51 protein-coding genes and 1 pseudogene (2 of these 52 running past the window's edge) are annotated in these 57671 nt (G+C 62.8%); 27 read left to right on the plus strand and 25 right to left on the minus strand.

Going from position 1 to position 57671, the window contains the following annotated elements:
• Nucleotides 1-462, minus strand: partial view of a GcvT family protein gene (locus NKH93_RS08980; RefSeq protein WP_352969937.1) — the 5' end (the start) only. The gene continues 1992 nt to the left of window position 1, outside the view; the window shows 462 of its 2454 coding nt (coding positions 1-462); its start codon is at nt 460-462; the stop codon falls past the left edge of the window.
• Entirely contained in the window at nt 459-1343 is an 885-nt protein-coding gene (locus NKH93_RS08985; RefSeq protein ID WP_023676353.1) for a phosphotransferase family protein, read from the minus strand. The genes NKH93_RS08980 and NKH93_RS08985 overlap by 4 nt, the downstream gene beginning before the upstream one ends.
• A 435-nt stretch (nt 1344-1778) precedes the next feature.
• Here NKH93_RS08985 and NKH93_RS08990 point away from each other — a divergent pair, with 435 nt between their 5' ends.
• The 7 genes from NKH93_RS08990 (at nt 1779) to NKH93_RS09020 (ending at nt 9431) form a co-directional block, all read left to right on the plus strand.
• Nucleotides 1779-2555, plus strand: a complete 777-nt coding sequence (locus NKH93_RS08990; protein WP_352767217.1) for a DeoR/GlpR family DNA-binding transcription regulator — start codon at nt 1779-1781, stop codon at nt 2553-2555.
• Nucleotides 2556-2633: 78 nt separating this feature from the next.
• Entirely contained in the window at nt 2634-3560 is a 927-nt protein-coding gene (locus NKH93_RS08995; RefSeq protein ID WP_023676350.1) for a LysR family transcriptional regulator, read from the plus strand.
• Nucleotides 3561-3867: 307 nt separating this feature from the next.
• The gene (locus tag NKH93_RS09000; protein WP_352540421.1) at nt 3868-5022 is read left to right on the plus strand and encodes an ABC transporter substrate-binding protein; all 1155 of its coding nucleotides are present in this window, start codon (nt 3868-3870) and stop codon (nt 5020-5022) included.
• Nucleotides 5023-5212: 190 nt separating this feature from the next.
• Entirely contained in the window at nt 5213-6208 is a 996-nt protein-coding gene (locus tag NKH93_RS09005; RefSeq protein ID WP_352969939.1) for an ABC transporter ATP-binding protein, read from the plus strand.
• 14 nt (nt 6209-6222) lie between these two features.
• Nucleotides 6223-7173, plus strand: a complete 951-nt coding sequence (locus NKH93_RS09010; protein WP_352540499.1) for an ABC transporter permease — start codon at nt 6223-6225, stop codon at nt 7171-7173.
• Nucleotides 7163-7978 carry an ABC transporter permease gene (locus NKH93_RS09015; protein WP_023676345.1) on the plus strand — a complete coding sequence of 272 codons (816 nt, stop codon included), beginning with the start codon at nt 7163-7165 and terminating at the stop codon, nt 7976-7978. Before NKH93_RS09010 ends, NKH93_RS09015 begins: the two co-directional genes overlap by 11 nt.
• Nucleotides 7979-8003: 25 nt before the next feature.
• Nucleotides 8004-9431 carry a gamma-aminobutyraldehyde dehydrogenase gene (locus NKH93_RS09020; RefSeq protein ID WP_352969941.1) on the plus strand — a complete coding sequence of 476 codons (1428 nt, stop codon included), beginning with the start codon at nt 8004-8006 and terminating at the stop codon, nt 9429-9431.
• Between the two features lie 17 nt (nt 9432-9448).
• Here the strand turns inward: NKH93_RS09020 and nhaA are convergent, their stop codons facing one another.
• From nhaA to NKH93_RS09045, 5 genes are all read right to left on the minus strand, one after another.
• Nucleotides 9449-10642 (minus strand): Na+/H+ antiporter NhaA, encoded by a 1194-nt coding sequence (gene nhaA / locus NKH93_RS09025; RefSeq protein ID WP_352454677.1) that lies wholly within the window; start codon nt 10640-10642, stop codon nt 9449-9451.
• Nucleotides 10643-10733: 91 nt separating this feature from the next.
• Nucleotides 10734-11297 carry an ActR/PrrA/RegA family redox response regulator transcription factor gene (locus tag NKH93_RS09030; RefSeq protein WP_023676342.1) on the minus strand — a complete coding sequence of 188 codons (564 nt, stop codon included), beginning with the start codon at nt 11295-11297 and terminating at the stop codon, nt 10734-10736.
• Between the two features lie 63 nt (nt 11298-11360).
• Entirely contained in the window at nt 11361-12686 is a 1326-nt protein-coding gene (locus tag NKH93_RS09035) for an ActS/PrrB/RegB family redox-sensitive histidine kinase (protein ID WP_352681411.1), read from the minus strand.
• A gap of 89 nt (nt 12687-12775) precedes the next feature.
• Complete coding sequence (hrpB, locus tag NKH93_RS09040) at nt 12776-15394, minus strand: ATP-dependent helicase HrpB (RefSeq protein WP_352969943.1); 2619 nt, start codon at nt 15392-15394, stop codon at nt 12776-12778.
• A gap of 75 nt (nt 15395-15469) precedes the next feature.
• On the minus strand, nt 15470-16360 hold the full coding sequence (locus NKH93_RS09045) for a DMT family transporter (protein WP_352969946.1): 891 nt from the start codon (nt 16358-16360) through the stop codon (nt 15470-15472).
• A gap of 27 nt (nt 16361-16387) precedes the next feature.
• Here NKH93_RS09045 and NKH93_RS09050 point away from each other — a divergent pair, with 27 nt between their 5' ends.
• From NKH93_RS09050 to dhaK, 14 genes are all read left to right on the plus strand, one after another.
• Complete coding sequence (locus NKH93_RS09050) at nt 16388-17077, plus strand: PIG-L deacetylase family protein (protein ID WP_352969948.1); 690 nt, start codon at nt 16388-16390, stop codon at nt 17075-17077.
• Nucleotides 17078-17289: 212 nt separating this feature from the next.
• Entirely contained in the window at nt 17290-18621 is a 1332-nt protein-coding gene (locus NKH93_RS09055; protein WP_352469942.1) for an ABC transporter substrate-binding protein, read from the plus strand.
• Nucleotides 18622-18731: 110 nt separating this feature from the next.
• Nucleotides 18732-19679 (plus strand): carbohydrate ABC transporter permease, encoded by a 948-nt coding sequence (locus tag NKH93_RS09060; protein WP_031211681.1) that lies wholly within the window; start codon nt 18732-18734, stop codon nt 19677-19679.
• The gene (locus tag NKH93_RS09065; RefSeq protein ID WP_352969951.1) at nt 19676-20626 is read left to right on the plus strand and encodes a carbohydrate ABC transporter permease; all 951 of its coding nucleotides are present in this window, start codon (nt 19676-19678) and stop codon (nt 20624-20626) included. Before NKH93_RS09060 ends, NKH93_RS09065 begins: the two co-directional genes overlap by 4 nt.
• Complete coding sequence (locus tag NKH93_RS09070) at nt 20623-20823, plus strand: hypothetical protein (protein ID WP_023676334.1); 201 nt, start codon at nt 20623-20625, stop codon at nt 20821-20823. Before NKH93_RS09065 ends, NKH93_RS09070 begins: the two co-directional genes overlap by 4 nt.
• A 3-nt stretch (nt 20824-20826) precedes the next feature.
• Nucleotides 20827-21939 carry an ABC transporter ATP-binding protein gene (locus NKH93_RS09075; RefSeq protein ID WP_352448470.1) on the plus strand — a complete coding sequence of 371 codons (1113 nt, stop codon included), beginning with the start codon at nt 20827-20829 and terminating at the stop codon, nt 21937-21939.
• The gene (locus tag NKH93_RS09080) at nt 21932-22945 is read left to right on the plus strand and encodes an ABC transporter ATP-binding protein (protein WP_352448469.1); all 1014 of its coding nucleotides are present in this window, start codon (nt 21932-21934) and stop codon (nt 22943-22945) included. Before NKH93_RS09075 ends, NKH93_RS09080 begins: the two co-directional genes overlap by 8 nt.
• 67 nt (nt 22946-23012) lie before the next feature.
• Entirely contained in the window at nt 23013-24656 is a 1644-nt protein-coding gene (locus NKH93_RS09085; RefSeq protein ID WP_352469939.1) for a dihydroxyacetone kinase subunit DhaK, read from the plus strand.
• Nucleotides 24657-24737: 81 nt separating this feature from the next.
• Nucleotides 24738-25340 carry a dihydroxyacetone kinase subunit DhaL gene (dhaL, locus tag NKH93_RS09090; RefSeq protein ID WP_352469938.1) on the plus strand — a complete coding sequence of 201 codons (603 nt, stop codon included), beginning with the start codon at nt 24738-24740 and terminating at the stop codon, nt 25338-25340.
• A complete protein-coding gene (gene dhaM, locus NKH93_RS09095) occupies nt 25337-25726 on the plus strand; it encodes a dihydroxyacetone kinase phosphoryl donor subunit DhaM (RefSeq protein WP_352469937.1) in 390 nt (129 codons plus the stop codon). The genes dhaL and dhaM overlap by 4 nt, the downstream gene beginning before the upstream one ends.
• A gap of 22 nt (nt 25727-25748) precedes the next feature.
• Nucleotides 25749-26051, plus strand: coding sequence for an HPr family phosphocarrier protein (locus NKH93_RS09100; RefSeq protein ID WP_023676329.1), 303 nt, complete (start codon nt 25749-25751; stop codon nt 26049-26051).
• A complete protein-coding gene (gene ptsP / locus NKH93_RS09105) occupies nt 26035-27651 on the plus strand; it encodes a phosphoenolpyruvate--protein phosphotransferase (protein ID WP_352969953.1) in 1617 nt (538 codons plus the stop codon). Before NKH93_RS09100 ends, ptsP begins: the two co-directional genes overlap by 17 nt.
• A gap of 8 nt (nt 27652-27659) precedes the next feature.
• Entirely contained in the window at nt 27660-28082 is a 423-nt protein-coding gene (locus NKH93_RS09110) for a hypothetical protein (protein WP_023676327.1), read from the plus strand.
• Nucleotides 28083-28108: 26 nt separating this feature from the next.
• Nucleotides 28109-29095 (plus strand): dihydroxyacetone kinase subunit DhaK, encoded by a 987-nt coding sequence (gene dhaK, locus NKH93_RS09115; protein ID WP_352681425.1) that lies wholly within the window; start codon nt 28109-28111, stop codon nt 29093-29095.
• A 284-nt stretch (nt 29096-29379) separates the two neighbouring features.
• Here dhaK and NKH93_RS09120 read toward each other — a convergent pair whose 3' ends face one another.
• Nucleotides 29380-30171, minus strand: coding sequence for a DUF2259 domain-containing protein (locus NKH93_RS09120; protein ID WP_352454688.1), 792 nt, complete (start codon nt 30169-30171; stop codon nt 29380-29382).
• A gap of 170 nt (nt 30172-30341) precedes the next feature.
• Here NKH93_RS09120 and NKH93_RS09125 point away from each other — a divergent pair, with 170 nt between their 5' ends.
• Nucleotides 30342-32249, plus strand: coding sequence for a propionyl-CoA synthetase (locus NKH93_RS09125; protein ID WP_352969957.1), 1908 nt, complete (start codon nt 30342-30344; stop codon nt 32247-32249).
• A gap of 193 nt (nt 32250-32442) precedes the next feature.
• Complete coding sequence (locus NKH93_RS09130) at nt 32443-33144, plus strand: metallophosphoesterase family protein (protein ID WP_352469933.1); 702 nt, start codon at nt 32443-32445, stop codon at nt 33142-33144.
• A 15-nt stretch (nt 33145-33159) separates the two neighbouring features.
• Here NKH93_RS09130 and NKH93_RS09135 read toward each other — a convergent pair whose 3' ends face one another.
• The 6 genes from NKH93_RS09135 to NKH93_RS09160 form a co-directional block, all read right to left on the minus strand.
• Entirely contained in the window at nt 33160-35580 is a 2421-nt protein-coding gene (locus NKH93_RS09135; RefSeq protein WP_352969962.1) for a polysaccharide biosynthesis tyrosine autokinase, read from the minus strand.
• Between the two features lie 149 nt (nt 35581-35729).
• Nucleotides 35730-36626, minus strand: coding sequence for a UTP--glucose-1-phosphate uridylyltransferase (locus NKH93_RS09140; protein ID WP_352540412.1), 897 nt, complete (start codon nt 36624-36626; stop codon nt 35730-35732).
• A gap of 75 nt (nt 36627-36701) precedes the next feature.
• Complete coding sequence (locus tag NKH93_RS09145) at nt 36702-37652, minus strand: glycosyltransferase family 2 protein (protein ID WP_352681431.1); 951 nt, start codon at nt 37650-37652, stop codon at nt 36702-36704.
• Entirely contained in the window at nt 37642-38592 is a 951-nt protein-coding gene (locus tag NKH93_RS09150) for a glycosyltransferase family 2 protein (protein WP_352681433.1), read from the minus strand. Before NKH93_RS09150 ends, NKH93_RS09145 begins: the two co-directional genes overlap by 11 nt.
• Nucleotides 38592-39584, minus strand: a complete 993-nt coding sequence (locus NKH93_RS09155) for a glycosyltransferase family 2 protein (RefSeq protein ID WP_352969964.1) — start codon at nt 39582-39584, stop codon at nt 38592-38594. The genes NKH93_RS09150 and NKH93_RS09155 overlap by 1 nt, the downstream gene beginning before the upstream one ends.
• A gap of 11 nt (nt 39585-39595) precedes the next feature.
• Nucleotides 39596-40768, minus strand: a complete 1173-nt coding sequence (locus tag NKH93_RS09160; RefSeq protein ID WP_352540408.1) for a glycosyltransferase family protein — start codon at nt 40766-40768, stop codon at nt 39596-39598.
• A 302-nt stretch (nt 40769-41070) separates the two neighbouring features.
• Here NKH93_RS09160 and NKH93_RS09165 point away from each other — a divergent pair.
• Nucleotides 41071-42123: pseudogene (locus NKH93_RS09165) on the plus strand (polysaccharide pyruvyl transferase family protein); the annotation flags it as partial.
• A gap of 222 nt (nt 42124-42345) precedes the next feature.
• Here the strand turns inward: NKH93_RS09165 and NKH93_RS09170 are convergent.
• From NKH93_RS09170 to NKH93_RS09205, 8 genes are all read right to left on the minus strand, one after another.
• The gene (locus tag NKH93_RS09170; protein WP_352969966.1) at nt 42346-43809 is read right to left on the minus strand and encodes a lipopolysaccharide biosynthesis protein; all 1464 of its coding nucleotides are present in this window, start codon (nt 43807-43809) and stop codon (nt 42346-42348) included.
• Nucleotides 43806-45092, minus strand: coding sequence for a glycosyltransferase (locus NKH93_RS09175; protein WP_352969969.1), 1287 nt, complete (start codon nt 45090-45092; stop codon nt 43806-43808). Before NKH93_RS09175 ends, NKH93_RS09170 begins: the two co-directional genes overlap by 4 nt.
• A 70-nt stretch (nt 45093-45162) precedes the next feature.
• On the minus strand, nt 45163-46242 hold the full coding sequence (locus tag NKH93_RS09180; protein WP_352969971.1) for a glycosyltransferase: 1080 nt from the start codon (nt 46240-46242) through the stop codon (nt 45163-45165).
• 31 nt (nt 46243-46273) lie between these two features.
• On the minus strand, nt 46274-47605 hold the full coding sequence (locus NKH93_RS09185) for a UDP-glucose dehydrogenase family protein (RefSeq protein WP_352448451.1): 1332 nt from the start codon (nt 47603-47605) through the stop codon (nt 46274-46276).
• An 85-nt stretch (nt 47606-47690) separates the two neighbouring features.
• Nucleotides 47691-48557 carry an endo-1,3-1,4-beta-glycanase ExoK gene (gene exoK / locus NKH93_RS09190; RefSeq protein WP_352969973.1) on the minus strand — a complete coding sequence of 289 codons (867 nt, stop codon included), beginning with the start codon at nt 48555-48557 and terminating at the stop codon, nt 47691-47693.
• Nucleotides 48558-48688: 131 nt separating this feature from the next.
• A complete protein-coding gene (locus tag NKH93_RS09195; protein ID WP_352469921.1) occupies nt 48689-49090 on the minus strand; it encodes a hypothetical protein in 402 nt (133 codons plus the stop codon).
• A gap of 269 nt (nt 49091-49359) precedes the next feature.
• Entirely contained in the window at nt 49360-50382 is a 1023-nt protein-coding gene (locus NKH93_RS09200; RefSeq protein WP_352469920.1) for a glycosyltransferase family 2 protein, read from the minus strand.
• A 456-nt stretch (nt 50383-50838) separates the two neighbouring features.
• Nucleotides 50839-51159: an exopolysaccharide production repressor protein gene (locus NKH93_RS09205; RefSeq protein WP_352469919.1), complete on the minus strand. Its 321-nt coding sequence runs from the start codon at nt 51157-51159 to the stop codon at nt 50839-50841.
• A 558-nt stretch (nt 51160-51717) separates the two neighbouring features.
• On the opposite strand from NKH93_RS09205, the gene NKH93_RS09210 reads away from it, so the two are divergent.
• Nucleotides 51718-52395 (plus strand): sugar transferase, encoded by a 678-nt coding sequence (locus NKH93_RS09210; protein ID WP_352969975.1) that lies wholly within the window; start codon nt 51718-51720, stop codon nt 52393-52395.
• Nucleotides 52396-52602: 207 nt separating this feature from the next.
• On the plus strand, nt 52603-53814 hold the full coding sequence (locus NKH93_RS09215) for a polysaccharide biosynthesis/export family protein (RefSeq protein WP_352969977.1): 1212 nt from the start codon (nt 52603-52605) through the stop codon (nt 53812-53814).
• Between the two features lie 125 nt (nt 53815-53939).
• On the opposite strand, the gene NKH93_RS09220 is transcribed toward NKH93_RS09215, so the two are convergent.
• Nucleotides 53940-55211, minus strand: coding sequence for an O-antigen ligase family protein (locus NKH93_RS09220; protein ID WP_352969979.1), 1272 nt, complete (start codon nt 55209-55211; stop codon nt 53940-53942).
• Nucleotides 55212-55539: 328 nt separating this feature from the next.
• On the opposite strand from NKH93_RS09220, the gene NKH93_RS09225 reads away from it, so the two are divergent.
• Entirely contained in the window at nt 55540-56292 is a 753-nt protein-coding gene (locus tag NKH93_RS09225; RefSeq protein WP_352448445.1) for an SDR family NAD(P)-dependent oxidoreductase, read from the plus strand.
• 40 nt (nt 56293-56332) lie between these two features.
• On the opposite strand, the gene NKH93_RS09230 is transcribed toward NKH93_RS09225, so the two are convergent.
• Both NKH93_RS09230 and NKH93_RS09235 read right to left on the minus strand, forming a co-directional pair.
• The gene (locus NKH93_RS09230) at nt 56333-56914 is read right to left on the minus strand and encodes a DUF1349 domain-containing protein (protein ID WP_352540401.1); all 582 of its coding nucleotides are present in this window, start codon (nt 56912-56914) and stop codon (nt 56333-56335) included.
• Nucleotides 56915-56951: 37 nt separating this feature from the next.
• A protein-coding gene (locus NKH93_RS09235; protein WP_352970037.1) for an aldehyde dehydrogenase family protein crosses the window boundary here: on the minus strand, nt 56952-57671 show its 3' portion. The gene runs 717 nt beyond the window's last position; only the last 720 of its 1437 coding nucleotides appear in the window; the start codon falls outside the window, past its right edge — the gene reads right to left on this strand; it ends in the stop codon at nt 56952-56954.

Raw genomic sequence — 57671 nt, forward strand, 5'->3', positions numbered from 1 at the left:
GTCGGAAGGGCTTGCCTGACCGTCGGTCGGCAGCCAGGACGCGCCGACGAGGTCGCCGGCTTCCAGCAGCGGCCACATCTCCTTGACCTCGGCCGGCGACAGCAGATGCATGTCCATGCCGAAGCTCTTAGCCGTCGTTGCCAGCCGCTTATACTCGGTCCAGCGGTCGGCATTGGTGGCGAGGCGCAGGCAGCCAGTCATCTTCCAGCCGGTGGCGAGGCCGGTTTCGGCTTCCAGCCCCTTGTAGAGATCTACCGAATATTTGAGCACGCGCGTGATCGACGCCGACGAGCGCAGCTGGCCGACCAGCCCGGCAGCATGCCAGGTCGAACCCGAGGTCAGTTTGCCCTGTTCGAGCAGCACGATTTCGGCCTTGTGGTCGCGCGCCAGATGATAGGCCGTCGAACAGCCGATGATGCCACCGCCGATGACGACGATCCCGGCCTGGGCGGGCAAGGTCATGTCCGCGTCCCGTATTTTGTCCTGTAGTTTTCCAGGGCGGCTTCGAGCCGCGCCAGGTTTTCGTCGGCATAGGCGGCGTAGTCGACACCGGGCGCGTCGAGGTAAAGCTCGGAAACCATGCCCCACATCGCCTCACGCAGCAGCGACGCGCATTGCATGGCGGCGTGCGAGCGCCGTATCGCCGGGTCCGGCTCCTTCATGAAATAGGCGGTCAGGAAGGCGAAGGACTCCTCGTCGCTCATGCCTGCGTTCGACGCCGCGCCGGCAAGGTCGAACATCGCGGTGTTGAAGCCTGCATATTCGAAATCGATGAGCCACAGCCTGTGACCGTCGTCGATTATGTTAGCCGGCAAGAGGTCATTATGGCCGAAGACGATCGGAAGCAGCTTTTGCGCGCGCTCGAGCTCGTCCGCCAGCGTCAGCAGGCGCGGCAGTTCGCCCAGCTTGCGGCTGCGGCCTTCCTCCAGCGTGCGCGCATAGTCGCGAATGACATGGAATACCCAGAACATGAAGCCGGCGCCGGAGACATGACCGGGCATCTCCCGGTGGAAACCGCGCAGCAACGCGGCAACGCGGCCGAGATCGGCGCGCACGTCCTGCGCGACATAGGCCTTGGCGCCGAGATACTCCGTCACCATGACGCCGGGTCCAGTGTAGTGGACGGCCGGAGCGAAGCCTGCCGCGTGCGCTGCCCGCGCCGTCATCATCTCGCGCTCGCGAAAGACATGGTGGAACGGATAGTCCTGGCCGAGCCGCACGACGTGCCGCCCGGCCGCGTCCTTGACCAGATAATTGGCATTGCTCAGCCCGCCCGGCAGCGGCGCGATGTCGATGCTGCCGGTCCAGCAAGGCAGCGCACGGATGCGGTCTTCGACAGTCACGATGTCGTCCAACATTGGGTCAGTTTTCCACGCATGTCACGGCTGGCCAGCGATGACAATCGGACGGAGGAATGGAGGCAACGCGAAGATCTCGTCGGTGCAGATCCCGGGATCGGTATCCCGCACCGCACCGACGAGCCCCTTTGTGCCGGGTTCTTCGACGCCGGCATCCGCCCCCGCGGATCCTGAATTTCGGGACCCTTGCACCCGACGATCTCCCGGGCGTTCGGGCAAGCGATTTTTCGTGCGGCTCAGCCGTCGTCCTCCGTTCCGAGCCTGTCACAGCGATAATGTCGCGCCACGCTGGAGGCGTTGTCAACGCGAATTTGTGGCATTTTCTGGTTTTTTGCCCGAATTTTGCTAAATTCCTTGGAGTTAGTGGCATTTATGTCGTAGAAGCGGTCAGCGGTGCAACAATCCGACCGGATGGAACCGATGGTCCACTCGAAGCGGCATGGCGAAATCCTGCGCCTCCTCAAGGAGGAAGGCACGGTGACCATTGCGAGCCTGGCCGACCGGCTGGGCGTCTCACTGGAGACAGTACGCCGCGACGTCAAGCCACTGACCAGCGACGGTTCCATCCTCAAGATGCACGGCGCCGTCGGCCTGCCGTCGATTGCCGGCGAAGCGCCGTTCGAGCGGCGCATGCGCGAGAACGCCGATGCCAAGCGGGCAATAGCGCGCATGGTCGCCGCCACCATCCGCGACGGCGAATCGATCATGCTCGACACCGGCACCACCACCTCTTTCCTGGCCCGGGAACTGCTCGGCCACCGGCGGCTGACGGTCGTCACCAACTCCTCCGACATCGCCCGCACACTGGCCACCGTCAACGGCAATAAGGTCTACATGGCCGGCGGCGAGCTGCGCAGCGATTCCGGTGCTGCCTTCGGCGTCTCGGCCATCGAATTCGTCAGCCGCTTTTCCGTCAGCCATGCAGTGATATCGACCGGTGCGGTCGATGCCATAACCGGCGTCATGGACTATGATCTGGAAGAGGCCGAATTCGCCCGCATGGTGCTGTCGCGCGGCCAGCGTTCGCTTGTCGTCACCGACCATAGCAAATTCGGCCGCCAGGGCCTTGTTCAGGTCTGCGGCTTCGGCGGCTTTTCCGAACTCGCGACCGACCGTCCGCCGCCGCACGACATCGGCGCCGCCCTCGCCCAGGCCGGCGCACGGCTCAGCATTGCCGATGGCGGAAGCGAGGGCTGAGCTCTATCGTGAGCTCTGTCGGGAGATCTGCTCCAGCACCCACTTCCCAGCGCCGCGTCTGCCGTGTTTAGTCCGGCCATGGCTTTCACCATCCGCCAATTGCAGTTCTTCATCGCCGTCGCCGAGCAGGGCACGGTGTCGGGCGCCGCCCAGAACCTGTCGATCTCGCAATCGTCGGTCACCGAGGCGATCAAGGAGCTGGAGCACGATCTCGGCGTCGAGCTGTTCGAGCGCCACCCGCGCGGCTTGAACATCACCCACAAAGGCCACCAGTTCCTGCGCCATGCGAGAAAGATCCTGGCCGACGTTTCCGATGCGCGCCGCGCCTTCTTCGGCGAACAGGCCGCGGCAAGCGGGCGGCTGCAACTTGGCGTCACCTCGCTGGTCGCCGGCTATGTGCTTTCCGATCTTCTTGCCCGTTACCGCCGCGCCTATCCGGGTGTCGAGGTCTCGGCGATCGAGGACAATGGCGACTATCTCGAGCACCTGTTAATTGGCGGCAAGCTCGACATTGCCGTCATGGTCACCTCGAACCTGCGCGACCGCACGGCACTGCAGTCCGAAATCCTCGAAGTCTCGGCCTACCGGCTGTGGCTGCCGCTCGGCCACCCCTTGGCCGGTGCCGACATCATCGGCATCGGCGACATCGCCTCGGAACCGCTGATCATGCTGACCGTCGACGAGATCGAGGAGAATACCGGAAAGCTGCTGACGGCAATCGGCGCCAAGCCGCATGTCGCCTTCCGCACCCGCTCGGTCGAAGCGGTGCGCAGCCTCGTCGCTACCGGCGCCGGCGTGGCGCTGCTGCCCGACCTCGTCTACCGGCCATGGTCGCTGGAAGGCGACCGCATCGAATCGCGCGATATTTCGGGATCGTTGCCGGTCGTCCAGGTCGGCATGGTCTGGCGGCGCGGCTCCGGTCTGCCGCAGGCGGCGCGCGACTTCATCGGACTTGCCCAGTCGCAGCGCATGGTGCGCCAACGGCCCGAGAAGATTGGCCGCTGACGTATCGGAAAAATCGATATCGGCTTTCTGATAAATGAATTTGCGAAACCGGAAATTTCGCAGCACTTTTCGGTCAGGGAACAAAGCTGCCGTTAGAGCGCGACGTGCGTCCAATTGGACGCACATAGTACGCTCTAAGACTTTTAGTTTTCGCATCGGGCCTTCCGAAAATCGATTTCCGATTTTCGGGCCGATGCGAGGAGCACGGCCCTTCAGGGCCGCGCATCCAACGTTTTTGAACGGGCGCATGACCTTCTTCCGAAACCCGAAACCGGTTTCGAGGTCATGCAAAAATGGGAGATCGACGATGAATTCATTGCTGAAATCATGCACTGCCTTGACGGTCGCGCTGAGCTTCTCCGGCCAGGCCATCGCCCAGGTGAAGGAGCTCGGCAAAGGCGAAGGCGAGGTCAATATCGTCGCCTGGCCGGGCTATATCGAGCGCGGCGAAACCGACAAGGCCTATGATTGGGTCACTTCGTTCGAGAAGGAAACCGGCTGCAAGGTCAACGTCAAGACCGCCAACACCTCCGATGAGATGGTCTCGCTGATGAACGAGGGCGGCTTCGATCTCGTCACCGCCTCGGGCGACGCTTCGCTGCGCCTTGTCGCCGGCAAGCGCGTCCAGCCGATCAACACCGACCTCATACCGAGCTGGAAGACGGTCGACAACCGGCTGAAGGATGCGCCCTGGTTCACCGTCGGCGGAGTCCATTACGGCGTCCCCTATCAGTGGGGGCCGAACGTGCTGATGTACAACACCGAAGTGTTCAAGGAGGCGCCGAAGAGCTGGAACGTGGTCTTCGAGGAAATGAAGCTTCCCGACGGCAAGTCGAACAAGGGCCGCGTCCAGGCCTATGACGGGCCGATCCACATCGCCGACGCCGCCAATTACCTGATGGCTCACAAGCCGGAGCTCGGCATCAAGGATCCGTACGAACTGACCGAGGATCAGTACAAGGCGGCGCTCGACCTGCTGCGGGTCCAGCGTACGCTGGTCGGACGCTATTGGCACGACGCCGCCATCCAGGTCGACGATTTCCAGAACGAAGGCGTCGTCGCCTCCGGTTCCTGGCCCTACCAGGTAAACACGCTGATCGCGGCCAAGAAGCCGGTCGCCTCGACTATCCCCGAGGAGGGCGTCACCGGCTGGGCCGATACCACGATGATGGAGGCCGATGCTGCCCACCCGAACTGCGCCTACATGTGGATGGAGCATTCGCTGTCGCCAAAAGTGCAGGGCGACGTCTCCGCCTGGTTCGGCTCGCTGCCGGTGGTGCCCGCCGCCTGCAAGGGCAACGAACTGCTCGGGGAGGAAGGCTGCAAGACCAACGGCTACGACAATTTCGACAAGATCAAGTTCTGGAAGACGCCGGTCTCGAAATGCGCCACCCAGAACGACCAGTGCGTGCCCTATTACCGCTGGGTGTCGGACTATATCGGCGTCATCGGCGGGCGGTGAGTTCGCCTCACCTACGAAGTTCGGCGCTGCCCCTCACCCTTACCCTCTCCCGGTGAAGAACCGGGGGGCCGCCAACGTTGGAGCGCCTCCCTTCTCCCCGTCCACTATACGAGGAGAAGGTGCCGGCAGGCGGATGAGAGGCAGCGCTACCGCCTGAAATTTGATGAGCCTGACAGATCAGGACAGCCCCATGACCTCCGCCGTTTCCTTCCAAAACGTCTCTCGCCATTTCGGCAGCGTGCGTGCCGTCGACGCGGTCGATCTCGACATCGTGCCGGGCGAGTTCTTCGCCATGCTCGGGCCTTCCGGCTCGGGCAAGACGACGTGCCTGCGCCTCATCGCCGGTTTCGAGCAGCCGACGGCGGGCTCGATCTCGATCTTCGGCGAACGCGCCGAGGGCGTGCCGCCCTATCGCCGCAACGTCAACACCGTGTTCCAGGATTATGCGCTGTTCCCGCATCTCAACGTGCTCGACAACGTCGGCTATGGGCTGATGGTCAAGGGCATCGGCAGACCGGAGCGGCAAAAGGCGGCGGAAGAAGCGCTGGCGCTGGTGCGGCTTCCCGGCTACGGCGCCCGTCGCCCTGGCCAGCTTTCCGGCGGCCAGCGCCAGCGCGTCGCGCTCGCCCGTGCGCTGGTCAACCAGCCCAAGGTGCTGTTGCTCGACGAGCCGCTCGGCGCCCTCGACCTCAAGCTTCGCGAAAACATGCAGGAGGAGTTGAAATCGCTGCAGAAGGCGCTCGGCATCACCTTCGTGTTCGTCACCCACGACCAGGGCGAAGCGCTGTCGATGGCCGACCGCGTGGCCGTCTTCAATGACGGCAAGATCATGCAGATCGGCACGCCGGAAGACATCTACCAGCGCCCCAAGACCCGCTTCGTCGCCGATTTCGTCGGCTCGTCCAACGTGCTGCCGCCGGATTTCGTCCAGCGCTATGCCGGCCAGCATCGCTGGGGCAGCCTACGACCCGAATCCATCCGTATTGGCCGGGCCAACGGCGAAGGGGTTGCCGCCCGCCTGGTCTCGACCAACTATCTCGGCGCCACGACAAGACTGGCGCTCGATGCAGAGGGCTTGCGGCTGCATGCCATCGTGCCGGCGGGTGCTGTGCTGCCGGGGGACGGCGAGGCGGTGGTGCTCACCTTCAAGCGCGAGCATTTGCATTTGATGGACGAGCTCGGATGAGCCTCGACACCGTCATGCCGCGCGCCACGCCGCCCGCCATCCTGCCGCGAAGCGGCGGCCTGCGTGGCGCGGTGTCGGATATTTTTTGGCGACAGCCGAAGCTGCTGTTGCTCCTCATGCTGCTGCCGCCGGTTTTGTGGCTCGGCATCGTCTATATCGGCTCGCTCTTCGCATTGCTTTTGCAGAGCTTCTTTTCGATCGACGAGTTCTCCGGCCTGATCAACCGGCAATTCACGCTGAAGACCTATGGCGACCTGCTGCAGGCCGCCAATCTCGACATTATCCTGCGCACGGTGACAATGGCGGCGCTGGTGACGCTGGCTGCGGCGGTCATCGCCTTTCCCATCGCCTATTACGCGGCGCGCTATGCGCGCGGCCGTTGGAAGGCGCTGTTTTATCTCGGCGTCATGCTGCCGCTGTGGTCGAGCTACCTGGTCAAGATCTATGCCTGGAAGCTGATCCTGGCCAAGGAAGGCATCCTGACATGGCTGCTGGCCAAATTGCATCTTCTCTGGCTGCTTGATGCCTGGCTATCGCTGCCGGTCGTCGGCGGCAACTCATTGTCGGTCTCCTCAACCGGCACCTTCATCGTCTTCGTCTATGTCTGGCTGCCATTCATGATCCTGCCGGTGCAGGCCGCACTCGAGCGCGTGCCGGGCAATTTGGTCGAGGCTTCGTCCGATCTCGGCGCCTCGCCCGGCCAGACCTTCGGCAACGTGCTGTTCCCGCTGGCGCTGCCCGGCATCGTTGCCGGCTCGATCTTCACCTTCTCGCTGACGCTCGGCGACTACATCATTCCTCAGATCATCGGCACCTCGCGGCTGTTCATCGGCCAGGCCGTCTATTCGCAGCAAGGCACCGCCGGCAACATCCCGCTCGCCGCCGCCTTTACCGTGGTGCCCATCGTCATCATGGGGTTCTATCTCTGGGGCGCCAAGCGCATGGGGGCTTTCGATGCGCTCTGACCGTGGCCCATCCGCGCCGATCGGCCTGAAGCTCGCTGCCACCGGCGGCCTGCTGTTTCTGCACCTGCCGATCCTGCTGATCTTCGTCTATGCCTTCACCACCGAGGAGAAGAGCTTCGTCTGGCCGCCGCCGGGCCTGACCACGCAATGGTTCGCCGTCACCTGGAACCGCCCCGACGTCTGGCAGGCACTGTCGTTGTCTGTGCGGGTCGCGGCGATCTCGACTGCCATCGCTCTGATCCTCGGCACGCTGTGCGCCGCTGCCGTGTCCCGCACAAAATTCTTCGGCCGCGAAACCATCTCGCTGCTGGTCATCCTGCCGATCGCGCTGCCCGGCATCATCACCGGCATCGCGCTGCGCTCGGCCTTCGCGCTGGCCGAAATCCCGTTCTCGTTCTGGACGATCGTGCTCGGCCACGCCACTTTCTGCGTGGTCGTCGTCTACAACAATGCGGTCGCCCGCTTCCGCCGCACGTCCGGCTCGATGATCGAGGCGTCGATGGATCTCGGCGCCGATGGTTTCCAGACCTTTCGGCATGTCGTGCTGCCCAACATCGCAACCGCGCTGCTGGCCGGCGGCATGCTTGCCTTTGCGCTGTCCTTCGACGAGGTCATCGTCACCACCTTCACCGCCGGCCAGCAGCAGACGGTGCCGATCTGGATGCTCGAAGAATTGATCCGTCCGCGCCAGCGTCCGGTCACCAATGTCGTGGCGATGGTGGTAGTGCTGGTGACGCTGCTCCCCATCCTCGCTGCCTATTACCTGACCCGCGACGGCGACCAGATCGCCGGTTCGGGCAAATGATCTCGTTCACAAGGGAGAGACTTCCATGGACACACAGATGCTGATCGGCTCGAAATTCGAAAAAGGCACCGAGACCGAGGAGCCGATCCTCAACCCGAAGACCGGGGCGACCATCCTCAATCTGCCTGAGGCCAGCCCAGCGCAGATCGAGGCGGCCGTGCTTGCTGCCGAAAAAGCCTTCGTCACCTGGTCCCGCACAACACCGGCGCAGCGCGCCGGCTATCTCCTGAAGATCGCCGATCGCATCGAGGCTGCTGCACAGGATTTCGCGGCGCTCGAGGCGCTGAACTGTGGCAAGCCGATCAATGCCGTGCTCAATGACGAGATCCCGGCGATCGTCGACTGCTACCGCTTCTTTGCCGGCGCGGTCCGCTCGATGCCCGGCCAGGTCGCCGGCGAATACATTCCCGGCCACACCTCGATGGTCCGCCGAGACGCCATCGGCGTTGTCGCGTCGATCGCGCCGTGGAACTATCCGCTGATGATGATGGCCTGGAAGCTGGCGCCGGCGATTGCCGGCGGCAACACCGTCGTCTTCAAGCCGTCGGAACAGACGCCGCTGACCGCGCTGAAGCTGGCGAAAATCCTTGCCGAGATCCTGCCGGAAGGCGTCGTCAACGTCGTGCTCGGTCGCGGCGACAGCGTCGGCAACACGCTGATCAACCACCCGAAAGTCAACATGATCTCGATCACCGGCGACGTCGCCACCGGCAAGAAGGTGCTGCAGGCTGCCGCCAAATCGGTCAAGCGCACGCATCTCGAACTCGGCGGCAAGGCGCCGGTCATCGTCTTCGACGACGCCGATCTCGGCGCGGTGGTCAACGGTCTGCGCGCCTTCGGCTATTACAATGCCGGCCAGGACTGCACCGCGGCCTGCCGCATCTACGCCGGCAAGAAGATTTACGACAAGCTCGTCGCAGACCTCTCCACTGCGGTCTCGACCATCAAGTATGATCGCCCCGACGATACCGAGAACGAGATCGGCCCGCTGATCTCGCGTCGCCAGCGTGACCGCGTCTCGAGCTTCGTCGAGCGCGCCTCTGAGCTCAAGCACATCGAGATCACCACGGGCGGCAAGCCGGGCGAGGGCTCCGGCTTCTTCTACCAGCCGACCGTCGTCGCCGGCGCGCTGCAGGAGGACGAGATCGTGCGCCGCGAAGTGTTCGGTCCGGTGGTCTCGGTCACCCGCTTTTCCGAAGTTGACGAAGCGGTGAACTGGGCCAATGATTCTGACTACGGCCTGGCGTCGTCGGTGTGGACCAAGGACGTTTCGCGGGCCATGGCGACAGCGGCCCGGCTGCAATATGGCTGCACCTGGATCAACACCCATTTCATGCTGACCAACGAGATGCCGCATGGCGGGTTGAAACAATCCGGCTACGGCAAGGACATGTCGCTCTACGCGCTGGAGGACTATACCGCCGTCCGCCACGTCATGGTCGCTCACGGGTAGCGCCCGCGAGGAGACGCCTATTCTTCCGCCTCCTCCGCCTCGCCTGCGGCCGGCGCCACCAGCAGCACAGCGGCGCCTAGGAGCGCGGCGATGAAGGAGCCGGCGAGGATGCCGACCTTGACCGCGTCCTGCAGGGCGGCGTCGCTGGCGAAGGCGAGCAGGCCGATGAACAGGCTCATGGTGAAACCGATGCCACAGAGCAGCGAAATGCCGACCATGTGCAGCCAGCCGGCATTGACCGGCAGATCGGCGAAGCCAAGCCGGATGGCAAGCGCGGAAGACCCGAACACGCCGACCAGCTTGCCCAAGACGAGGCCGGCGGCGACGCCGAGCGTCAGCGGCTCGGCCAGGGCGGCAGCGCTGAGACCGGCGAGCGAGACGCCGGCGTTGGCAAAGCCGAAAATCGGGATGACAAAAAAGGCGACGACTTTGTGCAGGCCGTGTTCGAGCCGGTGCAGCGGCGAATGGTCGAGATCATGGCCGCTGCCCGGCGATATCTTCAGCGGTATGGTGAGGGCCAGCGCGACGCCGGCGAGCGTCGCATGGACGCCCGATTTGAGCACCAAAACCCACAGAACGATGCCGAGCAAGATGTACGGCAGCAGCGTCAGCACCCGCATGCGGTTGAGCACCACCAGCAGCGCGATCACGGCGAAGGCGGCGCCGAGATAGGCGAGCGAGAGGCCGCTGGTATAGAACACCGCGATGATGAGCACCGCGCCGAGATCGTCGATGATGGCAAGCGCCGTGAGGAATATCTTCAGCGAACCCGGGACGCGGCTGCCGAGCAGCGACAGCACGCCGAGCGCAAAGGCGATATCGGTGGCGGTTGGGATCGCCCAGCCGGACAGAGCGGCTGGATTGTTGCGGTTGATGGCGACGTAGACCAGTGCCGGCGCTGCCATGCCGCCGGCGGCGGCGATGCCGGGCAGCACGCGGCGCGGCCAGGTCGACAGCTGGCCGTCAAGCATTTCGCGCTTGATCTCGAGACCGACCAGCAGGAAGAACACCGCCATCAGGCCGTCATTGATCCAGTGCGAGACGCTGAGCGGTCCGAGATAGGCATGGAGGGCGGAGAAATAAGCCTCGCCCAGCGGCGAATTGGCGACGATCAGGGCCAAGGCCGCCGCAGCCATCAGGATGAGGCCGCCGGCCGCCTCGCTGTCGAGGAATTCGCGCAGCATGGAGACCAGCCGCTTTTCGTCCTGCATGTCGCCTCCGTCGTATCAGCGGCAAGGTCCGACACCGCCGAGCGATGATGCGCAAACAGCGCTGGCCGGGCAAGCCTGTAATGAGAGCCCTTTAGCGCGGCGCGCGCTTGGCGAGGATGCGTTGCAGCGTGCGGCGATGCATGTTCAGGCGGCGTGCGGTTTCCGAGACGTTGCGGTCGCACATTTCGTAGACGCGCTGGATGTGTTCCCAGCGCACGCGATCGGCCGACATTGGATTTTCTGGCGGCGCTGCGCGTTCGCCCGCGGTGCGGGTCAGGGCGGCAAAAATATCGTCGGCATCGGCCGGCTTCGACAGATAGTCGATGGCGCCGAGCTTTACCGCTGTCACCGCGGTGGCGATGTTGCCGTAGCCGGTGAGGATGATGGCGCGGGCATCGTCGCGCTTCTCGCGAATCGCGGCGACGACGTCGAGGCCGTTGCCGTCGGCCAGCCGCATGTCGACCACCGCATAGGCCGGCGGATTGGCGCGCGCCTTGGCAACCGCCTCCTCGACGCTCTCCGCCGTCTCGACCACGAAACCCCTGGTTTCCATGGCGCGGGCAAGCCGCGTCAGGAACGGCTTGTCGTCGTCCACGATCAGCAGCGAGGTATCCTCGCCTTCGACCATTGCGCCAATCGTTTCGTCAGTACTCATCGTGCTGAAAATCCTGCTGCCTGATTTTTACGCAAATATAGTTTCGCAACGCTATTGTCCAATTTAGGCCGTGTCGAACATGGTGGCCGAAGCCTGCTCGGGATTGAGGAAGACGCTGCGCGGCCACGATATCTGCACGATAGCGCCCTCGCCGGGCTCGCTTGAATTGCGGAAATCGAGCGTCGCGCCGGAGCGTTCGAGCAAGGTCTTGGCGATGAATAGGCCGAGGCCGAGGCCGCCGCCGGCTTCGGTGCCTTGTCGCGTCGACATATAGGGTTCTCCGATACGGTCGATGATCTCCGGTGGAAAGCCCGGCCCGTCGTCGATGATCGAGAAGCTGACGGCGGCCTCATTCCAGTTCCAGCGCACTGTCACGCTGTTGCGGGCGAAGTCGACCGCGTTCTCGACCAGATTGCCGAGGCCGTAAATGACGCCGGGATTGCGCCGGCCCACCGGCTCCGGGCCGATGCGCTCGCCCGGCCGAAGCTTGATCGAAATGCCGAAATCGCGGTGCGGCGCCGTCACCTCCTCGACCAGCGAGGTCAGCGGCAGGCGCGAGAGGTGCACCTCGCTCTCGGAGGACAGGCTGGTCAGGCGCTTCAGGATTTCGCGGCAGCGCTCGCTCTGCGAACGCAGCAGCTTCACGTCCTCGCCGTATTTCGGATCTTCGCCAAGCGCCTTCTCCATCTCCTTGGCAACAAGCGTGATGGTGGCGAGCGGCGTGCCGAGTTCGTGCGCGGCGGCCGCGGCGAGGCCGTCGAGGGCCGAGAGATGCTGTTCTCGCTGCAGCACCAATTCCGTGGCGGCAAGCGCGTTGGCAAGCAGCCGCGCCTCCTCGGCCACCCGGAAGGCATAGATCGCGGTAAAGGCGATGGAGCAGAACACCGCCATCCACATGCCGGCGACATAGATGAACGGCATCGCCAATGGCGCCCCCTCATGCCAGGGCAGCGGCAGGTGGTAAAAGACCAGCAGCGTCGCCGCCACGATCACCAGCGCGCCGAGCATGGCGGTCAGCCGCAGCGGCAGCGACGTCGCCGAGACGACGACGGGCACGGTCATCAGCAGCGAAAACGGATTCGTAAGGCCGCCGGTCATGTAGAGCAGGCCGGCAAGCTGCAGGCTGTCGAAGGTCAGGATGGCGAAGGCCGAGAACGGGGTAAGCCGATGCGCCGCCGGATAGCGGAAGGTCAGCAAAAGGTTCATCCAGGCCGAACAGGCGATCAGCGCAAAACACATGCCGACCGGTAGCGGAAATTTCAGCCCGTAAGCGACCACAAGCACGGTCAGGCTCTGGCCGACGATGGCAAGCCAGCGCAACCTGATCAGCGTGTTGAGGCGCAGCCGCTGGCTTTGCTGGAAGTCGGGTGCGTGCAGGATGTTTATCATGGCCAGTGATTATAGAGGGGAAACAGCCGGAGGTCTTTTCCGAAAACCGTCGAAGCTGGGCCTCGGTTCGGGATGACAGTCTGGAAGCATCAGGTACCGCGCGGCTTGGCGCGGCTGGTGGCGGCGGCGAGAAGCGGGTTCTCCGGCCAGACATGCCTGGGATAGCGGCCGCGCATCTCTGCCCGCACATCGGCCCAGGAGCCGCGCCAGAAGCCGGGCAGGTCGCGCGTCGTCTGGATCGGCCGGTGCGCCGGCGACAGCAATTCGAGCGTCAGCGGCACAGTGCCGTTGGCGATCGCCGGATGCCGGTCGAGGCCGAACAGTTCCTGCACGCGGATCGCCAGCACCGGCCATTCGCCGTCATAGCGGATCGGCAGCCGGCTGCCCGACGGCGCGTCGAAATGGGTCGGCGCCAATGTGGCGATCTTGCGCTGCAATTCGTGCGGCACCAGCGTCATCAGGCCTTGCGAAAGCACGCTGGGATCGATTGCCGCAAAGGATGCCGCGCCGGAAAGGAACGGCAGCAGCCAGTCGTCGAGGCGCTCGAGGAGCGCGGCATCGGAGACATCGGGCCATGGCACGCCGAGGCCGCGATGCAGCCAGCCGAGCCGCTGCCGCAACGTCTCCGCCTCCCTGTTCCACGGCAACAGGGACAGGCCGTGTTCGCGCAAGGCGTCGAGGATGGCGCGATCCGCGTCGGCACCGGTCGGCGCCGGCAGCATGCGTTCGGACAGCGTGATGGCGCCGAGGCGAACCGTTTCGCGCACCCGCGCCGCGCGCCTGTCGCGGTCGAAGCTCACCTCGCGGCGGGCCTCGATCTTTTCCGCCAGCGCAGTGCGGATGTCGGCCTCATCGATGGCTGCCGCTGCGGTGATGCGGGCGTTCTGCGCCTTGCCCTGCAGGTCGGCGACGACGAGCCAGGTCTCGCCGGCCAGCGGATCGGAGGCGTCGAGCATGGCGCCCGAGCCGTTGGCAAGCACGAAGCGGCCACGCTCGCCGCGCGCTTTGGCGACCCGATCCGGCCAGGCATGGATGAGGAGAGCGCCGGCTGTGCTGCCCTCCCCCTTGAGGGGGTCGGAAGGACGGGCGAGACCCGTGGCTCGCCCCGGCGCGTCGATCCGCGTAGCGGATAGGGGTGGGGCCGCTTCGGGCACGCCATCGACGACCCCGCCCCGTCTCGCTCGTCTCGCTGCGCTCGGCTCGCTCGCCGACCCTCCCCTGGAGGGGAAGGGTGAAGCCTGCTTTGCCAGCCTCTCAGCCAGCTGCCGGGCGGCGGTGGCGCGCGGCGATCTTTCGGCGCGAAAGCGCAGCAGCCGCCGTTCGAGATCGGCACCATCGCCGCCAAGGCCACGCTCGGTCAATAATACGGCGAGCATCGCCGCCTCGAGCGCCTCTCCGGTCCTTGCCGCCTCGGCGACCATATGGGCGAGCCGCACCGGTAGCGCCAGCCTACGCATCGCGGCACCGGCATCCGTCAGGCGTCCTGCCGCATCGACAGCATCGAGCGCACGTAGCAGTACCCTCGCCTCGGTGAGCGCCGGAGCCGGCGGGGGGTCGAGGAAGGATAGACTGGTCGGATCGGCGACGCCGAACGCTGCGCTATCGAGCAACAGGCCGGAAAGATCGGCCTCGAGGATTTCCGGCGGCGTGAAGGCCGGCAGGGCCGCTGTCTGCTCGGCCCGCCACAACCGGATGGCGACGCCCGGCTGCGTGCGTCCGGCACGGCCGGCGCGCTGGTCGGCGGAAGCGCGGGAAGCACGCACCGTCTCCAGCCGCGTCAGGCCGCTCGCCGGTTCATAGCGCGGCAGCCGCGACAGGCCGGAATCGATGACGACGCGGACGCCGTCGATGGTGATGGAGGTTTCGGCGATCGACGTCGCCAGCACGACCTTGCGGCGGCCGAGCGGCGCCGGCTTGATCGCCGCGTCCTGCGCCTTGTTGTCGAGCATACCATAGAGCGGCACGATGTCGGTATCGGCGCCGACCTTGCCCGCCAGCCGCTCGGCGGTGCGCTCGATCTCGCGCTGGCCGGGCAGGAAAGCGAGCACGCTGCCCTCCTCCCCGGCAAGCGCCGAGCGGATCGCCTTGGCCATGGCGTCCTCGATCGTGACGCCGGCCGGCCGCTCGTCATAGCGGATGTCGACCGGGAAGGCGCGGCCTGCGCTCTCGATCACCGGCGCGCCGGACAGCAATTTTGCGACACGCGCGCCGTCGAGCGTTGCCGACATCACCAGCAATCTGAGTTCGGGCCTCAGCGCACCCTGCACGTCAAGCGCCAGCGCCAACCCGAAATCGCCGTCGAGCGAGCGTTCGTGGAACTCGTCGAATAGCACCGCCGCGACACCAGGCAGTTCCGGGTCGTCGAGGATCATGCGGGACAGCACGCCTTCGGTGACGACGAGAACCCTGGTCTTTGCGGAACTGCGGTTTTCCATGCGCATGGCATAGCCGACGGTTTCGCCGGGCTCTTGGCCGAGCAATTCGGCCATGCGGCGGGCGGCAGCGCGGGCGGCGAGGCGGCGCGGCTCGAGCAGGATGATCTTTCCGGCGCCGAGCCATTCAGCGTCGAGCAGCGCCAGTGGAACCAGCGTCGTCTTGCCGGCACCGGGTGGCGCCACCAGCACGGCGCTGTTACCATGGCTCAGCGTTTCATTGAGCGCCGGCAAGACAACGGAGACCGGCAGGTCCGGCAAGGGTTTTGTCGTCATTGTGCTATGCTGTGCAGCCAGTTGGCAGCAACCGCATATCAGCGGTGGCGGTCGCGGCGCAACCTCGGCGCCGACTCAAAGCCTGGTCCGCGAAAACGGGTTCCAGCGCACCGTGCCGAGCCGCACCTCCTCGCGCACCATGGTCAGCAGGCCGGAACCGCCGACCACGGCCAAGCCGACCAGCGACAGAAAATCCGGATATTCCCTGAAGAACAGCGCACCCAGAACCACCGCCCAGACGATCTGCGAGTAATGCGTCGGCGCGATGCGGTTGGCCGGTGCGTATTTGACCGCCAGCAGATGCAGCAGCTGGCCGCTGGCGGTAAAGCCGCCGGCCAGTACCAGCCAGGCCCATTGCCTGCCATCCGGCAGCGAGAACGAGGTAGCCGCCGCACCGGCGCCGTTGAAGAGCAGGCCGTAGCCGATCAGCACGCCGAGCATCGTCGTGCGCTTTTCCTGCGCGGCGAGCGAACGCATCAGGATCACATTGGTGGCGGCCAGGAAGGCGATGATGAACGCCGCCAGATGACCAAGATGCAATTCGCGAAACCCCGGCCTGACGACCAGCATGACCCCGGCAAAGCCGGCGACCACCGCCAGCCACCGCCACGGGCCGACCTTCTCCTTGAGGACCAGCGTGGCCAGGATAGTGACGAACAGCGGCGCCAGAAAGATGAGCGCATAGACTTCCGCCAGCGGAATGGTGGTGAAGGCATAGACGCTGAGCACGCCCGAGGCGATGCCGGCCCAGGCCCGGGCCTGTACCGCCCAGGGCCGGTTGGTGCGCCAGAAATCGAGCCAGCGCTCGCCTGCCGGCCTGGCAAAGAGCAGAAAGCAGCCGGCAAACAATGTCGAGAAGAAGCCGATCTCGAAGACGTTGAACTGCCCGCCCAGGCTTTTGACAACCGCGTCGCTGCACGAATAGCTTGCATAGGCGATGAGCGCGAGCAGAATTCCGTTGGGCACGTTTTTCCATTTCCGGGAGAGATGAGAGTGAAGATATTGGCGCTTGGCGCGCATCCGGACGACATCGAGATCTTCATGTTCGGTACGATGGCCGCCTATGCCGCGCAAGGCGCAGAACTCTTTTTTGCCATAGCCACGGATGGCGCCAGGGGCGGCTATGGCGATCCGGCCGCACTTGCCCGCACGCGCCGCAAGGAGGCGACGGCGGCGGCCGGCCTGCTTGGCGTGACGCCGCGCTTCCTCGACTTTCCCGATGGCGGGCTGGTCGCGGATGCCGCGCTGATCGGGGCGCTCAAAGCACTGATCGGCGAGATAGGGCCGGATCTGGTGATAACGCATGCGCCGAACGACTATCATGGCGACCACCGCGCGCTGTCGGATGGCGTGCGCATCGCAGCGTCATTCTCGGTGCCGGTGCTACATGCCGACACGTTCGGCGGCACCGGGTTTTCGCCAACGCACTACGTCGACACCTCCAGGCATTTCGATCTCAAGGCGGAGGCGATCAGGGCGCACCAGTCGCAGGATCCCGAGCGTTTCGTCGACGCGGCGCGCACGCAGAACGCCTTTCGCGCCGGCCAGTGCAACGGCCCGGCCGGATCGTTTGCCGAGGCCTTCCGCTTCGAGCCAGTCTTCCCCTTCGCCGATATCCGCGCGCTGCTGCCGCCGGCCCCAGTGATCCGTCCGGTGGCTGTCAGCAACAAGACGATGACCTAGACAGGTCGCCGCAACTTCTCACGTTGCTTTCCTGTCCAGCATGCTGCGGTGCAGCAACGAATTCGCTTGCTTTGTTTAGTAAAAATTGCATCACTAAACAAATTACTAAACATCCGGTGCGCCGCCGCGTCGTTGTGTTTGGGCCCCGGAGGAGGGGTTTAGCGGGCTCTTGAAACCGTCATCCGGACGTGTTTCGCAAATGGGAGGAAGGCATGAAATCGACCTTGAAATTGGCGTTGGGACTGGCATCGACACTCTTTGCGTCGACAGCCGTTTCGAATGTCGCGCGGGCAGAAGATCTGACGCTTTGCTGGGCAGCCTGGGACCCGGCCAACGCGCTTGTGGAATTGTCCAAGGACTTCACCAAGGAAACCGGCATCGGCATGAAATTCGAATTCGTGCCGTGGACCAACTATGCCGATCGCTTTCTCAACGAGCTGAATTCGCACGGCAAGCTGTGCGACCTCATCATCGGCGACAGCCAGTGGATCGGCGGTGCCGCCGAGAACGGCCATTACGTCAAGCTGAACGACTTCTTCGACAAGGAGAAGATTAGCATGGATGATTTCGTGCCGGCGACCGTCGTCGGCTATTCGGAATGGCCGAAGAACTCGCCGAATTACTGGGCGCTGCCGGCCATGGGTGACGTCGTCGGTTGGACTTACCGCAAGGACTGGTTCTCCAAGCCGGAGCTGCGGAAGGAATTCAAGGAAAAGTACGGCTGGGATCTCGGCCCGCCGACGACCTTCGACCAATTGAAGCAGATCGCCGAATTCTTCCAGAAGCGCGACATCGACGGCAAGACCGTCTATGGCGCGTCGATCTACACCGAGCGCGGCTCGGAAGGCATCACCATGGGCGCCATGGACGTGCTCTACAGCTTTGGCTTCCAGTACGAAAACCCGAAAAAACCCTACGAGATGGAAGGCTTCGTCAACTCCGATAAATCGGTGAAGGGCCTGGAGTTCTACAAAGCCCTCTACGATTGCTGCACCCCTCCCGGCGCCTCGAACAGCTACATGGGCGAAGGCGTTGATGCCTTCAAATCCGGCCAGGTGGCGATGCACATGAACTTCGCCTTCACCTGGCCAGGCCTGCAGAAGGACGAGAATGTCGGCGGCGACAAGATCGGCTATTTCGTCAATCCCAAAGGTCCGGACGGGGACCAGTTCGCCCAGCTCGGCGGCCAGGGCATCTCGGTGGTCTCCTATTCCGACAAGCAGGAAGCCGCGCTCAAATACATCAAATGGTTCGCCAACAAGGACGTGCAGTCCAAATGGTGGTCGCTCGGCGGCTATTCCTGCCTCAACGCGGTCGTCAAGGACCCCGCCTTCCCGGCCAGCCAGCCCTATGCGCAGACCTTCCTCGACTCGATGGCCATCGTGAAGGACTTCTGGGCCGAGCCGAGCTATGCCCCGCTGTTGCAGGCATCGCAGAAGCGCTTCCACGACTATGTCGTTGCCGGGCAAGGCTCGGCCAAGGATGCGCTCGACGGCCTCGTCAAGGACTGGACCGAGGTCTTCCAGGACGATGGCAAGATGTAAACGGCTCCTCCCGAGCCCATGACCGAACCGTCCCGTGCCACTTGGCACGGGACACAGTTCAGATAAATTCCATTGTCGAGACGAGCCAAGTGACCGAAGCAGGACTGACCATGCTCAATCGGACGGCGGACAGCGTTGCCCGGGCTACGCCCGAGCCGTTGGCCCGCAAGGTCCGGGGCATCAGCGACAAGGGCCTCGCCTGGCTGTTCATCTCGCCGACGATCCTGTTGCTGTTAGCTATCAACATCTTTCCGCTGTTCTGGGCAATCTATCTGTCCTTCACCAATTTTCGCGCCAATCGGCCCAACGAGGTTGTGAAGAACCTCGGGCTGGCCAACTACAAGCGCATCCTCGCCGACCAGGACATCTGGATCGCCATGCAGACGACGGCGCATTTCGTGTTCTGGACCATCCTGCTGCAGACGCTGATCGGCTTCACTCTGGCCTGGCTGATCGACCGCAAGTTCCGCGGCCACGCCTTCTGGACGACCATCATCCTGGTGCCGATGATGCTATCGCCGGCGGTGGTCGGCAATTTCTGGCGCTTTCTCTACGAGCCGCAGATCGGGCTGTTCGCCTACGCCGTTTCGTTCGTCACCGGCATTCCGGCAACCGAGATCAGCATGCTCTCCAACGTGTCACTGGCGCCATGGTCGATCATCATCGTCGACACCTGGATGTGGACGCCTTACGTAATGCTGATCTGCCTCGCCGGCCTGCGCTCGATCCCCGAATACATCTACGAAGCGGCCGAGGTCGACCGCGCCTCCAACTGGCGGCAGTTCTGGTCGATCACGCTGCCGATGGCGCTGCCCTTCATCATGCTGGCGGTGCTGTTTCGCGGCATCGAGAACTTCAAGATGTTCGACATGGTCAATTTGCTCACCGGCGGCGGGCCGGGATCGACCACCGAAGTGGCCTCGATCACGCTGAAGCGGCAGGCCTTCGAAAGCTGGCGGACGGGCTATTCCTCGGCTTTCGCCATCATCCTGTTCGTCGCAGTGTTTGGCCTCGCAAACATCTACGTCAAGGCGCTCAACAAGGTGAAGCAGAGATGAGCCTGACGTCAGCCCATTCCGTTGTCGCGCCGTCGGCCACGTCGAAGCGCGTCGCCGGCGCCATCATCGTCGCCTACGCGCTGATCTCGATCGTGCCGCTGCTGTGGATCTTCGCCACCAGCTTCAAGACGCCGCCGGATTCGATCGCCTATCCGCCGAAGATCCTGTTCCAGCCCAGCCTCGAGGGCTACTGCAATTTGTTCTCGACCCGGACTCGGCAAACACCGGAATACATCAACTCGCTGGGACCGGCGACGGGCCTGTGCGACGAGACGGTGCGCAAGCGCAATATGGTGATCGCCGGCCCGTCCAACTTCATGCCGCGCTTCGTCAATTCGCTGATTATCGCGTTCGGCTCGACGTTTTGCGCGGTTTTCCTCGGCACGCCGTCGGCCTATGGTTTTTCGCGCTTCAAGGTGCCGCTCGCCGACGACCTTCTGTTCTTCATCCTGTCGACGCGGATGATGCCGCCGATCGCGGTCGCCATCCCGATCTACCTGATGTACCGGGAGCTTGGCCTGTCGGACACGGCTCTCGGCATGATCCTGCTTTATACGGCGGTCAACGTGTCCTTGGCGGTGTGGCTGCTGAAAGGCTTCATCGACGAGATCCCGCGCGAATATGAAGAAGCGGCGATGATCGACGGCTACACCAGGCTGCAGGCGTTCTGGCGCACGGTGCTGCCGCAGGCGACCACCGGTATTGCCGCAACCGCCATCTTCTGCCTGATCTTTGCCTGGAACGAATATGCCTTCGCTGCGCTGCTGACCTCGGGCACGGCGCAGACCGCGCCGCCCTTCATTCCGACCATCATCGGCGAAGGCGGTCAGGACTGGCCGGCGGTCGCGGCCGGCACGACGATCTTTCTGGTGCCGATCCTGGTCTTCACCATCCTGCTTCGCAAGCAATTGCTGCGCGGCATCACCTTTGGCGCGGTGCGTAAATGAGCATGACCGCAAAACGCAAATCGCGCTGGCCCGTCTGGGCCAGGCGCGGGCTGATGGAAAACGTCGCCACCGCGATCATCGCCATCGGCTTCCTGATGCTGTTCCAGCCCTTCGCACTGGTGCTCTACACCTATTCCTTCATCACCATGCTTGCGGGCACGGCGATGTTCATCATCGTCTCGAAATTTCCGGAGTAGACGATGGCCGAGATCAGGGTCGAACATCTGAGGAAGGCATTCGGCGATTTCGTCGCCGTGCAGGATTCCAACTTCGTCGTCGAGGACGGCGAATTCTTCGTCATGCTGGGGCCGTCCGGCTGCGGCAAGACGACGACGTTGCGCATGATCGCCGGGCTCGAACTGCCAACCGGCGGCAAGATCCTGCTTGGCGGCGAGGACGTCACCATGCGGCGTGCCCGCGAGCGCGACATCGCCTTCGTCTTCCAGCTGTTCGCGCTCTATCCGCACATGAATGTGCGGAAGAACATCGGCTTTCCACTGCTGGCGCAAGGCGTGCCAGGCGCTGAAATCCGGAGCCGAGTGGAGGAGACGGCGAAGCTTTTGCGGATCGACCATCTGCTCAACAAATCGGTCTCCGGGCTTGCCGGCGGCGATCGCCAGCGCGTGGCGCTCGGCCGCGCCATCGTACGGCGGCCAAAATGCTTCCTGATGGATGAGCCGCTCGGCACGCTCGACACCGAATTCCGCGACCTGATGGTCCATGAATTGCGAGAACTGCACAACCGCATTCACGCCACCACCGTCTATGTCACGCATGACCAGATGGAAGCGATGTCGATGGCCGACAAGATCGCGGTGATGAACCACGGCGTCATCGAGCAGTTCGGCACGCCGCGCGAGATCTACGACCGGCCGGCGACGATGTTCGTCGCCGACTTCATCGGCTCGCCGCCGATGAATTTCCTCGGCTTCGGCGGCGGGCTTTCAAAGGGCGCCAGGGAAATTGTTGTGCAAGGCGCGAAGGTGGCCGTGCCGGAGATCCGCGAGGACGTCGCGCCGGCCGAGATGGCGCTTGGCATCCGACCGGAGCACATCCGCTTCGATGACGCTTCGAAGCTGCGCGGTGCTATTTACGGCACGGAATATCTCGGCACCACTCAGATCGTCGCGGTGGAGACAGCGGACGGCATCATCAAGGCCAGGGTGCCGGCCGAAATCCGGCTCAATCCGGGCGATCATGTGGGCCTGGCGCTGAGCAGCGCGCGGCTGTCGCTGTTCGCAAAAGGATCCGGGCGTGCGGTGCGCACCGAAATCCATGACTCGGCCTCCCAGGGGAGAGCACATCATGGCTGACGTTCACATCAAAAGCGTGACCAAGGCTTTTGGCGAGCATGTCGCCGTCGACAATCTCGACCTGCATATCGCCGACGGGGAATTCGTCGTGCTGCTCGGGCCGACCGGCGCCGGCAAGACGACGACGCTCAGGCTGATCGCCGGGTTGGAGCGTCCGGAAGCGGGCTCGATCCATATTGCCGGCCACGACACGACGACGCTGTCGCCGGCCGAGCGCGACACCGCTTTCGTATTCCAGCAATATTCGCTCTATCCGCATCTGTCGGTTTACGACAACCTCGCCTTTCCGCTGCGCTCGCCAGCACGGAAAATGCCGGAGGATCAGATCCGCCGCCGCGTCGAGGACGTGGCCAAGATGGTGCGCATCCACCACAAGCTGAATAATCGCTCGACCAAACTCTCTGGCGGCGAGATGCAGCGCGTCGCCATCGGCCGCGCCTTGGTGCGCAAGCCGTCGATCTACCTGATGGACGAGCCGCTGTCGTCGCTCGACGCCAAGCTGCGCGCCGATCTCAGGCTAGAGCTGAAGCGCATCCAGGCGGAACTCGGCGCCACAATGCTCTACGTCACGCACGACCAGATCGAAGCGATGACCATGGCCGACCGCATCGGCATTCTCGCCGACGGCGTGCTGGTGCAGATCGGTTCCCCGCGCGCGATCTATTCTGAGCCGGCAAACCTACACGTCGCCGCACGGCTCGGCCAACCGGCAATCAATTTGTTGCCGGTCGGACTGCTGCCGGATGGCGGCGCGCCGGCGGGAACAAAGACGATCGGTGCTCGCACCGAACATCTTTCGATCGAGAAGGCGGCGAACGGCCATGCCGACGGCGTCGTCGATTGGGTCGAGCATCTCGGCGACCAGAACCATCTGCATGTGACGGTGGGGACCAGGAAGCTGGTGACGCTAACCGACCCCGACACCGACCTGGCTCAGGGCGACAAGATCATGATCCGCTATCGCTCGCCGCTGTATTTCGGCCCCGATGGGCGACGGCTGATGTGAGCGCTGCGCGAGTGTTTTCCTGGCACCTTTCAACCGGCAATTTCGGGCACCGGACTGGACCAATTCGATGAAGCATTTTTTCAATCGCAGGGATACGATCGTAACTGAGGCCCTGGACGGCTTCCTCGATACTACCGGCGCCGGCGATCTCGCTCGCCTCGACGGCTATCCCGAGATCAAGGTCATTCTCCGCGCGGACTGGGATAAGACCAAGGTTGCGGTCATTTCCGGCGGCGGGGCCGGGCACGAACCTGCCCATGCCGGCTTTGTTGGCATTGGCATGCTGACGGCGGCGGTTTCGGGCGAGATCTTTGCTTCGCCGAGCGTGGAAGCGGTATTGGCCGCCATCCGCGCGGTGACCGGTCCCGCCGGGTGTCTGCTGATCGTCAAGAACTATACCGGCGATCGCCTCAACTTCGGCCTGGCAGCCGAGAAGGCGCGCGCCGAAGGCTTCCGGGTCGAGATGGTGATTGTCGCCGACGATATCGCCCTGCCGGACATTGCCCAGCCGCGTGGCCTGGCCGGCACCTTGTTCGTGCACAAGATCGCCGGCCACCAGTCGGAAGCCGGCATTGACCTGGCGGCGATTGCCGGGGCGGCGCGGGCAGTGGCGGCGGATATCGTTTCGCTCGGCATATCGCTGTCATCCTGCTCGATCCCCGGCCAGAGCCATGAAGAAAGATTCGGGGCGGACGATGCCGAACTCGGCCTCGGCATCCATGGCGAACCGGGCGTTGAGCGGATTGCGGTGCAAAGTGCCGAAAGGCTGGTTGCGATCATGTCGGAGCGCCTTGCCGCGCGGCTTGATCCGGTCAGCCACTACGCCTTGCTGATCAATAATCTCGGTTCGGTGCCACCGCTGGAAATGTTGCTTGTCGCCAATGCGGTACTGGCTTCACCGCTGGCGCAAAAGGTGACGCTGACAATCGGGCCCGGGCAGCTTATGACCGCGCTCAACATGAACGGCTTTTCCCTGTCGCTGATCCGGCTCGATGCGTCGCGCGAAGCGGCGTTGCGGGCGCCGGTAGGCCCCCACGCCTGGCTGCCGGCAAGAGCCGTTCGCCAAGCCAGCGTCGTGCCGATGGCCAAAGCCGCCGGCCCGAACAACGCGTCGAAAGCCAGCCAGGACGCACGCACCGACCGGTTGGTTGTCGCGGTCTGCGAACGGCTGATCTCGCTTGAAGGCTCGTTGAACGGACTGGATGCCAAGGCGGGAGACGGTGACACCGGATCGACAGTGGCGGCCGGTGCGCGCAGTGTGCTTGGCCGCATTGCAACACTGCCGCTCGCTGACCCTGCCGCAACGCTCGCCGTCGTCGGCGACATCCTGAGCGCCAGCATGGGCGGCTCTAGCGGCGTGCTGTTGTCGATCTTCTTCACCGCCGCCGCGCAGGCGCTGGAGTCTGGCGAAACGCTTCCCAAGGCGCTTCTCGCCGGCCTCGATCGGATGTCCTTCTATGGTGGAGCGAGGGTCGGCGATCGCACGATGATCGATGCCCTGGAACCCGCCTTGAGGGCGCTGGATAGGGGGAGTCTGGAAGATGCGGCGGTCGCGGCGCAACGCGGCGCCGAGGCCACCGCTGCCATGCGCAAGGCCAAGGCCGGGCGGTCCGCTTATATTGGCAGCCAGCTCGACGGCGTGGTCGACCCCGGCGCCTTTGCCGTCGCCGAGGTCTTCACTGCCCTCGCTGCGTTGCTCGAACCCGCTTGACTGGGGAAAAGAATGCTTCAATTGCCGGATATGCAATTTTCTCGTACTGCCGGCAGCGCAGGGGCCAGGAGCATGGGTGATATGGCGGCAGCGGATATTTCCAGGCTGATCGAGGCGGCGGCAAACACGATCGCCGCACATGCCGACGAGCTGACCAGTCTCGACCAGGCCATCGGCGACGGCGACCATGGGCTCAACATGAGACGCGGCTTCGAGGCAGTGCGGGCCGAGGCCGGCGCGTTTGCGACAAAGCCGTTGCCCGAGGCGCTGAAGGCGATCGGCACCAAGCTGGTGATGACCGTCGGCGGAGCCTCCGGTCCGTTGTTCGGCACGCTGTTCATGGCGCTCGGCAAGGAGATTTCCGCCGCGCCGGGTCGCGCCGACCTGGCGGCGGCCTTCGGCAAGGCGATCGAAGCGGTTGCCGCCAGAGGCAAGTCGCAGGCCGGGCAAAAAACCATGTTAGATGTGCTGCAGCCGGTGCATGAGGCCCTGCTGCAGGGAAAGACGGCAGCGGACATCGTCGAGATCGCCGACAACGCGGCCGACGCGACCGTGCCGATGAAGGCGCTGCGTGGGCGCGCCTCGTTCCTTGGCGACCGTTCGATCGGTCATATGGATGCCGGCGCACGCTCGACTGCGCTTCTGGTGCGGGCCGTAGCCGAGGCAATAGAGAGGCGCGCATGAGCAATGTCGGCATCGTCATCGTATCGCATTCGCCGCTGGTCGCCGAAGGCACCGCCGACATGGTGCGGCAGATGGTCGGCAACGAAGTGCCGCTTGCATGGTGCGGGGGAAACGGCCATGGCGGGCTGGGAACCAATGTCGAGGCGATCATGGACGCCATCGACAAGGCCTGGTCGGAGGCGGGGGTCGCGATCCTCGTCGATCTCGGCGGTGCCGAGACCAATAGCGAGATGGCGGTCGAGATGATCGGCGAACCACGCGCCCAGAAGATCATTGTCTGCAATGCGCCGATCGTCGAAGGCGCGGTGATGGCGGCGACCGAGGCTTCCGGCGGCGCCTCGCTCAGGGAAGTGGTGGCGACGGCGCACGAATTGTCGCCGTCGTGAACGAACGGGAATTTTGACAAGCATGTCCGCAGCAGCCGAAGCCAGCGTCCTGATCACCCATGAGGTGGGACTGCATGCGCGTCCTTCGGTGAAGTTCACCAAGCTTGCCAAGACGTTTTCGGCCGACGTCGAGATTGCGCTCGCCGCCAACGGGCCATGGTTCGACGCCAAGAGCATCGTCAAGGTGATGGCGGCGAAAGCGCCGAAAGGCACTGTCCTGCATATCAGAGCCAAAGGGGACGGCGCCGGCGAGGCGGTCGGCGCACTGGTCGAGCTGGTGCGGCGCGATTTCGACGAAGGCAAGGACCATGCCCGAACCGCTTAGGCTGCAGGGCATTTCGGCATCGGCCGGCTATGCCGAGGGGCCGCTGTTCAATCTGGACCAGGCTGCTGTGCGTTATGTCCGCAAGGCGACTGCCGCGGACGAGAAGGCGGCGCTTGAGGCCGCCATCTCCATTGCCGCAGGCCGGCTCGCGACATTGATGGAAACCAGCGACAGCGAGGCGGCCGGTATCCTCGAATTCCAGCTCGCCATGCTGGAGGACGACGCGCTGACCGGCCCGGCCTTTGAGCGAATTGCCGAGGGCATGGCTGCTGATGTGGCTTGGCGAAAAGCGCTCGACGCCGAGATAGCCGGCTATGAAACATCCGAGCAGGACTATTTCCGGGCGCGCGCGGCCGACATGCGCGACATACGCGACCAGGTGCTACGCGCGCTTGCCGGGGGCGGCGACATTGCCGCGCCGGCAGGTGCGATCTTCTACGGCGAGGATATCGCACCGACGCGCTTCCTCGAAACCGACTGGAGTGCCGGCGGCGGCATAGCACTTACGGCCGGAAGTGCCGCAAGTCATGTCGCAATGCTGGCACGCTCACGCGGCGTGCCAATGGTGGTGGGGTTGGGGCTCGTAGCGCGTGGGGTAGCCGGGCCCGGTGCTTCGCCGGCTCACCTTGCCGGAATCGCACTGCTCGATGCCGAACATGGCGGCATCGTGTTGGCGCCTTCGAAAGTGGAGATCGACGCATTCCGGCGATCGTCGTCGTCTTTCGCGGCGCATCGCGACAAAGCGGCAGCCTATTTGACAAGGCCGGCAGCAACGAAGACCGGCATAGCGGTCCACGTGCAGGTGAATATTGCCGATCCGTCCGATGTCGACAGCATCGATGCTGCGGCGTGCGACGGTGTCGGGCTGATGCGGACCGAATTCCTGTTCGGCAAGACGCTGCCGGACGAGGAGACGCAATATCGCGCCTACCGTAGAGTGCTGGAATGGGCAGGCGACAGGCCGGTGACGATCCGTACTGTCGATGCGGGCGGCGATAAACCTGTGCCGGGCCTGACCGTCGAGGAAGGTAATCCATTCCTTGGCCTGCGCGGGATCAGGCTGTCGCTGATGCGTCCGGAGGTCTTTGGTGTGCAGATCCGCGCCTTGCTACGTGCCGCCATGCACGGCAATCTGAAGGTGATGTTCCCGATGATCGCCGTTCCGGAAGAGTATGAACACGCCACCGCGCTGTTCGCTGAGGAGCAGGCTGACCTTTTGGCGCGCGGCATCGCGCACAAAATGCCGCCGCTTGGCATCATGGTCGAGGTGCCGTCGGTGGCCATCGCACCGGAGGCATTCGCCAAGGCCGCCTTCTTCTCGATCGGTTCGAATGATTTGACCCAATACGTGATGGCCGCCGCGCGCGACAATGCGTCGGTCGCACATCTGAATTCCGTCAGGCACCCGGCCGTGCTCCGGCTGATCGCCTCGGTTGCCGCCTTCGGCCGCGAGCATAATATCCCGGTCAGCCTGTGTGGCGATGCCGGCGGCGACCCCGCCTCGATCCCGGCGCTGCTCGAAACCGGCCTGCGTGACCTCTCCGTCGCTCCCGCCCAACTCGCGATGGCCAAGGCGGCCATCGCGGACGTTTCGATCTAGGCCCCGGTATGGCAGACAAGGCGTCGCAATCCGGCCCCGAAGAGGCGATCCGCGCCTACAAGACGATCCTGTCGCAGGTGATCGACCAGCGCCCGTCCGGCATGCGCCAGCGCCTCGCTGATGCGCTGGGCAAGCATCGCAGCTTCGTCACGCAGATTTCCAGCCCGGCCTATTCGACGCCGATCCCGTCGAAGCATTTGCCGGCTATCTTCTCCGTCTGCCATTTCAGCCCGGCCGAACGCGATCATTTCCTTGAGGCCTACCATCGGGCGCATCCGGGAAAGATGTCGCTGGCCGCAGGCTTGCGCAAGACACGCCATGTCTCGCTGATCGTTCCCGATTTCGGCGACGACAAGCAGAACGCGGCGCTCGACCGGGCGGTCAACGATTTCATCCAGAAGATCACCAGCATCGCCGGCAAGGGCAGCTGACGCTGGGCTATTTCGGGAGGACGGCCATGAAGAAATTTTTGAATTCGGTCGATACGGTGCTGACCGAGAGCCTCGACGGCTTCGTTGCCGCGCATGCCGATATCCTGGCGCTTGGCGAGGAACACAAATTTGTCCGCCGCAAGCTGCTCACACCGGGCAAGGTGGCGCTGATCTCCGGCGGTGGCTCGGGTCACGAGCCGCTACATGGCGGGTTCGTCGGGCACGGCATGCTGGATGCGGCCTGCCCCGGCCAGGTATTCACCTCGCCAACGCCTGACCAGATGATGGCGGCGGCCGAAGTCGTCAATACGGGCGCCGGCTGCCTGTTCATCGTCAAGAACTACGAGGGCGACGTGATGAATTTCGACATGGCCGCTGAAATGTCGGAAGGCGTGATGCAAATCGTGACCAATGACGACGTTGCGGTCGAAAAATCGTCCTACACCACCGGCCGGCGCGGCGTCGCCGGCACGCTGGTGGTCGAGAAAATCGTCGGCGCGGCGGCCGAACAAGGCATGGCACTGGAGCCGTTGAAGGCGCTCGGCGAGCGCGTCAACGGCGCGACGCGCTCGATGGGCGTGGCGCTGACCAGTTGCACCGTGCCGGCGGCGGGCAAGCCGACCTTCGATATCGGCGACGGCGAGATGGAGTTCGGGGTCGGCATCCACGGCGAGCCTGGGAGGCGGCGCGACACATTGAAAAGCGCCGATGCTATCGCCGAGGAGATCTGTACCGCAATCCTGGGTGACCTGGGCGACGGTGCCAGAGGCCAGGCGCTACTCTTCGTCAACGGCTTTGGCGGCACACCGTTGATGGAGCTTTATCTGATGTACAACAGCGCCCGCAAAATCTTCGAGAAGCACGGCGTGACGGTGATCCGGTCGCTGGTCGGGTCCTATGTGACCTCGCTCGATATGGCCGGCTGTTCGATCACGCTGAGCATGCTCGACGACGAGGCGGCTGTTTGGTGGGATGCACCGGTACATACGGCCGCGCTGCGCTGGGGCATGTAGCGGCGGAGAATGCCCCAGAAATAGTCGGTGACAAGACCGGTATCGGCAACGCCGCGCATCGCCAGACAGTTGCCCTCCTCACCCTGCGTAAGATAAAGAATCTGCGGGTTTGGGGAGTTCGAGCATGCGTTACAATTGGGATCGGGCGCCGACGGGTTTCGAGCGCCATGGAAAGGTGCTGGCAGCCGCCTTGCTGATCGTCGGCGGGGTCGGACTTATGCTCGCTGCCCTCCCGCTTTAGGGACAACAAACTCGGGTAGCGGACTACGTCTCAGCGCGTTGCCTCAGTGCGCCTGGCCAGTCACGGCGATGAAACGGCGGTCGCGCCCTTCAAATCCCTGGCTGAAGCGCTGCACGAGCACCGCAAGCACGCCCGGTTTTCCATCCGGGGTGAATGCGTAAGATTCCGACAGGCTGTAGGAAGTCGGGCAATTCCTCGAACCGGGCACCGCCTTGTCCTCATGCAGCAGCTTGATCGGCTTGCCGTCCTGACCCTGCAGCGTCAGGCGAAAGCCGAGCGCCTTGCCGGTCGTTTCGCCTTGCAGCGTCGCGTCGAAACTCGCTGAACAATCCGCCGTGCTGTCGGCACGGATCTGCTCGAGCTGGATGGTGCCAAGCTCGTCATAGGCCGGCGAAAGCCATTTTTGCGAAACCTGCTCGAGGCGCGCAATGTCATTGTAGGCGACCATGTCGTCGGGAAAGGTGAACCTGTCCAAGGCAGTCCGCTCGCCGCGCGGCGCGATGGCATATTTGGCCAGCAAGGGCGCCGCCAGTTCGGCGGCCTGTGCCCTCGCCTGCGCAAGCGTCAATGTCGAATCCTCCGTCTCGTCGGCGATGACGATCGGCTTGCCGCCGACGAACTCATCGGTCCGCGTGTCGATGATGTCGATCTCCGACCAGCCCGAATCCGAAGCACCGGCATCGAGCGTGCCGTACTGTTCGAAGGCGAAGTAGTTGCCGTCTGGCGAAAAGCCGATGACGCGCCGAGCCGCCGCGTCGCCTGCCTGAGCAGCTGAAGCGAGCACCACCGCCAGCGTCGCAACCGCGGCAAACCCAAGCTCATATCGCAATTTCATCGCGCCCTGCCCCTAATGCCGAAAATTCGAACGATACCGGCCCCCAGACCACCATGACCCGCACTTGCGGCCAAGTTAGAACGACGGCAAACGAAACGCACAAATACATGGTTACACAAACCAGCATACGCTATTTCAAGGACAGCAAACATTCCTGGGGAGGAAGCTGGATGGCGTCACGCTACCACGAGGTCTATGACGACTGGAAACGCGACTCGGAAAAATTCTGGGCCGATGCCGCGAGCGCAATCGACTGGTTCTCGCCCTTCGAGACGGTGTTCGACGCCAATGCCGGCGTCTATGGCAGGTGGTTCATTGGCGCCTCGTGCAACACCTGCTTCAATGCCGTCGATCGTCATGTGGCGGGCGGCCGTGCCGACCAGATCGCGTTGATCCATGACAGCGCGATTTCGGGCACAATCAGGAGATTCACGTATGCCGAGTTGAAGCGCGAGGTGGTCGCGCTGACCTCGGTGCTCAAGAATCGTGGCATCCAAAAAGGCGATCGCGTCATCATCTACATGCCGATGGTACCGGAAGCAGCCTTCGCCATGCTTGCCTGTGCGCGGATCGGCGCCGTGCATTCGGTGGTCTTCGGCGGCTTTGCCTCGCATGAGCTCGCCACCCGCATCGATGACGCCAAGCCGAAGCTGATCATCTCTGCTTCCTGCGGCCTGGAGCCAGGGCGCGTCGTTGCCTATAAGCCGCTGCTCGACAAGGCGATCGAGATGTCGCGGCACAAGCCGGAAAGCTGCCTTATCCTGCAGCGCGACCAACTGCGCTGCGAACTCAGGGAAAACCACGATATCGACTATGCCGACGCCGTGGCGCGCGAGCGGGCCGCGGGTGCCAATGTCGACTGTGTTCCGGTGCTTGCCACCGATCCGCTCTACATCATCTACACGTCGGGCACGACCGGCCAGCCGAAGGGAATCGTGCGCGACAATGGCGGCCATATGGTCGCGCTGAAATGGTCGATGGAAAACGAGTTCGGCGTCAAACCGGGCGAAGTGTTCTGGGCGGCTTCCGATGTCGGCTGGGTGGTCGGCCATTCCTATATCGTCTACGGCCCGCTGCTGCATGGCTGCACAACGATCCTGTTCGAGGGCAAGCCGGTCGGCACGCCCGATGCCGGCACCTATTGGCGTGTGATCGCCGAGCATGGCGTCGTCGCGCTGTTCACCGCGCCAACCGCCTTTCGCGCCATCAAAGGACAGGACCCGAAGGGCGAATTCGTCCCGAAATACGACCTGTCCAAATTCCGGACGCTGTTCCTGGCCGGCGAGCGCGCCGATCCGGAAACCATCAAATGGGCGGAGCAGAAATTGACCGTGCCGGTGATCGACCATTGGTGGCAGACCGAGACCGGCTCGCCGATGACCATCAATCCCGCTGGATTGGGCCTGCTGCCGGTCAAATACGGCTCGCCCGGCGTGCCGATGCCCGGCTACGACATCCGCGTGCTCGACGATGCCGGCCATGAGGTCAAGCGTGGTGCGCTTGGCAATGTCGTGGTGAAATTGCCGTTGCCCCCCGGCTGCCTGCCGACGCTGTGGAATGCCGACGAGCGGTTTCGCCAAGCCTATCTCGACGAGTTCCCCGGCTTCTACAAAACCGCGGATGCCGGCATGATGGACGAGGACGGCTATCTCTATGTCATGGCTCGCACCGACGACATCATCAATGTCGCCGGTCACCGGCTATCGACCGGCGCCATGGAGGAGGTTCTGGCCGCGCATCCCGACGTCGCCGAATGCGCCGTCGTCGGTATTGCCGATGCTATGAAAGGCCAGGTTCCACTCGGCTTCGTCGTGCTGAATGCCGGCGTCGACCGCGACGCCGGCATCATCGAAAACGAGGTTGTCACCCTGGTGCGCGAACGGATCGGCCCGGTCGCTGCCTTCAAGACGGTGGTGACGATCAAGCGCCTGCCGAAGACGCGCTCCGGCAAGATCCTGCGCGGCACCATGCAGAAGATCGCCGACAAGGAGGAATGGGCCATGCCGGCAACGATCGACGACCCGGCCATCCTCGACGAGATCACCGCCGCGCTGAACCGCCGCGGCATCGGCCTGTAATGGGCGCCGAAGCCGAGTTGCGTCCGAAGCTCCGGTATGGAACGACCGGCGCCGGACGTGGTATCCACGCGCGGTGTCGTCATGTTGTTTCGGAATCGAGACGCACCCACAGCCATGCGAGACGCCATACGTGACCCTGTTCCAGCGATCGAGAAAGCCCCAGGCCGCGGCACGCCAGCGGCTGGAGATCGATATGCGGGGCGCAGTCGTCTATGCGATCGGCGACGTGCATGGCTGCTACAAGGAACTCCGCGCCCTGGAGCAGAAGATCGTGCTCGATTCGGCGCCCTTCGAAGGGCGCAAGCTCATAATCATGCTTGGCGACTATGTCGATCGTGGACCCCAGTCGGCGCGTGTGCTCGATCATCTGCTGGCGCCACCGCTCCGTGATTTCCAGCGCATCTGCCTTGCCGGCAACCACGAAGTCGTGATGCTGAACTACGTCGACGGGATCATTTCGAGAGAGTCGTGGCTGGCGATAGGCGGCCTGCAAACGCTGTTTTCCTACGGCGTCGACCCGTCGCGCATGGCCGATCTCTATGGGTCAAGCGAGGAGGTCGACAAGCGCATTCGGGAAGTCATTCCAGCCGACCACATTAGCTTCATGCGCGCGCTGCCGGTCATGGTCTGTTCGGCGAAATTCGTGTTCGTCCATGCCGGCATCAGGCCCGGCATCGACCTCGCCGCGCAGGACGAGGACGACCTGCTGAATATCCGTTCGGACTTCTTCGACGCTGCGCATCTTCTCGACCGCTATGTCGTGCACGGACATACGCCGGTCGACACTCCGAAGCTCGAGGGACGCCGGCTTGGCATAGACACCGGCGCCTTCCAAACCGGCCAGCTGACCGCCCTCAGGATCGTCGACAACCGCGCCAGGTTGATATTTTCCTGAGCGCGATGTCGTCGCTCAGGCGGCTGCCTTGGTGCGCGCTTCCGATTTTTCCAGATAGTAGCTCGAATATTTGTCGAAGAATTTTTCCGAGCCGCCGATCGCGCCATATTTGGCCAGCTTCTTCAGTTCGACCTTGTTCAGCACCGCGCCAATGATCTTCTTGGCGATGTAGGGCTCCGAGCTGAGCATGGATTGCACCATCGCACGCGGCGTGCGTCCCCACTCGGTGACCAGCACGAAGCCGTCGACAAGCGGAGCGAAGGCCTTGGCGTCGACGACAGGCCCGAGCGGCGGCAGATCGACGATGATGTATTCGAAGGTTTCCTTGGCGTTATCGATGAAACGCCGCATGCCGACTGAAGACAGAAGCTCGCTGGTATGCGAAAACTGGCCACGCAGGACGGCCGGAATGATAGCCAGCTTGGTCTGCCGGTCGATCTTGCCGACCGATTGCCATGTCTGCCCGCTCACCACAGCTTCCATCAGGCCCTGCTCGGCCTCCATACCGAGGCTGCGGCTGAGGCCGGGATTGCGCAGGTCGCCATCGATCAGCAGCGTTTTCGATCCGTTGACGGCAAGCAGCCCGGCAAGATTGGCCGCCACCGTCGACTTGCCCTCGCCGGGAAGCACCGAGACCACGCCGATGACCCGGCTGCCCTGGCCCTCCAGCACGACGTCGAAGGCGATCTTGGCGTTGCGCAGCGTCTCGGAGAACATCGATGCCGGGGCATCGACGGTTACCCGCATCCGCGCACGTTTTTCGGCTGCCGACAATGTTTTGGAGGGCTGGGATTTGGAGGACTTGGCGGTCTTGGATTCAACGACTTTGACGTCAGGCTGACCGCCATTGCGCTGGTCATCCTTGCCAGCCTTGCCGATGACCGGCAGGTAGCCGAGGAATTTGAGGCCGACACGGTCGCGGACATCCTCGCCGGTCCTGAAGAAGCGTTCCCTGAATTCATTCAGGCCACCAACCCCTGCCCCCAGCATCATGCCAAGCGCCAGCGAAAGCCCCAGCACGATGGCTGTGCGGGGGGTTGCGGCCGACTGCGGCATCGTCGCGTCCGAGATGACCCGGATCTTGCCGACCGGGAAGGATTGCTGCTGGGCGGCCTCCTCATAGCGGTTCAGGAACGTCTGGTAGAGCGTCGACAGCGCCGTCGCCTTTTGGTCCAGCTCACGCAGCTTGACCTGCGACTGGTTGTCGATGGAGCTCTTGCCAGCCGCCAAGGCGACATTTGCGCGGAGCGCGGTTTCGCGCGCCAGAGCGACCTCGTATTCGTTGCGGTAGCTTTCGGTCAGTTGCTTCAGCTCGCCGAAAATCTGCGCCGATATGTCGGCCTTCTCCTTGGCGAGCGCGACGGCCTGCGGATGTTGCGGGCCGAAATTGGCTTCGACATCCTGCTGTCGCTTGGATACGGTGAGATAGCGGTTCTTCAGCGTCGTGATGACCGAGCTGCTCGGCTGATCGTTCGATATCGCAGCGTCCTTGAACGCGTTGTCCGAGCCGCTTTCGACGATCGACTTGTACTGCTGATAGCGGGCGCCGGCACGTGCTGTATCGGCCTGCGCGACGATCAGCTGGGTGTTGAGATCGGACAATTGCTTGTCGCTGATCAGCTGGCCGTCATTGACGGCCAATCCGTGTTCGGCCCTGAACTTTTCGACCGCCAGTGCAGCCGCCTGGGAGCTCTCACGAAGCTCGGTCAGCCGGCCTTGCAGCCAGACCGCCGCCCGCTCGGTCGCGTCGAAGCTGGCATCGAGTTGATCGGCTAGATAGGCATCGGCATAGGCCTTGGTGATGGCGGTCGCAAGCGCCGGATCCGTCGCCTGGAAGGAGATGCTGATGACAAAGCTCCGGCCGATCCGCTCGGCATCGAGTTGGGTCTGCAGTTTGAAGATTGCGTAGTCACGGGGCGATGAGGATGCGGTGATCGCGTCACGCGTCGCAGCATCAAGCTGAGTGACATCGGTTGTGCTAGCGGCGCGCTTGGGGCGGACAGACTGGACGATACCGCGCACAAAGCCAGCAACCTTCGACAGGGCCGACGTCGGAGGGTTCATGAAAGCGTCGTTCTGATCGAGCTTCAGCTTGTCGACGACCACCCCAGCCAGCCTGGCCGACTGTAGTATTTCGATCTGGCTCAGAACGGCGGAGTCGGTCTGCATGCTGACCGACGCCGCCGAAATGTCGTCGACGACCTTGTTCAATCCTTCGTCGATCAGCACGCTGCTCGTCGCCACATAGGTAGGAGGCGTCGTCTGCAAATAGAGCACGCCGAGAAAGAGACCGATGACGGCGCAGGCGGCAACCACTTTCGCCTGCCGCGCGGCCATGCCAAGCAGGCGCTCGATGTCGATGAAGTCTTCGGCGTTTGCCGCATTAGAAGCCGGCAATGGCGTCCTCTTGTCGACAGGAAAATTGGCATAGTTCATCTTCGGTCCAATTCTAGTTTGCAGGCGCTACCGCCTCGAAGGTCGGGACATAGGGTGCAAACCTTGCGCCGGACAGTGCGCGTTACGCGCGGCGCAACGGCCTGTCCTGCGTCATCAGCCGCACCCACAATGCCTCGAAAAAATGGACATTATGCGGCTTCTTCCCGACGCTGATGCGACCGGACGAATTCCTGCAGCATCTCGAAGATCGGGCCCTTCATGTCCTCCCGCGCCAGCGCGAAAGCGATATTGGCCTGGATGAACCCCTCCTTCGAACCGCAGTCGAACATGCGGCCGTCGAAAGGCTGGGCGAAGAAGGCCTGGGTCTGTGCGAGACGCACCATTGCGTCGGTCAGCTGGATCTCGTTTCCGGCGCCGCGTTGCTGGCTGGCAAGCAACGAGAATATCTCGGGCTGCAGGATGTAGCGGCCGTTGATGTAGAAGTTCGACGGCGCGTTGGCAGGAGCCGGCTTTTCGACCATGGCCGTTACCTCGAAGCCCGTGCCGACATCAGCGCCGCGCCCGACAATGCCGTATTTGCTGGTCTCGGTCGGATCGCAACGCTCGACGGCGATGACGTTTGCGCCAGTCCGTGCGTAAAGATCAGCGACTTCGGCGAGACAGCCACGCCCGCCGAAGGACACCATGTCCGGCAAAAGCAATGCGAAGGGCTCGTCACCGATGACTTCGCGCGCGCACCAGACGGCATGGCCGAGGCCTTGCGGCGACTGCTGGCGGATGAAGCTCGTCGCGCCGGCGACGGGAAGCAGGCTTTCAAGCGATTCGAGTTGCGCCTTCTTGCCGCTCTGCTCCAGGGTTCCGATCAGTTCAGGATGCAGGTCGAAATAGTCCTCGATCACCGCCTTGTTGCGGCCGGTGACGAAGACGATGTGCTCGATGCCGGCCTCGAACGCCTCGTCAACCGCATATTGCACGACAGGCCTGTCGACCACCGGCAGCATTTCCTTCGGCATGGACTTGGTCGCCGGCAGGAACCGCGTTCCGAGCCCCGCCACCGGTATGACTGCCTTCCTGACTTTTTTCATTGCATGTTCCTTCTGAGGAGATCGATTTCAACCCTGTCGCAGGCGGCGAAACTGTCTTCATTCACCTGCAGCCCTTCACCTCCCCGCCACCACGGCAAACTGTGCCGCTACCCTTCGCAGCCGGACGGCGATCGGCATGCTCATATGCCGAACCGCCGCCGGATCGCTGAGCGCCGTCCATATCGCCTTGAGCGGGGACCGCGCCTTGATGTGCTGGACCAGCGACAGGAATGATGCCGCCCGGCGCAGGCTGCGAGCGCGCCTGGCGAACGCCGCCTCGGCCGCAGCATCCATGGAATGGGTCGCGGCGAAGGTGGCATCGGCCCTGCGCATCGCCTCGACGTGATGAAGTTCGAGCACCCGGGAGATGGAACCGGTGCGAATGTGGTAGATATAGCCCGTCGTCGGCTCGACGACGCATTTGCCGCCTTTAGCCAGAGCACTGGCCAGGAGGATATAGTCTTCGCCAATGATCAGGCTTTCATCGTAACGAAGCCCGTTCTCGTTCAGGAACCGGCGCTGGAAGATCGGCTTGAGGTAGCCGAGATTGAACCTCGATTCGAAGAGGACGTTACCGCCGATGAAATCCGCCAGCGAGATTGAACCGAGGCCTTCCAGATAGTCGGCCGGGAACATCGTCTCTTCGGCAACGCCATCCTCGCGAACGACCTGCAGATTATCGACCGCGATCTCGGCGCCCGCTTTCTCCGCGCGCTCGATCATGGTGCAGATTCGCCCGGGATAGACCGCGTCGTCCGAATCTAGGACCGCGACCCACCTGCCGCGGGCAAGCTCAAGGCCGGCATTCCTGGCGCCGCCGGGGCCACGGTTTTGCTCAAGCGCGACAACGCGTACGATGTCTTCGGGGTAGGATCTCGCCAGGTCGAGCGTCCGGTCGCGCGACTTGTCGTCGACGACGATGACCTCGACGCTGATATTGCGCTGGGCGACGGCGCTGGCAATCGCCCGATCGATGGTCGCCTCGGCATTGTAGGCGGCAATCACGAAGCTCACGTCAGGCTGCACGCTTGCCCCCTTGCTGCGGCGAAGACAGGCCGTATTGGCGGATTTCACGAACCCCGACGAGGCCGCTGACGACGCCGACATGCATAATGCCGCGAAGCACGCTGCGGTTCCGACGTACGGGGTCGATGGCGACCGGAATTGCCGACAGGAAACTGTAGGCGGCCTTTGCCGCGGCAATGCCGACCTGCTTGAGCCGGGCAAGGCCGTGTGCGTTGCGCCCCAGAAGATGACCATGCGTCTGCCCAACGCGGAACCGGCGGCGGCCGAGCCAGTCGAATGCCGCCCTGGCAGGTGGCACCGCTTCGTCGACCCAAGCCTCCGGCGAAAAGGCGATGCGGCCGCCGGCCTTGACCATCTGGTCGAAGAATTCCGTATCTTCGCCGCCGGTCTGGCCACGCGCCAGGCTGAAGCGCCGGCCGCGCAGGCTCTCAGCGCCAATCCTGAGCAGGACGTTGCAGGTGTAGCCGGTGCGGATTTCGCCGCTCACCCAGACCGGCAAGGTCGAGTGGAAATCGCCTTTGCGCATCCAGGCGGGCGCATCCGGCAGGTAACGGGCTTGCACCGGCCCAAGCACCGTCGCAGCACCTGTTGCTTCCGCCGTCGCCACCAGTTCGGCAAGCCAGCCAGCGGTGGCCGTCTCGTCATCGTCGATAAAGGCGACGAAATCCGCCGCACTGGCATCGAGGCAAGCGTTGCGCGCGATCGAGATGTTGCGGGCCGGGGCGTGCCGGTAGGTCATTGGCAGCTTCAACTCCGCAGCCAGCGTCGTCACCATCTGTTCGGCCGTCGGCGTATCGTCGTTGTCCGCGATGATAACACCGACGTCGAATCCCGCGGGCATATCCATGGCCGCTATGGAGCGAAGCGTGTCGGCAAGCTCCGGCCGGCGAAATGTGCAGACGCAGATATCGATGCTTCGATTTTTCCTGACCGGGTCCATCACGCTACCCCGCGCTGCGGTCGCGGTGCGAGCAGTTGCAGCCAGAAACCGACCGACCAGCCGAAATGCATGACCATTGCCGAGACCCCGGCCAGCGCAATGTCGGCTTTGCGCTGGCTGACGGCGGTCCAAAAGCCGTAGCCGAGGCAGACCGACGCCCATAGCAAAAGCGGCACGGCCGCCAGCCAGTGGACGAAGGAAAAGGCGGCGAGAAGAACCACGGGGAACACCAGAAGCGGCACCATCTGCCGGATCTTCGGGATCATGCGGTGCTTGAGAACGTTCTTCGCCCGGCCACGGCCATAGCCGAGATATTGAAAATAGAGGCCCTTCAGCGAGGAGCGCGGGTAGTAGACCATTTGCGTCTTGCCGGTCATCCAGATGCGGTAGCCGGCCTGGCGGAGCCGATAGTCGAGTTCGGCATCCTCATTGTGGCTGAAGGTTTCGTCATAGCCGCCGACCGCGGTGAACGCCGATATCCGTATCAGTGCGTGGTGGCCATGATCGACCCATTCCCCCGCCGAAAGATGCCGGTGCTTGGAACCGCCGGTGCCGAGCCTGGAGTTCTGCGCCGCTGCCGCTGCTTTCTGAACCATGCCGCTGCCACTGGTCAGCATCGAGACGACGACCGAATCCGCACCGGTGGCCTGCGCTTCTTCGACCAGCCGGTCGCAATAATCCGCGGGATAGCCGCCATGCGCGTCGATGCGAATGAGATAGTCGACGCCTTCCCCGAACCTGGCGACGGCGAGATTGATTGCCGCGCTCTGCAAGCGCTTTTCATTGTGCAGCAGGATCACCCGCTGATCTTTTGCGGCGATGTCCGCGACGATCGTCCTGGTGCCGTCCGTGCTGCCGCCATCGGCAACGATGATCACGGCGCCCAGCCTCTCGGCCGCAGGGCGGAGCTCTCGAAGCAACGCGCCGATATGGGCCGCCTCGTTCAGGCACGGAACCACGATCGTGCAGGATGGAATTTCGGTTTGCGTCATCGGCAGTCCTTCTATGCCAATGCTTCGGCAGCATATGGACCGGGAGCCGCAGTCAGCCCGCGGAGCTTTTCGACGAGCGCCCGACAATCGGCGCGGTCGTAGCTCCAGGTGCGCGGATTGCGGGCGAGAACACGCGCCCTCAATGTCCCGAACCGATGCTGCTCCATCGTGCCGACGGCGACTTCGAGCGCCTCGGGCGTGGCTTCTGGCAAAAGAACCCCTATGCCTTGCCGGTCGAGGAACCGGCCGGTTTCGGTGGCTCCCATCGAAATCGGCACGGCTCCGAAGCGGCAGCCCTCATAGAGCCGGTTGGGCAGCAGCCATTCGGAGTTCAGGCCCTGCTCAAAAAAGTCGATGGCCCAGGAAAAGTGGACCTCGCGGTAGATCGCCGCCATATCCTCGGGATTGCGGTAGGGCCCGCCAAACGAGAGCCAGGGTTCCGATTCGACGAAACCGTGGAAATCGGGAAATTCGGACAGCGCCGGGCGGCCCCTGAGGACGATTTCAAAGCGGCCGTCGAGGCGGCGCGAAAATTCGGCCAGAAGCTCCAGGGAACGGCGGCAGCGGAGCGCCCCGAACCAGCCGATCCGCCAAGGCGGCGCTACGGGGTTCTCCGGCGCCGCGCGGTCATCCAGCGAGGCCGCGGCTGGCTCGAAATACTTGTTTTCGAGCAGTTCGACTGGGGCGGCAATCTGCCCGAACGGCTTGAAATAGTTGGCGATGAAGGCCGGAGAGCTGGTCACCAGAAGCTTCACATCCCTAGCCAGGAAGCGTTCTGCGCCGCGCATCGCCCATCCCAGCGGATCGTCGCGAAGCAGCAGGCGATGGATATCCAGGCACTCGTAGACGATCGGCACCGTTGCCTGGAAAGCCGATCTGGCGCGGCGGGCAAGCGCCAGCATTTCCAGATTGCGCGCGACAATGAGGTCGGGCCGTGGCATTGAGCCCAGCTTCGAGCCGGTCGAGACAACTGCCTTCATGATCGCGGCCAGACGTTGGGCGAATCGGCCATCACGAGTCGGGCCGAGATCGATCGGCTGCAAGCCCTCGACATCAGCAACTGCGCTTGCCGTACGACGAAAGCCCGCCAGCGTAACCTGGGCGCCGCCTGCCTTGAGCATTATGATCCGCCGGCGCACTGCCGGGTCGGAGACGTCGTGTACCAAGTACAAGACATGCAGCATGAAAACTCGACCGCTGTTGGCCCGCCCGCGACAATGCTAGTACAGCTCTTGCTGCATCGCAACATTTTTGGTTGCAGCGTAGCAAAGATCCCCGTTTTTTGTTGCACTGCAAAATCGATGGGTTAATCTCGCTCTGCTTGGGCCACATGGACCGCGCGTTGGCCTGCCATCGGGCTGCGCGCCAATAATCACGACGCGAGGACCATCCTTGGCGTGCAGCATTTTCGGCCAACCCGCCTGCAATCCGCCCCTTCGCACCCGTCGATGGAAGCACGGGACTACTCACGAAATGAGGTCATTCCATGAAGATCGCGGTTGAAAACACCGTCTGCCTGAATACCGGGGATGCAGCGATTCTCCTGGCGATCCGCCATGTTTTCAAGACGATCGTGCAAGACGATATCCAGTTCTATGTCTTCGACAGCCAGCCGGAGGTGGCGGCGAGGCTCTACACGAAGAAAGAGTATCCTGATCTCGAATTCCACAAGCTGCTGTCGGAATCGCTGTTCCGCTACAAATACGGCAGCGGGCTGAAGAACCTGTTCAAGCCGATCTACAATCGGCTCGTCCTCAATGCCCTGCGGCGGTTCGGCATCCGCGGCGTTCTCGGGCGTTTGTTCAACTCAAGCAATCGCCGTGGTCTCGAGATCTACAAAGACGCCGACCTCGTGGTCACGACAGGCGGAACCTATCTTGTCGAGACTTACAATCTGGAACGGCGACTCAATCAATTCCGGATCGACGCGATTCTGGGGAAGGACCCCGTCTTCTTCACGCAATCGCTCGGCCCGTTCAACAAAAGTTACAATCGCCAGGAGTTGAGCCCGATCTTCGACCGGAGCCCGCTCATCCTGCTGCGCGACGAACGTTCGCGAGGCCACATTGTGGACATGGTGAAAGACCCCGGCAAATGCCACGTCGTGGCCGACGCCGTCTTTGCCCTGGCCGATACTGACAGGATCGGAAAAATTCTGGCCTCCTGCCAGTCGGCGACCGTCACCGGCCGCGTCGCCATTTCCGTCCGTCACTGGAACTATGTCAGCGACGGCGAGGGCGGCATGCGCCGCTACATCGACTCGATCCGCGCGATCGCGACCATCCTGGTCAGGGACCACGCCAAGGAGGTCACCTTCGTCTCCACCTGCCAGGGCGTGCCGGAATACGCCCATGATGATTCCAAGACGGCGCGGGCTATCGTTGCCGAACTCGATCCGGAGATCGCCAAGCATGTCAGCGTGGACGCTTCGTTCCACACGCCGGAGCAACTGATGGCGCTGGTGAAAGGCTTCGACTTCGTCGTCGCAACGCGCATGCACATGATGATCATGTCGCTCTGCGTCGGCACGCCGGTGCTGCCGATTGCCTATGAATTCAAGACCAAGGAACTTGCCAAGCGGATCGGCGTCGCCGACCTGCTGCTCGACATCGACACGGTGACGCCCGAGGAAGCGAGCGCGAAGCTCGGCAGACTTACCGCCAATCTCGACCTCTATCGCAGGACGAGCCTTCAGGCAGTGCTTGAGGAGCATGCGTCCGCGATGTCGGCAGGTGAGCTTTTGAGGCCGGTGATTGCCGGCCTAGCGGGCGTTGCGCATGGCGCTGGAAAGCGTGGTGAACAGGGCGCTGCGCGACTGGCGAAGGGCGAGCATGAGGACCAGGCCGATCGAATAATTGAGGGCACCCGCCAGGACCACCGCGAGCAGGTCTGACTGGCTGGTCAGCGATGCCGGCAACTCGCGGTACACGGACCAGGCAAGCAGCGACGACGCGATGAATAGTCCCTGCATGACCAGGAAGTCGGCTGCGGTCACCGGGCCGACCCGGTGGACAAGAACGGCAAGTACCGGGACGCGCAGCACATAACCGCTGATCGCGTAGGCCGCCGCGACACCGACGGCGCCCCAGTGCAGGCCGATGATGAAGGCGGCGACCGTCGTCAGCGACGAGTAGATGCCCCAGTGGAACATGGTCTTGGTCTTGCCCTGGCAGATGAAGATCCAGCCGGTGGTGCTCGAGACGGACTGGATCAGGCTGGCGATGCCCAGCCAGGCGAAGATCGGCGCCACCGCCGTCCAGCGCTCGCCGAAGAGAAGCCCGACGACCTGGTCCGACGTCAGCGTCAGCGCCGCGATGCCGGGCATAGTGATGGCCGCCAGCATCCAATTGGTTCGCACATAGATGTCGCGAAACCGCGCCTTGTCCTCATGGATGCGACTCAGCAGCGGCACCATCACGCGTGTCAGCGGCTGGTTGATATTCTGCAGCGGAAACAGCAGGAGCTTGTAGGCGCGGTCATAATAGCCGAGCTCGATCGCGCCCGAATATTTTCCGATCAGGATGTTGTCGAGATTGCGCGAGAAGAAGTTGGCCAGATTGAAGCCGGTCAGATTGGCGCCGAAGGACAATATGTCGGTATCGACCTTCAGGTCCGGCCGCGACGGCGTCCAGCGCGCCACCTGCCATGCCGCGGCCAGCGCGACAACAGCCGAAACCGCCGGGCCAATGACCAGCGACCAGTAGCCCAGCCCCGCATAGGCGGCGATTGCGGTAGTCGCAAGTCCGGCAGCGGCGGTTATCACGTCGTTCAGCGCGAGTTGGCCAAAGCGCAAGTGACGGTTCATCAGCGCCAGCGGCACCGCGGCGAGGCTGCCAAGCAGCAGCGGCAAGGCAGAGCCGAGGGTGATCCCGACCATGCGTTGATCGCCATAGAAAGCAGCGATGGCGGGCGCCAGGCATGCAACCACCACGGCACTGCCCATCCCCACCAGCGCACTGATCCAGAATACCTGGTTGAGCTGCTCGGTGCTGATATCCTTGCGCTGGACCACAGCCTGTTGCAGGCCAAGATTTTGAAGCAGCCCGACAAAGGCCACGATCGGCCCGACGGAAGCCACTAGGCCGAAATCCTCGGGCACGAGCAGACGGGCAAGCACGATGACCGAGAGAAACTGGATCGCCATCTTGAAGCCTTGCGCGCCGATCGTCACCATGCCGCCGCGCAGGGCGACGCGACCGAACTGGGGGGGCGGGTTGGCGTTCATGCCGGCTGCCTGGCTTCGGCCAGTTGAGCAACGATCTGCGCAAAACGTTCGTTGAGTACGTCCGCGTTGAAATCCTGCTCGATCTTGCGGCGCGCCGCATATGCGATGCGCTCGCATTTGTCCGGGTTCTCTGCCACCCAGACAAGCTTGCGGGCCAACGCCGCAACGTCTCGCTCCGGTGCGAGGAAGCCTGTCTCCTGATCCTCGATCAGTTCGGGGATGCCCGAGTGATAGGTGCTGACGACGATCAGCCCGGCGGCCATAGCTTCCATCAGCGCCACCGGAATACCCTCGAGATCGCCGTCTCGCGCGGCTACGCTAGGCAGCAGGAATACGTGGGCATTGCGCAGGCGCTGCTTGACCTCGGCATGCGGACGCGGCCCGAGGAAAGTCACCCGGTCGGCAATGCCGAGATTTGCGGCGAGCTTCTTCAAGTCGTCCAGCAATTCGCCGCCGCCAATCACCGAATAGACCCAGTCGCGCCGCGGCAGGCTGGCGAGCGCCCGAAGGGCGAATTCGATGCCCTTCTTTTCGGTCAGCCGGCAGACCGAGATGAAGGACAGCGTGTCCCGGTCCCAGGAACGCCAATGGTAGCCGATCTCACCGGGCCGCACGCCCATATGGTGAACCATGACTTGCGCCGGGGGTGCGCCGACGCCGATCAGGGCATCGCGGAAAAACGCGTTCACCGGGAGCTGGAGAACGCCCTTGTCGAAGACAACCTTGTAGCGCGTGAGCGTGTTGTCATGCAGCGGTTCGCCGACATCGCGGCCGTGGAATATGGTCACCAGCGGAGCGGAAATCCGGCCTCGTTTCATGGCGCGGGCGACGCGCATGCCGTTATTGCCGAAATGCGCGACGATCACATCGGCGTTCTGCAACTTGCGCGCAAAAGCGATGTCGACAGCGGTCGAGAGCTTATCCCAGAACCTGCCCGACCATCTCCTGAGCGTCGGGCGAAAGCGCCCCAGCCCGCCCCACCAGCAGACGACCTTGCCAGGGAGAGCCTGCCAGCGGCGATCGTCTATGTTGCTGTCCTTGCCGAAGGACGTCTCGTTGCAGACGACGCCGACTTGCATGCCGCGCTCGAGGCACCCTTCTATCTGGTCGAGGACGAAGGTCTCCGACAAAGAGGGGAACTTATCAACTACGAAGCAAATCTTCATCGAATGGACGATCTTTCGAGGCCGGTCGGCGATCTGCTCGCGCGGATGAGGGATGACGCCCGTCGCCGCCGTGCGAGGCGCCTCAAGCGTCTGGTGTTGTGCGTGTCGTTGTCCCAAGGCAGCTCCCACCCTGGTCAGGCGCGAGAGCCGGCTTTTAGGCGACATGCATGGCTTTGGACGAAATACATCAGGCGGCACGCTCCAGCGCGCCTTGCCTGGCGCGGTCGAGAACGCCGAGAAAAGTCGCGAACTGGCTGTCGGGGTTCATTTGCGGCCGCTCCGAAAACAGCTGCGCCGCCGCCGACAGACGGTCGTACTCGGCCTTGTCGCTCCATAGTCGCCTGACCGCGGCGACCCAGTTGTCGAGCGGTGCGTCATGGTCGAGCACCACGCCGCCGGCGCCAATCGCTTCCGGCAGGCCGCCGCGACGGGACCCGACGACTGGAATGCCGCTGCAATGGGCCTCGGATGCCACCCGCCCCCAGGCCTCTTCCCATTTGCTGGGCGCCAGCAGGATCTTGGTGCGGCCATAGACCGTCTTCATGTCGCTGGTGCGGCTTTCCAGCCTGACGTTGCGCAGCGGGGCGATGATCTGTTCGATCTGCGCCCGATGGTCGTCGTCGAGCTTCCAGCTTTCGACGAACAGGAACGGAATTTCGGGGCATTGGCCGGCGATGCGCACGGCGAGTTCGAACCCTTTTTCGTTGTAAGGATTGATCAGCGTGACGAATTCACCGGTGGTCGGCGTGCTGTAGAGCCCGGGATTGATGGTCGGCGGGATCACGGTCGAGTCGATGCCGAACCTTTCCTTATAGGTGCGCGCAGTGAATTCGGAATTGGCGATATAAAGCGCCGAATGCAATTCGCGCAGGTCGCCGGCCAATTCGTGGAATTCGACGTTCCGCAGATAGACCACCAGCGGTATTCCGAGCGCCTGCAGCGCCTTTCCGATCGGCACCGATTTGTGGCACTGCACGACGGCGACATCGGGATCGAGCCGTTCGACCGCGAAGCGCGCCGCCTCCCAGGGAAACCATGCCCGCACGACCGGATAGCCGGGATAGCTGTCGATGACCGCTCGCTGGCGAAGCAGCTTCATCTTGGCGCGCGCCTTGAAGCCGAACATGCCGTCACCGAACAGCGCCGCCAGAACCGAGGCGTCATGACCGTGCTCGCGCAGCTGCTCGACCAGATGATGCGTGCTCGACTGAACGCCACCGCTGAACTGCGGCGTGTAGCCGTTACCGCCCGCAAACAGAACTTTCATGGACCTGGCTCCTTGCTGGACCGCCCTAGCGTCACGCCGCCATTCTGCCGATGCTGTGGTATTCGATGCCGTGGCGGGCAATGACCTTGGGGTCGTAGAGATTGCGTCCGTCGAAGATAACGGGCGTGGTCAGCGCGTTCTTCAGCGCATCGAAAGACGGCGCGCTGAAGCTTTTCCACTCGGTCACGATCAAGAGCGCATCGGCGCCTCGCAACGCGGCCTCCTTGGTGCCGCACAGTTGCAGGTCATCGCGGAGCCCGTAGATCGCCTGGCATTCCTGCATCGCCTCGGGATCGTAGGCCTGGACATTGGCACCGGCGGCCCAGAGCGCTTCCATCAGCGTGCGGGCCGGGGCCTCGCGCATGTCGTCGGTATTGGGTTTGAAGGCCAAGCCCCACAGCGCAAATGTCTTGCCTTTGAGATTGCCCTTGAAATAGCGGTCCACCTTCTCGAACAGGACCGACTTCTGCTGGTTGTTGCGCTCCTCGACGGCACGCAGCAGCTTGGCGTCGAACTTGACGGCCTCGGCGGTCTTGATCAGGGCACGCACATCCTTCGGGAAACACGAGCCGCCATAGCCGAGGCCCGGATAGATGAAGTGGTAGCCGATCCGCGGGTCGCTGCCGATGCCCTTGCGGACTTCCTCGATGTCGGCGCCCAGTTGCTCGGCCAGGTTGGCCATTTCATTCATGAAGCTGATCTTGGTCGCCAGCATGCAATTGGCCGCGTATTTGGTGAACTCGGCACTGCGCACATCCATGACGATCATCTTTTCGTGGTTGCGGTTGAACGGCGCGTAGAGCTCGCGCATCACCGCCTCGGTGTCCTCGTTGCTGGTGCCGACGATGATCCGGTCGGGCTTCATACAGTCGCTCACAGCGGACCCTTCCTTGAGGAATTCCGGATTGGAGGCGACGTCGAAAGCCAGATCCTCGCGCCCGCGCGCCTTCAGCGTTGCGGCGATCCTGGCCTTTATCCTTTCGCAGGTGCCGACGGGCACGGTCGACTTGCCGACGACGATCTTGGGCTCGTCCATCTCACGACCGATGGCCTCGGCGACGGCCAGCACATATTTGAGGTCGGCCGAACCATCCTCGCCCGGCGGCGTGCCGACGGCGATCATCTGGATCTGGCCATGCTTGATCGCCGCGGCGGCGTCGGTGGTGAACTTGATGCGGCCGGCGGCATGGTTCTCCTTGACCATGTTTTCGAGCCCAGGCTCGAAGATCGGGACATGACCCTGGTTGAGCCGCTCGACCTTTTTTGCATCGATGTCGACGCAGACCACCTGATGGCCGACTTCGGCAAGCACCGCCGCCTGTACAAGACCGACATAGCCGATTCCAAAGACAGTCAAATTCATTCGGTTTCATCCCTGTTCAAGGCTTCGGGCCTGTTCGAGCTTCGGTTTTCCGACCACCTTCGGCCCGGCCGGTTCAGATGCGCTTCTAGTTTGTCTTGCATGCCAGCGATTCGGGGAATTGGCAGGGCTGGCCAAGTGCAGTGAATGCAACACGATCCACCTGCATGGTGAGCTTGCGGCCCGGATCCGAGAACGGCCCCATCCAGCCCTTCATCGTATCGCTGCCCCACAGGCTGAAATAGATCCTTTGCGAATGGGTGGGCAGCTTCGCCGGATCGGTGATCTCGTGGACAAGCTTGCCGTTGACGTACCAGCGCAGCCGGTCCTTTTCCCAGACGAAGGCGTAGTCGTTGAAGGCCTTGTCGGTGCCGCCGGCGACGTCGACCAGTTTCTCGTTCTTGCCTTTGCCGGCTATGTAGGCATTGACCTGGACCTTGGACGTGTCCTTGGTCAGCACCTCGAAGTCGATTTCATCATGCGGCTGCTTGTCGGCATCGCCGACGAAGCTGAAGAATGCCGCGTTGACGCCAGAGCCCGTGTCGGTCTTCATCCGCGCCTCGTAGGTGCCGTAGCCGAAGCGCTGCTTGGTCTGGATCTCGGCGCAGGCGAATTCGCGATCCTTCAGCTTGCGCTTCTCGAAACCGAGCGTCAGCATGCCGTCGGAAAGCCCGATCAGGCTTTTGGACCAGGTGCAGTTCTGATGCTTGCCGTTCGTCCAGCCGTCGGAAATGTACCAGCGCGCGCGACTGAGGCTGGTGAAATCATCGACAAAGGACGGCGCGGTTGGGAGATCCTGCGCGCCGGCGGGCACCAGGCCCGCAACCAGACTGCCGAGAACGACCAGCAGAAACGCGCCGTCTGAACGGAGCCGCCGCAGCTTGCCTGGGATCGGGCGCGTGAACGGGGTGCCTCGGGTTGCCGGGGCGGGCGTGCTTTTAAGATCTGCGTTCATATCAAACTCACCTTGTGCTGTGCGCCCCCAAAGCGATCGTTCGAACCGTGACGAAACAACCTGATCTTGACCTCTGTCGCTCCCAAGCTCCGTGTTGTGCCTAAAACCATTGCGCCGACCCGGGTGTTCGCTCAGCCTGTGCCGGAATCGGCGGGCTTCACAAAATCGGTCCTTATGTCGGGACCGTTCTGCCGCTTCTCTTCGAAGATTTCATCCAGCGAATGACGGAGATCCTTCATCTTCTGCATCTGGCGCGACAGCGCTGCGATGCGCCGCTCGCAATTCAGGATCGACCTGGTCAGTTCGCCGACTTCGGAAGACCTGCGAGAGGAGACCGTTCCGTTCTCCATCGCCTCAACCAGAAAGGCGGCATTGGTAGCCGTTGTCCTGTAGCGGTTCTCAAGGCCGCTCTTCTCCGCCTCGACTTCGGCCGAGATCTGGTCCAGCAGCTTTGCCAACCGATCAAGGCGCGAGGTGTCGGTCTGCGTGTCGCGCGCCGGATCTCTCGACCGGAAGCGAAAGATCGAGGCCATGCAGTCAGCGCCCCATCATCGTCGAGCTGGTGAACGGCCTTAGTGCCCGTCCACATTCAAAAGACATTTCTTGCATCGTCCAGCTCCTCCGACAGGGTATGTCTCGGGCCAGTTCGGTTGGCCGTCCAAAATTGCTGCACCGCAACATAGATTGCCATTCCCTGCGCGCATAGGCAACCACCTAGATCGTAAACTCATGAATCTCGTTGAAATGGTGCGAGCCGACCGAAGGGTAAGGGAGTGGCTACCGCCATCGCACGTTGACGTGCCTAGCTTTCGTTGGCCGTGCTGGTTCCGGCCATGAGGAAGCGCAGCGGCGGCACATGCTGACGCTTCGCAGCGAGACCAGCGCGGCGAAACAGCGCATCCAGCTTGTCGGAGGCAACGCCGCGGACGACGGCTGTGAGGTTGGACGAGCCGGCCAAGGCGTAGGCCGCGGCCGGTGCCAACCCGCGCTCAGCCTTCACGTCTAAAAACTTCCGCAACCGGTATTTGTCGCGGATGTGCCGCTCGTGCCTTCTCAGCGCAGCCTTCGATGCCTCCGGCAAACTGTCGATCGCAAGCAGTGCCAGGTCGGCATCGGCCAGATGCTTCAGGTCCTGGGTCTTGTGCCGTCCGCTCAGCGAATCGGCGCGCACGATCGCGCCGTAGCCACAGGATTTGATGACCTTGAAGCGCGCGCCAAGGGCAACCGCGCGCGCATAGAGTTCATAGTCTTCACCCAGGCGCAGCTTCTCGTCGTAGCGCAGCCCATGCCGATCGAGGAAGGCGCGGCTGATCACGGGTTTGAGGAACCCCAGTTCCCCTCGTTGCACACGGCGCCTGGAGATGTTGGCGTCGATGAAACCCTCGAAATCGAGGAATTCCGGCTCGGGCGAGAACGGTGGAGCCACGATTTTCGAAACGTCGGTTGCCGCGTCATCCCTGACAAGCATGATGTTGTCTGCGGCGAAATCCCAATCGGTGCTGGCGAACAGTCTGTGAAACCTGCCTTCGAAAAAGAAATCATCAGCGTCCAGAATGCTGATGAACGGCGACCTGGAACCGGCAATCGCGGCGTTGCGTGCAAAGGATGGGCCGCGATTGGCGTCGAAGCGGATGACGGAAAGACGGCCCGTGCCGTCGCCGGCCGCGTGGGCGACTTTCGCGGTATCGTCGGTGGACGCGTCGTCGACGACGACAACCTCCGCAACCTCAGGCTCGCGTAATGCCGATGCAATGGCAGCCGGGATTGTCCGCGCCGCATTGCGGGCGGCGATGATCACGCAGACCTGGAATGATGTCATAGACATGCCTCTCGGTTGCAGAAGCCGTTGCGGATTTCCTCGCCCCGTCCGCTCAATGCCCCACCGCCCATCCTGAAAATGCATCGGCCCAAACGCCTATGCTGCAAGTGCGAAGCAAGCATCGCCAAAATCATCGGCGCCGTCCAGTTTTTCATTTTGCTGGGTGTCATGGCCCGGTTGGGTAGGCGGCGAGCCTCAATCGGGATGGCTCCAGAAATGCGCCGCTTGGCAGAGCCGTTCCTACACGCTCCATCAGAGCGCTCAACTGGCAGAAACCAGTTGCTGATCCTCGCCGACCGGACGGCGGCGGGGCGGAGCGAGCGCGTCGAGGCCCGCAGTGTCAAGGAATTGAAAGAACAGGAATGCCGACTGCCCGTGTCGTTGAGGTGAGCAATTCGTCAGGGGACCGGCGAGCTTAACCACAGGTCACATGGACATCGCAGACTGCGGCCAGGCCCGAAATCAGTGAAGGCCTCTCCTGGCGCTGAGTTTCTCGGCTTCGGCCGCTTCGTTCGAACTCAGCTTTCGTTCAGCGTCGCGGATTTTGTCGGCCGGGGTCGGGGCATTTCTGGCAACCATGGCAAAGACCAGCAGAAAATAACCCAGTTGGATGACTATAGCGCAGCCGATGACACGAAACAGCGTCGTACCGAGCGAGGCGCCGCCTAAATAGGACCAGACGATCACGATCGCCAGCGCAAAACACATTCCGATAATGAACTTTGGCAGTGACATACCCGATAGCCCATCAACCGGCTCGGGAAAAAATGTCGACAAGCCCACCCCGAGCACCTCCCTTAAACTCTGCGAGCTTATTTAGGTTGCCCGCTTCTGGCCGGTTGCTTCCGGCCTAGCCCAATCTGTCCATAGTCCGACAGAAACAATTTGCAACTCTATTGAGCCGCGCAATAGGCGGCAAGGGCAGCTGCGCAATAAATTTTAAACGAATCCTCGGGATCGACTCTGCCATGGTGCAACGCACACGTCGGCATCACCACTGATTGCCGGATATCGACTCACTCCAGTAAGATTTATAATATTGAATAGTATTTTAGCATAACATCAGTCATTATCTTGAAATTCTAAATGACGGCAAAGCTCCACAGGAGGGTATAAAGAGCGATTCGCCTAAAATCAGCCCCAAAATTGGACTAGTTTTTCCAAAATTGCCCATAATCTGTCTCTTTTGCGACATAAAGGCGAAATTTTGTGCAGGACGAGTTTATTATTTAGTCAGTTCATGACGCGACTATTACAGCCGTCTGGGAAATTGTGTGTTGCGCTGCAACATTTTTTTGGTATCGTGCGGTAAACCATCCGTTCAACGTATGGAGTTTACGCATGAGGGACGTAGCCAAGCCGGCCGATGCGGATTTTTCGCAGGCCGGCGTCGATTTTCCGCCACCGATTGGCGGCCTGCTCAAACGCAGCTTCGATATTGTCGGTTCGTTGATCGGCCTGGTCGCTCTCAGCCCGCTGTTCGTGATGATAGCGCTGCTTATCAGGTTTTCCGATGGCGGGCCGATTTTCTATGGTCACAGCCGGATCGGCCGCGGAGGACGGATTTTTCCGTGCCTCAAGTTCCGCACCATGGTTCCAGACGGCGAGCGGGTGCTTGCTGCCTATCTCGCCGCGAATCCGGAGGCCAACGCCGAATGGATAGCGACCCGCAAGTTGAAGAACGACCCGCGGATCACGCGCGTCGGAGCGGTGCTGAGGAAGCTCAGCCTCGATGAGTTGCCGCAGATCATCAACATCCTGCAGGGGGATATGAGCCTGGTCGGGCCTCGTCCCGTGGTGCGCGATGAGCTGGAGATTTATGGCAATTCGGCCGTCTATTATCTTAAATCGCGCCCCGGCCTGACAGGGCTGTGGCAGGTCAGCGGACGCAACGATGTTTCGTATGACAGCCGCGTCGCATTCGACAGGCACTATGTCGAGAACTGGTCGATGTTCGAAGACATCCGCATCATCATCAAGACCGTACCCGCGGTCTGGATGTCGCGAGGCTGCTACTGACGGCCGCTTGCTGGCCGTGCATCGAGGAGCGACTGTCCAGAATTCGGGCCTGGAACTCAGGCCCCTAACTCAGGCATCGGCAGCTCATCGGGCGGGGCAAACCAGATCGGAAACGCTCAGTTGAAAGCAGATATAATCGATATTTTTTGCACCGGTATTCTCTCCAGACGCATGCGGCGAGTACGGCTTTTGACGACTTGCCTTACAATGGCGACCGGCCTGACGCTGTCGCTAGCCTTGCCACAGTTTGCCTTCGCCGACGACTATCGCCTAGGAGCACAGGACAAGCTGACCATTCGCGTGGCGGAATGGCAGACCGTCGAAGGCACGTTCCGTGACTGGTCGGCCATCAATGGAGAATACACGGTCGGGCCCGCTGGAACCTTGTCGGTTCCCTTCGTCGGCGAGATGCCCGCATCCGGCAAGACGACTTCGGAGATCGCCGCATCGCTCGGCGAGGCGCTGCAGCGCAAGCTCGCTCTGGCCGACAAGCCGGAGGCTTCCGTCGAAATGGCACAGTACCGGCCATTCTACATCTCCGGCGAGGTGCAATCGCCCGGCCAGTATCCTTGTGTGCCTGGGTTGTCCGTGCTGAAAGCGATGAGCATTGCCGGCGGAGCCCGGCGGAACCCGGAGAGCGGGCAGCGCTACGACCGCGACCTGATCAATGCGAAGGGCAATTTCGACGTATTACAAGACCAATTGGTCAGGCTGACCGTCAAGCGCGCCCGCATCGAAGCGGAACTGGCGGACAAGCCGGCATTCGCGATGCCGAAAGAGGTGGCCGACGATCCGAAGCTGCCCAGCATCGTCGCCGATGAGACGGCGATCCTGGCGGCCGACCAGAAGAAACTCAAGCTGCGCTTGCAGGCGCTCGACGATTTGAAGGCGCTGCTGCAGAGCGAGATCGATTCGCTGCAGAAGAAGATCGTCAACCAGCAGAAGCAGGTTGATCTGGCGAAGGAGCAGCTCAACGGCATCGGCTCGCTGGCGCAAAAGGGCCTGGTCGTCAACACGCGGGTTTTGAACTCGCAGCAAACGATCGCCGACCTTGAAGGCCAGATCCTGGATTACGAAACGGCGATTCTCACGGCCAAGCAGTCGATCAGCAAGGCCACCCAGGACGCCATCGATCTCGAGAACACCCAGAACTCCAGCCTCGCGACCGACCGGCAACAGACGGAAGCCGATCTCAACGAGGCGACGCTGAAGCTGAATATGGAAAAGGCCTTGATGTCCGAAGCCTTGTCGGGCAGCCCCATGCCGCAATTCTACGGCAACAACCAACCAGCGGCCTTGTCATTTTCCCTGGTGCGGGTGGTCGACGGCAAGACCAGCGAAATCACCGCCGATGAAGACACGCCGGTGCTGCCAGGGGACGTGATCAAGGTCAAACCGGCGCCCCTGGCCATCCAGTAGCTTCTTTCCACCGGAGCAAAGCACCAACCCCGCAGGCAGCGGTCTGCGGGGTTTTTGCGTTTGGGATCTTATGGGTCAGAAAACAAGGCGGCCTTCGGGCAACGAACCGCCTGGATCCGCCCGCTCTAGCCTCGCACGGCGTCCGGTTCCTCGAGATGGTTCACGGCGCTCCACCGGGAAGGAGCGACGGCCGGCACCCTCACCAGCTTGAAGTAGCTGTAGTACAGCAGGAACGATCCCATGATGTAGGGATTGAGGGTCTCAACCTCGACGAAGGATCGGATGAACAGAAGCACCATGACGCCGGCAAGAATCACGGAGTCGGCTTGCCATGTCCTGAATATCAGCGCCGAGACGTGACCCCAGAGCGTGCGCAGGATGATCAGCGAAAGCAGTGTCGCGCCGACGAAGCCGAGTTCCACCAAGGTCTCGATGTAGGTGTTGTGGAAGTGGAAGCCGCTTCGCGCGGCGATATAGAATTCGTTCCACAGCCGCTCGGCCTCGGAGAAGCCCTGCACCCAATAAGCCGCGTAGCCGACGCCGAGGATGGGCGATTGCTGCGCGGCATTCCAGCCCTGTTGCCAGAGGTAGGTTCGTCCGGTGAGCGTCGAATCCTTGCCGAAAAGGCCAAGGACAAAGTCCATCAGCCCGAGATTCAGCGCAATCACGGTGCAGGCGACCAGCCCGCCCGCACCGATCATGAAAATCACCCGGCGATGGCGGAGCGAAAGCAGCTTGCCGATGGAAAGCAGGGCGACCAGAGCGAGAACCGCGGGGGTAGATGCCATCGAAGTGGCGGAATGCGACACCACCAGCAGATAGCCCGATAGAAGGACAATCGGTACGATCAACAAACAGCTTATCCGGCCGCGCCTGAGAAAGGCCAGGTAGACAACGCAGAAATAGATGCCAAGCGATGCGACAAAGCCGATCTGGTTCTTGGAGCTGAACGCGCCGACGAAATTATACGTCCCATCGAGAACGTCGTAGGAATAGCTCGCGACCTTGAGCGAGTAGAGCAGGACGACGAAAATCCCGATCAGGGCGCCTATGGTCAAGGTCCGGACGCTGACGGTGCGCGCGGCAATGTAGGCGCAGGCGATATGGGAGCAATATTGGACGGCCGTTCTTGCCGTGGTGCCGGGAGCCGCCGACCAGAACACCGAGAAGCAGACATAGGTTGCAAAGGCCAGCGGAAGCCAGGCGCTGGAAGCGTGCCTTAATATCTTGCGGTAGTCGACCAGGATGAGCGGTAGCCAGACTGCATAGTAGGCCAGGATCATGGCCTGGCCGAAAATGGTCGAGTAGGAAAACGCCCAGATCGAGACGGCAACGGCAAAGCTGCCATAGACCGTGTTCTTGTCCGGATCGATCAACAGAGATTTTGGAATCTTCATCTCGATAGCGGTTTTCCGTCCTTGCAGCTCAATGCCGATTTCATGGGCCGCTCGTGGGCCGATTCGTCGGATCGATGGGAGCCTCGCCTGCAGGCGCTCGCATTGTGCAGTGCAATATAACCCATCCGGCGCCGCCTGTCACCCGGATGCCAACCGGGCGCGTCGTTCCAGCCGTTCTCTCCATACCGGGCGAGACGATTTGGCCAGAAGGCAGTGCCGTACAATTGACCGGTGCTGGCCCATCATAAGCTGTTCTGAGGTTGCAAGTCCGCGCTTGAACTTGTCCGCCGTTGACTTCACATTCGCCGCCAATTGGGAGGAAGACCACATGCCGATGAGTTTCGCGGGACGATTTGCCGGACGATCTGCTGTTATCACCGGCGGCGCCTCAGGCATCGGCCTGGCCGTCGCGCAAAGGATCACTGGCGAAGGCGGGCGTGTTTCGGTCTGGGATCGCGATGCCGCCCAGATCGAGCAGGCCAAGGCCATTGTTCCAGGCCTGCACAGCGTCACCTTAGACGTCGCCGACCCCATAGCGGTCGAAGCCGCCGCCGGAGAGACGATCGAAGCGCTTGGCGCGGTCGATGTCCTTGTCACCAGTGCTGCCATCACCGGGCCGAACATGACGACCTGGGAGTATTCGGTGGAGGATTGGCGCCGGGTCACCGACATCAACATCAACGGCGTCTTCTTCTGCAACAAGGCGCTGGTCCCGCATATGCTCGAACGCAATTACGGCAGGATCATCAACATCGCCTCGATTGCCGGCAAGGAAGGTAACCCGAACGCCTCGGCCTACAGCACCTCCAAGGCGGCGGTGATCGGCATGACCAAATCGCTCGGCAAGGAACTGGCCAAGACCAAAGTAACGGTGAACTGCGTCACGCCGGCGGCCGTGCGCACCGCGATCTTCCAGCAGATGAGCCAGCAACACATCGACTTTATGCTGTCCAAAATACCAATGGCGCGGTTCGGCGAGGTCGAGGAGGTGGCGGCGCTGATTTGCTGGATCGCGTCCGAGGAATGCTCGTTCACAACGGCGGCCGTCTTCGACGTCTCCGGCGGCCGGGCGACCTACTGAGGCAGGCCGGACGCAAACCGCGCGACCGGATCGCGGCGCCTTAGTCGTGAAGTTCTCGCGAGATCGGCGGGCCGATCGAAAAATCGCTGAATGTCACCTCGAAGCCCTCGCGCTGCGGCGAACAGCACATCATGCCGACATCGACCGTTTTCGACGGGGGGAAATAGGCAAGCCGCACCGGTTTCCAGTGCTTGTCGAATGCGTCGCGATACTGGACGCGGACCGTCTCGGCATGGCGGGTCAGGCGGATCCTGACCCCGTCCGGATCGGCCGGTATGCTGGCCAGCGACCAGTCGGAGGCATCGTTCGTGACGACGACGGAAAAATACATCAGCCCGTCAGTGTATTCGATGCCGGCCTTGATCCAGTGCGTCTCGCTCAGGCGGACCATAAGCCCGGCCTGATCGTAAAGCACCTCATAGTGCCCCTTGACCGTGACTTCGGCGCTGAAATCGCCCTCGACCTCACGATAGAGGAAATGGCCATTGTCGCGCCAGAAGCCGTAGAACGTCTCGCGCCAGAAGTCGGTCTCCTCGCCGGTCCGTACATGCACCGTATTGTTGCCGAAGGCGTGGTGCGGCGGCGGATTGAGCCAGGTCAGGTCCGTATTCTCAGATGCCATCGACTTGCTCGCTGCCTGGCTGGTCTGCCGCCTTTTCTTAGCCGGAAAACGTGTAAGCGGTCTTCACCGTGGTGTAGAACTCTGCGGCATAGCGGCCCTGCTCGCGCGGGCCGTAGCTCGATCCCTTGCGCCCGCCGAAAGGCACGTGGAAGTCGACGCCCGCCGTCGGCAGATTGACCATGACCATGCCGGCTTCCGAATTGCGCTTGAAGTGCGTGGCATGCTTGAGGCTCGAGGTGCAGATGCCGGAGGTCAGGCCGAACGGCGTGTCGTTGGCCACCGCCAGCGCCTCGTCATAATCCTTGACGCGGATGACGTTGGCGACCGGTCCGAAAATCTCCTCGCGCGAGATGCGCATGGCGTTGGTGGTTTCGGTGAACAGCGCCGGCTGCAAATAGAAGCCGCGGGTTTCACGATCGAGCCGCTCGCCGCCGAAGGCGAGATCGGCACCTTCCTGACGTCCGATGGCGATATAGTCCTCGTCCTGTTTCAACTGGCTCTGGTCGACAACCGGCCCGATCTGGGTCTTGGCATCGAGAGCGTCGCCGACGACCAACTTGGCCATGCGGTCCTTGAGCGCCTCGACGAAGCGGTCGTGAATGCCGTCCGTCACCACCAGCCGTGACGACGCCGTGCAGCGCTGGCCGGTCGAGAAGTAGGCACCGTTGATGGCGCAGTCGACAGCGACGGCAAGGTCGGCATCGTCGAGCACGACAAGCGGGTTCTTGCCGCCCATTTCGAGCTGGAACTTGCGCAT

Origin of the sequence: Mesorhizobium sp. M0954, from assembly GCF_040319155.1 — a bacterium.
Classification (GTDB): domain Bacteria; phylum Pseudomonadota; class Alphaproteobacteria; order Rhizobiales; family Rhizobiaceae; genus Mesorhizobium.

Coding starts and splice junctions, on each gene's coding strand:
- NKH93_RS08990 (WP_352767217.1), top strand. CDS start 1,779: ATGGTCCACTCGAAGCGGCATGGCGAAATCCTGCGCCTCCTCAAGGAG.
- NKH93_RS08995 (WP_023676350.1), top strand. CDS start 2,634: ATGGCTTTCACCATCCGCCAATTGCAGTTCTTCATCGCCGTCGCCGAG.
- NKH93_RS09000 (WP_352540421.1), top strand. CDS start 3,868: ATGAATTCATTGCTGAAATCATGCACTGCCTTGACGGTCGCGCTGAGC.
- NKH93_RS09005 (WP_352969939.1), top strand. CDS start 5,213: ATGACCTCCGCCGTTTCCTTCCAAAACGTCTCTCGCCATTTCGGCAGC.
- NKH93_RS09010 (WP_352540499.1), top strand. CDS start 6,223: ATGCCGCGCGCCACGCCGCCCGCCATCCTGCCGCGAAGCGGCGGCCTG.
- NKH93_RS09015 (WP_023676345.1), top strand. CDS start 7,163: ATGCGCTCTGACCGTGGCCCATCCGCGCCGATCGGCCTGAAGCTCGCT.
- NKH93_RS09020 (WP_352969941.1), top strand. CDS start 8,004: ATGGACACACAGATGCTGATCGGCTCGAAATTCGAAAAAGGCACCGAG.
- nhaA (WP_352454677.1), bottom strand. CDS start 10,642: ATGCAGGACGAAAAGCGGCTGGTCTCCATGCTGCGCGAATTCCTCGAC.
- NKH93_RS09030 (WP_023676342.1), bottom strand. CDS start 11,297: ATGAGTACTGACGAAACGATTGGCGCAATGGTCGAAGGCGAGGATACC.
- NKH93_RS09035 (WP_352681411.1), bottom strand. CDS start 12,686: ATGATAAACATCCTGCACGCACCCGACTTCCAGCAAAGCCAGCGGCTG.
- hrpB (WP_352969943.1), bottom strand. CDS start 15,394: ATGACGACAAAACCCTTGCCGGACCTGCCGGTCTCCGTTGTCTTGCCG.
- NKH93_RS09055 (WP_352469942.1), top strand. CDS start 17,290: ATGAAATCGACCTTGAAATTGGCGTTGGGACTGGCATCGACACTCTTT.
- NKH93_RS09060 (WP_031211681.1), top strand. CDS start 18,732: ATGCTCAATCGGACGGCGGACAGCGTTGCCCGGGCTACGCCCGAGCCG.
- NKH93_RS09065 (WP_352969951.1), top strand. CDS start 19,676: ATGAGCCTGACGTCAGCCCATTCCGTTGTCGCGCCGTCGGCCACGTCG.
- NKH93_RS09070 (WP_023676334.1), top strand. CDS start 20,623: ATGAGCATGACCGCAAAACGCAAATCGCGCTGGCCCGTCTGGGCCAGG.
- NKH93_RS09075 (WP_352448470.1), top strand. CDS start 20,827: ATGGCCGAGATCAGGGTCGAACATCTGAGGAAGGCATTCGGCGATTTC.
- NKH93_RS09080 (WP_352448469.1), top strand. CDS start 21,932: ATGGCTGACGTTCACATCAAAAGCGTGACCAAGGCTTTTGGCGAGCAT.
- NKH93_RS09085 (WP_352469939.1), top strand. CDS start 23,013: ATGAAGCATTTTTTCAATCGCAGGGATACGATCGTAACTGAGGCCCTG.
- dhaL (WP_352469938.1), top strand. CDS start 24,738: ATGGCGGCAGCGGATATTTCCAGGCTGATCGAGGCGGCGGCAAACACG.
- dhaM (WP_352469937.1), top strand. CDS start 25,337: ATGAGCAATGTCGGCATCGTCATCGTATCGCATTCGCCGCTGGTCGCC.
- NKH93_RS09100 (WP_023676329.1), top strand. CDS start 25,749: ATGTCCGCAGCAGCCGAAGCCAGCGTCCTGATCACCCATGAGGTGGGA.
- ptsP (WP_352969953.1), top strand. CDS start 26,035: ATGCCCGAACCGCTTAGGCTGCAGGGCATTTCGGCATCGGCCGGCTAT.
- NKH93_RS09110 (WP_023676327.1), top strand. CDS start 27,660: ATGGCAGACAAGGCGTCGCAATCCGGCCCCGAAGAGGCGATCCGCGCC.
- dhaK (WP_352681425.1), top strand. CDS start 28,109: ATGAAGAAATTTTTGAATTCGGTCGATACGGTGCTGACCGAGAGCCTC.
- NKH93_RS09120 (WP_352454688.1), bottom strand. CDS start 30,171: ATGAAATTGCGATATGAGCTTGGGTTTGCCGCGGTTGCGACGCTGGCG.
- NKH93_RS09125 (WP_352969957.1), top strand. CDS start 30,342: ATGGCGTCACGCTACCACGAGGTCTATGACGACTGGAAACGCGACTCG.
- NKH93_RS09130 (WP_352469933.1), top strand. CDS start 32,443: ATGCGGGGCGCAGTCGTCTATGCGATCGGCGACGTGCATGGCTGCTAC.
- NKH93_RS09135 (WP_352969962.1), bottom strand. CDS start 35,580: ATGAACTATGCCAATTTTCCTGTCGACAAGAGGACGCCATTGCCGGCT.
- NKH93_RS09140 (WP_352540412.1), bottom strand. CDS start 36,626: ATGAAAAAAGTCAGGAAGGCAGTCATACCGGTGGCGGGGCTCGGAACG.
- NKH93_RS09150 (WP_352681433.1), bottom strand. CDS start 38,592: ATGGACCCGGTCAGGAAAAATCGAAGCATCGATATCTGCGTCTGCACA.
- NKH93_RS09155 (WP_352969964.1), bottom strand. CDS start 39,584: ATGACGCAAACCGAAATTCCATCCTGCACGATCGTGGTTCCGTGCCTG.
- NKH93_RS09160 (WP_352540408.1), bottom strand. CDS start 40,768: ATGCTGCATGTCTTGTACTTGGTACACGACGTCTCCGACCCGGCAGTG.
- NKH93_RS09170 (WP_352969966.1), bottom strand. CDS start 43,809: ATGAACGCCAACCCGCCCCCCCAGTTCGGTCGCGTCGCCCTGCGCGGC.
- NKH93_RS09180 (WP_352969971.1), bottom strand. CDS start 46,242: ATGAAAGTTCTGTTTGCGGGCGGTAACGGCTACACGCCGCAGTTCAGC.
- NKH93_RS09185 (WP_352448451.1), bottom strand. CDS start 47,605: ATGAATTTGACTGTCTTTGGAATCGGCTATGTCGGTCTTGTACAGGCG.
- exoK (WP_352969973.1), bottom strand. CDS start 48,557: ATGAACGCAGATCTTAAAAGCACGCCCGCCCCGGCAACCCGAGGCACC.
- NKH93_RS09195 (WP_352469921.1), bottom strand. CDS start 49,090: ATGGCCTCGATCTTTCGCTTCCGGTCGAGAGATCCGGCGCGCGACACG.
- NKH93_RS09200 (WP_352469920.1), bottom strand. CDS start 50,382: ATGTCTATGACATCATTCCAGGTCTGCGTGATCATCGCCGCCCGCAAT.
- NKH93_RS09210 (WP_352969975.1), top strand. CDS start 51,718: ATGAGGGACGTAGCCAAGCCGGCCGATGCGGATTTTTCGCAGGCCGGC.
- NKH93_RS09215 (WP_352969977.1), top strand. CDS start 52,603: ATGGCGACCGGCCTGACGCTGTCGCTAGCCTTGCCACAGTTTGCCTTC.
- NKH93_RS09220 (WP_352969979.1), bottom strand. CDS start 55,211: ATGAAGATTCCAAAATCTCTGTTGATCGATCCGGACAAGAACACGGTC.
- NKH93_RS09225 (WP_352448445.1), top strand. CDS start 55,540: ATGCCGATGAGTTTCGCGGGACGATTTGCCGGACGATCTGCTGTTATC.
- NKH93_RS09230 (WP_352540401.1), bottom strand. CDS start 56,914: ATGGCATCTGAGAATACGGACCTGACCTGGCTCAATCCGCCGCCGCAC.